Here is a 57671-nt window from a genome sequence, read left to right as displayed (position 1 = left end):
GCGAAGAATCTCGCCAGTCTGCCATATTCCTCGCTCCAGACTTTGCAGCAGAACGTCCAGCGCACGCAGCAGCTTCTGGCCCAGGCGCAGAACATTGCCTTCGACGTGCAGAACGTCGATCAGATGTTCCAGCAGAAATACGGCAAGGTTTTGCTGTCCGCGACCGACGCCCAGCTCGTCGCCGATGCGCGGTCCCGCTGGCAGAATACGGTCGGCGGCTTGCAGGACGCCATGCGCGTGCAGGCCGGTGTCGTCGGAAATATTGACACCAACCGCGCTGAAATGTCCGCCCTTGTAGGGCAGAGCCAGAACGCGACCGGCGCGTTGCAGGCGACACAGGCGGGCAATCAGCTTCTCGCGCTCCAGTCGCAGCAGCTTTCCGACCTTATCGCGCTGATGTCCGCCAATGGTCGCTCCGAAGCCCTGATCGAGGCCGAGCGTGCCACCGCCGCCGAACAGGGCCGCATCCAGCGCGAGCGCTTTCTGACGCCGGGATCGGGCTATCAGCCTGGCAATGCCCGGATGTTCGGCAACGGCAACAACTGATCGGACAGGAGGGGCACGACATGGACGGCAAGATGCTGGCGCGGCTGGGCGCGATCATATTCGTGGCCATTGCCATCACCGCGACGGTGATCGAAATGACACGCGAGGACGAACCAGCCCAGCCCCGTCCGGCGCCGGCGCTTCAGGCGCCTGCCGATCCGCTGCGCCAGAGCCTGCGCCACTGCCAGCAGTTAGGCGAGGCCGCCGTGAACGATCCCGGCTGCCTCGCCACCTGGGCCGAGAACCGCGACCGGTTCCTCGGCCGGACGCCGGTGCCCGCCGCTCCGCATCAGAACGGGGGACAGTGAACCATGGGCGGCACCGGCGTCATCGACAACTTTCTGGGTGTTTTCACCAGTTACATCGACAGCGGCTTCGGCCTGCTTGGCGGCGAGGTCGCCTTCATCGCCACCACCCTGATCGTCATCGACGTGACGCTCGCGGCACTGTTCTGGTCCTGGGGTGCGGATGACGACATCATCGCCCGGCTGGTCAAGAAGACGCTCTTCGTCGGGGTCTTCGCATACCTGATCGGCAACTGGAACAATCTCGCCCAGATCATCTTCGACAGCTTCGCCGGTCTTGGCCTGAAAGGTTCGGGCACCAGCTTTTCCGCCGCCGATCTGCTGCGGCCCGGCAAGGTGGCGCAGACTGGCCTCGATGCCGGTCGCCCGCTGCTCGAATCCATCTCGGACATGATGGGTTATTGGTCGTTTTTCGAGAACTTCATCCAGATCGCCTGCCTGATGTTCGCCTGGGCGCTGGTACTGCTGGCCTTCTTCATTCTCGCCGTGCAGCTCTTCGTCACGCTGATCGAGTTCAAGCTGACCACGCTGGCGGGCTTTGTCCTCATCCCCTTCGGCCTCTTCGGCAAGACCGCCTTCATGGCCGAGCGCGTTCTTGGCAATGTCGTCTCCTCCGGCATCAAGGTGCTGGTGCTGGCCGTCATCATCGGCATCGGCTCGACATTGTTCTCGCAGTTTACGGCCGGTTTTGGCGGCGTGACGCCGACCATCGACGACGCCATGGCGATCGTGCTGGCCGCACTTTCCCTTCTCGGCCTCGGCATCTTCGGTCCCGGCATCGCTTCCGGTCTTGTTTCTGGCGGCCCGCAGCTTGGCGCAGGTGCAGCAGTTGGAACCGGTCTCGCCGCTGGCGGCATGATGCTTGCCGGCGGCGCTGCCGCAGGCATGGCCACGAAGGGAGGGGCAGTGGCGCTGTCGGGTGGAACTGCGGCTGTCCGTGGCGGTGCTGCCGCCGCAGGTGCGGCGAGCGCCGCCTACAGTGTCGGTTCGCTTGGCCAGTCCGGCGCTGCCGGTGTTGCCTCCGGCCTCGGCGGTGTTGCCCGCGCGGCAGCCTCCGCCGCCGCATCACCCCTGAAACGGACGGCCTCGAAAGCAGCGGAAAACGTCAAATCCAGCTTCTCCGATGGCGCGCGCGCCGGGCTCGGCGTCACCGGTGGATCGTCCTCGCAGGGAACCATTGGCGGTACGAGCGTGGCCGGCGCTGCCGCACCCGCCTCCGTACCGGCGGGCGGCCCACCTGCATGGGCGCAGCAGATGCACCGCCGCCAGGCGCTCAATCACGCGCTCAATCACGGCACGACCATGGCCGCCCATGCCGTCCGCTCCGGTGACAGCCACGGCGGCGGCTCTTCCGTCAACATTTCCGAAAGTGACCGCTCATGAACATCTTCAGACGTCCAGCGACCCATTACGGCAAATCGCCCGAACCCGAGACGCCTTACCAGAAAGCCGCGCAAGTCTGGGACGAGCGCATCGGCTCGGCTCGCGTGCAGGCCAAGAACTGGCGCTATATGGCCTTCGGCTCGCTGATCCTCTCGGCGGGCTTCGCTGCCGCGCTTGTGCTGCAATCGGCGCGAGGGACCGTCGTGCCCTGGGTGGTGCAGGTCGATAATCTCGGCCAGGCCCAGACCGTCGCCGCAGCCACGGCCGATTACCGCCCGACCGATCCGCAGATCGCCTTTCATCTGGGCCGCTTCATCGAGCAGACGCGCTCGATCCCAGCGGATGCCATCATCGTGCGCCAGAACTGGCTGCGCGCCTATGAGTTCACCACGGACAGGGGAGCGGCCGCGCTCAACGACTATGCCCGCGCCAATGATCCGTTCACCCGTGTCGGGCGTCAGCAGATCGCAGTCGAGGTTTCCAGCGTCATCCGCGCCTCGAACGACAGCTTCCGCGTCGCCTGGACCGAGCGGCACTACGAGAATGGGCAGCTGTCCACGACAGAGCGCTGGACAGCGATTCTGACCATCGTGATCCAGACGCCGCGTGATGCCGAGCGTCTGCGTGCCAATCCACTCGGCATCTATATCAATGCAATCTCATGGTCACGGGAGATGAGCCAATGACCATCGCGTCTTCCCGCAATTCCGCCTTGCCGGTTTTCCGTAAACCCGCCTTTGCAGCTTTGTTGCTTTCGGTCACCATGCTGGCAGGCTGCGCCACCAACAAGACGCCGCAGTTCAGCTATGATGCCGATGTGCCGGCGTTGCCCGTCGTGCCGACCGCTGTCACCGATGACCGGCCTCGGCCGCTTCACACGCCGCCGGCCTGGACGGTCGCACGCGGCGGAACCGCTGCCGGAACACCGGCAGGCCGGGTAGAGAACGCCAATGCCGCCGCCCGCGTCGAGCCGCGCCGCGAGGGTTACTATAACGCCATCCAGATCTATCCCTGGTCGGAAGGCGCGCTCTATCAGGTTTATGTCGCACCGGGCCAGATCACCAATATTGCGCTGGAGCCGGGCGAAAGCCTGACCGGCGCGGGACCGATCGCGGCGGGAGACACCGCCCGCTGGATCATTGGCGATACCGAGAGCGGGAGCGGTACGTCGCGCCGAGTCCATATTCTCGTCAAACCATCCCGATCCGACATCTCAACCAATCTCGTGGTGACGACCGATCGGCGCACCTACATGATCGAGCTGCGCGCCCGTGAGGCGCTCTACATGCCGTCCGTATCCTGGTCTTATCCGGCGCTGCCTGCCGGTCAGCGCCAAACCGTTCCCGCAGCACCCATCATCCCGGTCGAGGCGGCACGCAACTATCGTTACGGCCTGACCGGAGATACGCCGCCATGGCGGCCGATTTCCGTCTTCGACGATGGCCGCCGTGTCTATGTCGTTTTCCCGCGCGGCATCGTGCAGGGAGAGATGCCACCGATTTTCATCATCGGCTCCGAGGGCGAGACCCAGATCGTCAATTCCCGTGTTCACCAGAACGTCTTGATCGTCGATCGGCTGTTCGGAGCGGCTGAGCTGCGTCTTGGTAGCGGCAAACAGCAGCAGACGGTCAGGATCGTTCGCATCGAGCAAAGGCAAGCTGCCCAGCCCGCTAAAACCGGGGAGCAACCGTCATGAGTGAAGAGGCTACTACCAACCCAACGCCGATGCGTCTGCGTGCCGAGCCGCCGCGCGTCACGCGCCTGTCGCGCAAGATGCTGGCCGGTGCCGGGGCTGTTGCGCTCCTCGGCATCGGCGGGGCGCTGATCTATGCGCTCCAGACGCGCGACATGAGCGGAAACGGTGAAGAACTCTATTCGACCGAGAACCGCGCCACGGCAGATGGACTGGCGGGGCTGCCGAAGGATTATACCGGGCCGGTCTTGGGGCCGGCATTGCCGGGCGATCTCGGTGGCCCGATCCTCGACGCCCAGAACAGGGGGCAACCCGTTACGCCGCCCACTATAGCAACACCAACCCGTGATCCTGCCGAGGAGCGACGTCTTGCCGAGGAAGAAGCCGCACGTCTTAGCACCGTGTTCTTCCAGTCGGGGCAGAGATCAGCGACGACGCCTGGCTCCAATATGCCGGGCCTTGCTGGCCTTGACCTTGGTGGCCAGCCCGCAACACAGGACCGCCACACGGCATTTCTGAATGGGCCGGTGGAACGGCAGACCGTTGCCATGGATCGGATCATGGCGCCAGCCTCGCCCTACATCCTTCAGGCAGGGGCCGTAATCCCGGCGGCGATGATTACCGGCATCCGCTCGGACCTTCCCGGCCAGATCACCGCGCAGGTCACGGAAAATGTCTATGACAGCCCGACCGGCAGCCTGCTCCTGATCCCGCAGGGAACGCGCATCATCGGTCAGTATGACGCCGGGGTGCAATTCGGTCAGCGCCGCGTGCTGCTGGTCTGGAACCGCCTGATCCTGCCCAATGGCCGCTCCATCGTGCTGGAGCGCCAGCCCGGTGCGGACGCTTCCGGCTATGCCGGGCTGGAAGATGGCGTTGATTACCACTGGTGGGATCTGATGAAGGCGGCGGGGCTGTCCACGCTGCTCGGCATCGGCACGGAACTGGCGACCGACGACGAGGATCGTCTGATTCGCGCTATCCGCGACGGAGCGCAGGATACCATCAATCAGGCCGGGCAACAGATCGTCCAGCGCCAGTTGCAGGTCGCGCCGACCCTGACGATCCGGCCGGGCTACCCGGTCAGGGTCATCGTTACCCGCGATCTCGTACTCGAACCTTACAGGAACTGACCATGACGAAGCTGAAACTCGGCCCCCTCATCGAAGACAAGCCCGTGAAGGTGACCGTGGAACTGCCGGGGCCGCTGCATCGCGATCTTGTCGCCTATGCCGAAGTGCTGGCTCGCGAAACCGGCCAGCCCGCTGCCGATCCTGTCAGGCTGATTGTGCCGATGTTGGAACGGTTCATCGCCACGGATCGGGGTTTTGCCAGTGCCCGAAGATCGCGCTCATGAGGTGCTGCGCGATTCATGGCGCGTCGCGGCGATGATTTCCATGAGCGTGTCGACGGCCTCGCGCGCCGCGTTCCATTTAACGGACTGGTCCATTTCCCGGTTCTGAAGGGTGAGGCTCACCGCGCCATGTACCGTTGACCAGAACATGAAGCTGTAGCGGCTCAGATCCATGCCGGGCAAAAAACCTTGGTCCTGAGAGCAGCGAAGTCCCGTCAGCAATAGATTTAGTATCTGTCTTCCAGCTGCGCCCGACCATGGATCATCGCTGCCTCCGAGTCGTGGCGGCGGTGTGAACATCAGCCGGTACAGCGTGGGGCTTTCCAGTGCAAAGCGGACATAGGCATAGCTGCCATCACGCAAATAGCCGAATGGATTGCCGCGCATCTGTTCGAAGACGGCCAGCTTTTCTCTGTAGAGCCGGTTGAACCCTTCTTCCCGAACGGCGCGCAGCAAGGCGCTCTTGTTGCGGAAATGGCCGTAAAGCGCTGGTGCTGTGCAACCGATGGCATGCGCGACCGCAGTCAGCGGTACGTCGAGGTCGCCACGCTCTGACAGCAGCCGGATCGTTTCGTCGATCGCACGACGAGCAATATCAAGTTCTTGCTCTTTCCGGGGACGGGCCATTCCGATGCCTGTTGCAACTTGTCGTAAAAACTAAACGACATTTACTTTTTTCGTTGACGGCTTGGATGTCAAGAAGCAGCATTCTGTAACTGAACGTCGTTTAGTTTGAGGATGTGCGGAGAGCCGATGAACGCACACAGATCGATTTTCGCGCTGATGATGGCGGGGTGCCCGTCAGAAACCGAACGCTGTTTCGGATGATGCACCATGGCTGTGATCGGAAACAATCAGACCTCGCCTGATGATAGCCTCACAAAGGTCGTTGAGGGGAAACCCGGCACATCTGCGGTCCGGCTGAACCAGTTGCGATATTTTGTTGCCGCCGTTGATTATGGGAGTTTTCGCAAGGCTGCTGCCGCGCTTTCTGTGCAGGAATCCTCCATCAGCCGACGAATCCGTGATCTCGAAGATGAACTCGGGGCGTCGCTTTTCATGCGTCATGCTGGTGGGGTGCGGTTGACCGTTGCCGGGCGGGAATTCCTGCGCAACGCCCGCCATGCGCTTCGTCAGATCGACATCGGGGTGACCAAGGTGGCAGCGGTTGGCCGGGCAGAACAAGGCCTTATCAAGGTAGGGATATTTTCATCTCTCGCGTCAGGATTTCTGTTCGATCTGCTGCGTGATTTTGGGGAGCGTCACCCGAAGGTGCATGTAGACATCATTGATGGCAATCCACCTGAACACGTCGCTGCAGTGCGCAAACTTTGCCTGGATGTCGCGTTCATCACCGGAACGGCGGCCTGGGATGACTGTGAGGCCGAGCATATGTGGTGCGAAAAGGTTTTCGTGGTGCTGCCCGATGATCACCCGTTGGCGAACAAACCCGAACTTGGATGGGCCGATTTGGCATCCGAGCGGTTCATCGTGAGCGATGTTGCGCCGGGACAGGAGATCCATGACTATTTGGTGGCCCATCTTGCCGGCCTCGGACGCGGTCTCGACATTCAATCGCAGCAGGTCGGCCGCGACAATATTCTATCGCTTGTCGCTCTCGGTCGAGGCCTCACTCTGACGAGCGAAGCGACGACCGTCGCGCAGTTTCCGGGGGTCACCTATCGGGAACTTGCGGGTGAGATCCTGCCGTTCAGCATGGTCTGGTCTGCCCAAAACGATAATCCGGCATGTCGACGGTTGATGAGCTTGGCTCGCTCGATGACAGGTTTTCCGGGAGGAAATAGGGTTTAAGGGCCTGTTCGGTCGGAGGCGCCGGGCCGCTGCTCACCTCAACCCTGGCAGACCTCGATGGCGCTTTTCCCGCCCCCCTGTTTGTGCACGGCGATTCGGGTGGGGATGCGCTCCTTCATGGCCTCGACATGGCTAATGACACCGACCTGACGGCCCTGGGATTGCAGGCTTTCCAGTGCATCAATAGCCAGGTCCAGGCTGCCTGCGTCGAGTGATCCGAACCCCTCGTCGATGAATAATGTCGCCGCGAGACCACCTTTGCCGCCCATTCGCGAAAGGGCGAGCGCAAGGGCGAGCGACACCAGGAAGCGCTCGCCGCCTGAAAGGCTACGCGTGGCACGGGCCTCGCCGCCCATGTCGCAATCTTCGACCTGCAGTGCGAGATCAGCCGCGCGGCGCAGACGGTAACGCGGATTGAGGTCCGACAGATGGTGGTTGGCGTGATCGACCAACACGTCCAGCGTGATGGATTGCGCGACCCTGGCAAATTTGTCCCCACTGCGAGAACCCGCTGCGTGGTTTACAGCCTCCCAGATATCCAGTTCGGAGCGAGCTTGGGCAATTTCCACCTCCAGCCCGGCAAGCGCGGTCCGCGCTGCAATATCGCGTTGGAGTTCCCCGTCGATTGCCCCGATCCTTTCAGCGCGCGTCTGGTTGGCGGCATCCAGCACCGAAAGTGCCTCTGCCAGAGCCTCGGGTGGATCTTCGGGCAGGCCAGCAGCTTCAGCGTCGGCGTGATCTTTGCGCCGAGAGTCCAAAGTGGCGCGAGCCGAAGTGACGGAATCGTCGAGTGCACGAAGCCGTTGACGCAAGTTGGCGACGTCCGTTGCCGGGAGACCAAAAAGAGTGTCCAGATCAGCCGGGGCCAGATCCGTGCTGGCCAATGCCTCGGCAAGCGCCGACTGTGCGATTTCCTGCGCCTGATTTGCGCCCGTCATTTCAGTAGCAGCGGCCTCGGCCTTGGCGCGAGCAGCGGCCCAGGCAGCCGTAGCTTCCGCCAGAGCATTTCGGGCCGCATCCAGTGCGGCAGCAGCGCCTTTGCGTGCTTCGTTGTGACGGGTACGATGCGTGGCAGTAACTTCGCCGCCTAAAAGAGGTGCACGTTCGTCCTGGAGGGTCTGCAGCGTATTCAATCGAGCCGTGACAGCTTCATTCGCTTCGCCAAACTGTTTTGCGGCGTTTTCAGACCGGCTTTCCGCCTTTGCAAGCTGGGGCGCCAACGCGACAAGTGTGGCCGAGTTGCTATCACGAACCTTGCGTAGCTGGGTGACTTCCGCGACCCGGCTTTCCAACCGACCCGACAGACCGGGAATGGCCAGGTTTTCTCCTACCTGCTCCAGAATCGGAGAAATCGCGGTAGCATGACGAAGACTCTCCGCTTCAGCGGTTTCGGCTGCACGCAGGTCCAGCATTTGAAGGCTGGTCGCATTGGCAAGCTCGCCGTTCCAAGTTTCGCGCGCGGAGGTATGACCGGCAATGATCTTGCGCAAACCTTCGCGCTGGCTGGTCGTTCTGGCCAGTGAGTTCCGCAGTCTGGAAAGTTCCACTTGAGCTGCAGCTTCGGCTTGCCGAGCGGTTTCTGTCGTATCCAGCAAAGTGGCGAGATATGCGCGATCTTCGCCGGGTTCCTTAGGCAGAGCGGGGCAATTTGGTACGGCCAAGGCCCGGTTGTATGCATCCTGCCAATGAGCCCATGTGGTGGCTATCATCGCTTCGGCTGTCTGCGCATTCCTTCCGGCGTGTTCCAACTCTCCCTGTGCACGATCCTGAGCGCGCAGTGCCGCGGCCTGTTCATTGCGAGCATTCTCGACGGCTGCGCGTGCCGCAGCCAGGTCGGCGCGTAGCCCTGCGGCCAGCTCGGCCAGTGCGTTATCGGCATGCGTTTGATGTTCGGGGGATCCGCAAACCGGGCATGGCTCTCCCGGCTCGAGCCGCAAGCGCAGTTCTCGCGCGGCATCTGACGCCGCCATGTCAGCGCGTTCGGTGGGGGCGATTAGGGCCGTGACCTGCGCGTTCGCAGTTGTCATGGCCTCGGCAGCAGCGCCTGCTTGGGCTTTGGCAGTGGCTAGGGCCTCTTTTGCAGCTTCGGCGGTTTTTTCTGCCGCCGCAAAATCTGATCGAGCAGAACCGTGCTCCTGCTCGGCGCGGCGCATATCTGCAAGGGCAGTGGCAAACGTCTGAAGTTCACTTCCTCTTTCCGGCGGATGAGTAGTCTCGAGTGTGCGGAGGCGGTCTGCCAGATTGGCGGCTTCGTTGGTCAGCCTGACTTCATCTGTCGCGTCGGTCTCGGTCCGGTTGGCGAGTTCGGCCAATGCGACGGTCAATCGCTCGATCTCAGCCCGATGAGTGTCGCTGTCGCTCCTTGCCCGTGTCAGGGCGGACTGCGCTTCGTCATGCGCCACAATATGCTGGCGGATTTGCAACCAGTTATCGGCCAATGCACAATCAGAGGAACGTTCGGCGAGTTCCGCTTCAGTCGCCTGCAAATTTTCGCGGGCTTTGGAATTATCTTGCTGCAAGGCCTGAAATGCAATCCGGGCCTGCTCGGCTTCTTGTTCCAATGCCTCAGCTTGCGAGCGGGAAGTTTCCAGCTCAGTCGTGGCAGAAGTGATACGGCTGTCGAGCGCGGCGGCCTGATCCCAGAGCGGGCCAAATATCTTGAACTCATTCTCGCGGGATGTGTGTTCGGCCTCCGCCTGCCGGGTCACTTCCTGAAGCGCATTGGCTTTCGCGGCAGTGTCGTTGGAAAATTCGGTGGTTGCCGCTACCGAGCTGGTAGCATTGCCTACTCGATCCTTGGCATCTCGCAGGGTTTGCCATTGAGCGCGCAGTGGGATTGCCTGGTCAATACGGGCAAGTTGAGCGCGATCAACACTGGCATCGCCCTGACTTGTCAAAGCCTGTTCGAGCGCGGCCTCAGCGAGTCCGACTTGCCGGGACGTTTCAGCATATCGGGTATGGCGTGCCAAGGCATCCTTGAGGGTCTTGGCCTCTGCGCCTGCTGCCTGATTGGCTTCGGTTATGACAAGCCGTTCGGCCTCCAGTGCCGCACGGTCCTCATCCGTCAATATCTGATGGCCCTCGCGCCGCTGGACCAGCGCCCCATGCGTCTGACGGGCGGCCTCGGTCCGTTCATAGATTCGCGATGATACCGCTCGGTACAGCCCAGTGCCCGTCACTTTCTCCAACAGGCCCGCGCGATCATTGGTGTCGGCGCGAAGAAAGGCATCGAAGTCGCCTTGAGCGAGCAAGACAGTGCGGCGAAACTCGTCGTAGGAAAAGCCGGTCAGCGCGGTGATTTGGTCGCTGACGATTGTGATCTGGCTGGCTAGTACCTGCCCGTCAGAGACCCGGGCCAGTGAGCGCGAGACGTTCTGTAATTGCCCGTCGACCTTATCGCGGGCGCGGCGCGCCTGCCAGCGCGCGACATAATCCTGTCCGTCGCGAGCGGTGAAACGAACCTCGGCCCAACCCTGGGCGGCGCCCCGACGCAAGATGGCACGGGAATCGCGCGCCTTGATCGCCTTTCCGGAAGGATCGGGGACTTCGTCGCCCGCGGATCCTGCCAGGCGCGGGGCATCGCCATAAAGCGCCAGGCACATGGCGTCTAGGATTGAGGATTTGCCCGCCCCTGTCTCACCGGTGATGACGAAGAGACCAGCGCCCGCCAATGGTGCTGCGGTGAAGTCGATAGCGAATGGCTGGGCAAGGCTTGCGATGTTCTGGCCCGAAATGGAGAGGATGCGCATGGGATCAGAACTCAGCTTCAGATTTCGGACAAGGCATCGCGGAAGGCGGCAAGATGCGCGGTGTCCGGATTGACACCGTGGGATTGGTTGAATGCCATCAAGAATAAATCCTCCGGCGAGGTGTCTGCCAGGTTCGGCGGCGGTGTTTCGGGCGTGCCTTCGGCCTCAGACCGGGCAATCGTCAGGCCAGCAAGCCGAACCGGAAGTGCCTCGATCAGCGCTTCGGCCTCAGCTGCGATCTGAGTTACCGGCCTGTCTGCAATGAGGGACAGATAGATAAACGGTTGCGCGTCGCGCGGCGTCTCGGATTGCAGGTCTAAAGCATTCAGGGCTGAGGCAACTTCCGCCAGCGGCGCGACGCCCGTGGCTGGCAGGCGGTGCATTGGGACGGGCCGAGGCAGAGGGATGTGTCGGGGCGCGAACCCATCGTCGAGATCGAGCAGCGTGACACCATGATCATAACCGATTTCGGCGGCGGACATTGGGAAGGGAGAACCGGAATAGCGCACCCTGCCGCCGTCAAGCGATTGCGGCCGGTGCAAATGGCCAAGGGCAACATACGACAGGGCTGGCGGGAAGATGTCAGGCGGTACCGCATGCTCGCCGCCGATGAGAATGCGTCGTTCTGCTCCTTCGGATTCGAGGCCACCCGAACAGGTAAGATGCCCCATGGCAATGATTGGTAGTCCGCCCGCTTGCGTCTCTGCGGCATCCGACATCGCAAGATGTAATGCGCGAACCGCGGCGGTAACGGCGGACTCGGCGCCACCGGTCGCCCCGAGTTGCAGCCCCGGCAGATCAGCCTGTCTGAGGAAGGGCACAGCCAGCACGTGCGCGTGGACCGTTCCGGTGTTGTCACACAAGGGAATAAGATGGCGCTGTAAATCTACATCCGCAGCATCGCGCCGCAACGTGCCGAGTACATGTACGCCAAGCTCGTTCAGGACGGCCTCGGGCGCCTCAAGCCGCTGCGCCGGATCATGGTTGCCTGCCGTTATCACGATTTGCAGCCGGGGATTTGCACGCAAGAACCCGGCGATCGCGGCATAAAGCAAACGCTGCGCTTCACCTGACGGGTTGATGCCATCGAACACGTCGCCGGCAATCAGGAGCGCGTCGACGCCCTCTGTGACAATCACATCGCGCAGAGCGTCACAAAAGACCTGATGTTCATACTCGCGCGACCAGCCATTCAGGGTTTGACCGATGTGCCAGTCAGCAGTGTGCAGAATTCGCATCAGGTCTCCCCCAGACTTGACAGTTGGATGCATGTCAGAATAAAAAGTATACGGGCATCGCAAAGTTGTCCATATATTTTATATCCTTGTGAGCGCGACGGGACGAACAATGTTGAAATGGGGTGTCGAGAGGCGGCTGGAGTTCATCGAATTCCGCCTGTTCTGGGAGGGGGGTGTCAATCGCTCTGACCTGATCGATACGTTTGGCGTTTCGGTTCCGCAGGCATCAAAGGATTTGACCCATTATCAGGAACGGGCCCCGCTGAACGCGGTCTATGACAAAAGCGCTCGCCGCTACGTAGCCGGGCCGGAATTTCGGCCGGTGTTCCTTGATCCGGATCCGGATGCCTATCTCATGCGGCTGCGCTCGATGGCGGAAGGTTTCGCCGAGCCAGGCTCGAACTGGCTTTCCACCCCGCCTGATATGGATATCGCACTTTCTTTGCGCCGTAAGATCGATACCGAAGTTCTGCGTTCAGTTCTGTCGGCAGTGCGAGATGAAAGGTCGCTCAAGCTTTACTATCAATCCATGAACCGCGATCGACCCGATCCGGCATGGCGGCGGATCACCCCCCATGCCTTTGGCTTTGATGGTCTGCGCTGGCATGTTCGGGCCTGGTGCCATGAAACGGCTCGGTTTAAGGATTTCCTGCTTTCGCGCGTCCTTGGACACGGCGAGTTCGGTGAGCCGGGTGCCGGTGCGGCTCAGGACAGGCTGTGGCAAGAATCATTCGACATCATCATTGTGCCGCATCCCGAGCTGTCCGCCGGTCAGCAGGCGGTGGTCGCAAAGGACTACAACATGGTGGATGGGCGCGCTGTGCTGACAGTTCGCTACGCCATGTTGTTCTATGTGCTTAAGCGGCTAGGGCTTCTTGAAGAGGCCAGGCTGCGTGATCCCCGGACCCAGCATATCGTTGCGGCTGACGAACAGGAGGTTGCCGCCGCACTTGAGCGGGCGCAGCACGAGTTCGATGACGCTGACATGGCAAGCGGAGTCACGCCCCGATGATGTCTGCCGTACCGAAATACCGGATGTCTTTTGGTGTGGGCGGGCTCATGCTCAATGAGAGCCTCGCGATTGTGCAAAGCTATCAACCCGGTGAGAGCTGGGCGTCTGCTCGAGAGCGCTTGCTGGCACAGGGCGCGTCATCCTTACCCAAACTGGCCTCGCAAACCCGCACGCTTCGTGAAGTGTATGACCGGATAGGCCATCTCTCGGATGCCGAGCGCCAGTACCTGTCGGCAGAGGCTGACCGCGCAGAGCAGCAAGCAATGGTGTGGCTGGCGGTCTGCCGGACCTATCGCTTTATATACGAATTCGCAGTCGAGGTGATCAGCGAACGCTACCAATCATGGCGGCTTGACCTGGGTCATGAGGTTTTTGACCGCTTTCTCGCGGAGAAGGCCGAGAGTGATCCTGGCCTCGCTGAGCTTTCAGCTTCAACCTGTGCGAAATTGCGTCAGGTCCTGTTTCGGATATTGCGTGAAGCTGGCTTGAGAAGTGTCGAGGGCAGAATTCAGCCGATTTGGTTGTCGGGGCGCATGAAGCGGCTGATTGAGGGGAGTAATCCGGCGGACTTGCGGGTCTTTCCCGGAAATGGGGGGTAATTGTGGACACGAAAACTGATCGGCGCGCCCGCGCCGAGCACCTGTTCAGGGTAGTTTCCAGTGATCGGTTCTTGCAAAAGCAAGGGCTGGGAAACGAGGTTCCCTTTTTCATCTGCGCTTTTGATGCCGAAGACGGACTGAGCCTGGGCGAGGATCGCGAGGATCTGATCGCCCGGCTGAGCCACGCCGGTGTGCGCGTCCTCGATATCGATCTCTACGACCTTTCACTCAGAATCCTCGAAGACCGCGGAATCTTCGAGCAGATCCTTGAGGTGGAAGCCGAAACGGAAAAAGCGGAACTCAAGGAACTGTTGCAGGGCGTTCTGGACCCGCAGGCGCACCTCATTCCAGAGATTGCGCGGCGCATCGAAGAGGTCCCGCACGAGGTGATCTTCCTGTCAGGCGTAGGCGAGGTTTACCCCTACCTGCGGTCGCACAACGTACTCAACAACCTGCAAAGCACCGCGAAAGACCGCCCGACGGTCATGTTCTTTCCGGGAAAATACACGCACGCGTTGGCGACAGGAGCATCGCTGGAACTGTTCGGCTTGCTGCATGACGACAAATACTACCGCGCGTTCAATATCATGAATTACGAGGTCTGACCGATGGCTACTCTTCTACGTGATATCTTTGCCAAAAAAGTCGACCGTTCAATCGATGGGGTGATCAAGGCTGACGACAAGGCCAGCCTCCTGACCGAGCTCGATGAATATGTCATTACCAACGAGATCGGCGCCCGGCTGGAGCAGTTCCTCGACGCCTACAACAATTACGATACCGCGAACGGCGTCTGGATTTCGGGCTTCTTCGGGTCAGGTAAGTCTCACCTGCTGAAGATGCTCGCCCTTCTGCTGGAGAACGACGAGGTTGAGGGCCAGCGCGCCGTCGAAATCTTTGAGCGAAAGCTCGCGGACAACCCGATGCTGGCGGGGGCTTTGCGAAAGGCAGTGTCGATTCCATCCCGGTCGGTCTTGTTCAATATCGACCAGAAGGCGGATGTGATCTCGAAGACGGATGTTGATGCGCTTCTGGCCGTCTTCCAAAAGGTCTTTGACGAGATGTGCGGCTATTACGGCAAGCTCCCGCATATCGCGCAGTTCGAGCGTGATCTGGATAGCCGTGGCAAACTTGATGCCTTCAAGGCGGCGTTTGCGCAGTCTTCCGGTAAGCCCTGGGAGCGCGGGCGCGAACAGGCTCTGATGGAAGGCAGGCATATTGCGGCCGCCTTTGCGGAGGTCACGGGCGATGAGGTCAAGGATATTCTTGGCCAGTATCGCAAGGACACGAAGGTCTCGATCGAAGATTTCGCCAATATGGTGAAGTCGTGGATCGATGCGCAGGGGCCGAAGTTCCGGCTGAATTTCTTCGTCGATGAGGTGGGGCAGTATATCGCCGACAACGTCAAACTGATGACGAACCTGCAGACCATTGCCGAAAGCCTGAACACGAAATGCAAGGGGCAGGCCTGGATTGTTGTCACCGCCCAGCAGGACATGGGTTCGGTCATCGGGGATCTGACGGCGCAGCAGGAGAATGACTTCTCGAAAATCCAGGCACGCTTCGCCAACCGGATGCCTCTGAATTCCCAGGATGTGGCCGAAGTCATCCAGCGCCGCCTTCTGGCTAAGACCGAGGCCGGTCATATCACCCTTGGCAATCTTTACGATGCTGAGGAGAACAACCTGCGCACCCTGTTCGATTTCGGCGATAATTCCTTCAAGTTCAGGAACTTCTCCGGAAAAGACCAGTTCGTCGCGAGCTACCCGTTCCCGAACTACCAGTATGACCTGTTCCAGCGCGCGATCATGGGCCTCTCGCAACATAACGCGTTTGAGGGCAAGCACAGCTCGGTCGGCGAACGCTCTATGCTGGGGGTGTTTCAGGAGGTGGCCAAAAAGCTGGCCGACACGCCGGTTGGGGGGCTGGCGACCTTTGACCTGATGTTTGAGGGGATCCGTACCGCCCTGAAATCCTCGGTTCAGCAGTCAATTCAACTGGCTGAAAAGAACCTTGGCGATGATTTTGCCGTGCGGGTGCTGAAGGTGTTGTTCCTTGTCAAATACGTCAAGGAATTCAAACCGACTGCCCGCAACATATCGATCCTCCTGTTGTCCCGGTTCGAGGCGGACCAGACCGAGCAGCGGCGCAATATCGAGGAGGCTCTGTCGCTTCTGGAGCGTCAGACGCTGATCCAGCGCAACGGCGAGGTCTATGAATTCCTCACCAATGAAGAAAAGGACGTCGAGGCAGAGATCAAGGCGATTGCCGTCGATCCCGCCGAGATAGAACGGCAGCTCGATGAACTGGCGTTTGGAGCGATCCTCCGTCACAGCAAGATCAAGCATGCTGGCACGGGTGTGGACTATGCTTTTACCCGCAAGCTCGACGGGCACAGCCTGAACCGGGAGCATGAGCTGTCGGTGAACATCATCTCACCCTTCAGCGACGATTCCGACGCGCCGGATGTGGTTCGCTCGAACAGCATGGCAAGCGATGAGATGGTTGTCCTGCTGGGACGTGATGTGCGCTTCACGCGCGATCTCGTCCTCTGGCTCCAGACCGTGAAATTTGCGCGTCAGGTCACCAGCGGGGATGCCCAACCCGGTCGTGATCGTATCATTGCGGAAAAGCGTGACCAGAATACACGGCGTGAAAAGGAACTGGTGCAGCGGCTGCGCGGCCTGATCGCGGATGCTCGCCTTTTCGTGCGCGGTGCCGAGCTGGAGATCGGCGGCGAAGATCCGCAGGATCGGCTGGTCAAAGGTTTCCAGGTCCTGGTCGACAAGGTCTATACCAGCCTGCCTGTCCTGCGCGGTGCCACTTACACCGAAGCAGATCTTGGGCGAGCCGGACGCGTCGATGGCGGGCTTTTCGGAGGCGAAGGCAGCGGTCTGACTGAAGCCGAGCAGGACGTGCTGAATCATGCTCAGGCTCAGATGCGCCTTGGGACGCGGGTCTCGGTCAAGGCTTTGGTCGAGAAGTTCGGAGCAAAACCTTATGGCTGGCCCGCCATCGCGGTTCTCTGCCTGACCGCGAGCCTTGTTGCGCGCGGCAAGCTCGAAGCGCGGGCCGACAGCGCTCTCCTGGAGGGCGATGCGCTGATACAGGGGCTGCGCAACAGCCATGCCCTTGGCAACATTCTGCTTTCCCCGCAAATCGAGTTCACTGCCGCCCAGATCCGCAAATCGCGCGAACTGTTTCAGGAGCTGTTCGATCTTCCCGCCTCGGGGAATGACGCGCGCAGTCTGGGTGCGGAGTGGCAGACGCAACTGCGCAAGCTGCTTGGTGATGTCGAGCACGAGAGCCGTGCCATTGCAGCCTATCCCTTTGCCATGGCCCTCGATCCCTTGCGCAGCATGCTGGATGGGATGCGCGATCAATCTGCCACCTGGTTCATCACCGGCCCTACCGGGCAGGAGGAGCAACTGCTTGATGCAAAAGAGGATGTCTTCGACAAGGTCCGCAGCTTCATGCGTGGGGCGCAAAAAGGCATCTATGATGAAGTGCGCTCTTTCCTGGCCATGCAGGATCAGAATCTCAGCTATGCCGCAGATACCGCAGCCGACAAGCTGCGTCACGTTCTGGACGATCCGCGGTGCTACAAGGGCGCCGCAATTCAGGAACTGAAGGCGGATTTTTACGCCCTGAAAGAGCGTATCGAGCAAACCGTTCTGGCTGAGCGCAACGCTGTCATCACGGCGATTGACGAGGTGACCGAAAAAGTCGCCCAGACTTCGGAATTTGGCGCACTGCCGCCCGAACAGCAGGCGCGCATCCGCAAAGAGCTTGCAGATCGGAAAACAGGCCTTGCCGCACAGAGCCTGATCCCGGCCTTGCGCAACCTGGCGACGGAGGTGCGTTCCAACCTTCTGGCAGACACGCTGACGCGCATTGGGGAACTCACGCCAGCACCAGCGCAAACACCCGCACCGCAGCCCCAGCCTGCTGGCGGCGTGGCCGAAGCTCAGCCAGCGCCGTACGTACCGCCGACACCGGCAAAGCCGCAATATATCAAGGCGCAGTCGATCACCGTCCCCTTCGCGAAAACCTATCTCGAAGATGAGGACGATGTGACCCGCTACCTCGATGAGATGAAAAAGACCCTGCTGGCCGAGATCGGCGCGGGCAAGAAAGTGATTGTCTGATGGATACCAACGCCCTGAAGAAATTTGCGCAAAGTGCGCGCAACCTGCTGATCGATCAGGTCACTGCCCGGCTGGACATGGTGCTGGCCGAGGGCGCGGCAGCTCGCCGCGAACATCCCAAGGCGATTGCCAGGCTGGAAGCGGCCGCCAACAGCAACCGCGCCCAAGTGATCGAACAGGCCGCCTATACATGGTTCAACCGCTTCATCGCGCTGCGCTTCATGGATGTGACGGGCCTGACCAACCCGCGCGTCGTATCGCCTGCCGATGGTGCTACCCGGCCCGAGATTCTGGCCGAGGCGATGGCAGGCAACCTGCCGGATCGCGCCCGGCCTGAGATTGCCGAATATCTGAACGGTACACGCCCCGCCCATGATGGGCAGGCCGAGGCCTATCGGCTGCTGCTGATCCATGCCTGCAACGAATGGCATGGCGCCATGCCCTATATGTTCGAGCGTGCCGACATGCTCGACCGGGCCGAGGATTATACCGAACTGCTGATGCCCGACGATCTTCTGTCGCCGGACAGCATCCTTGCCCGCCTGCGGGAGGTGATGACCGAAGATGCCTGCCAGGATGTCGAGATCATCGGCTGGCTTTACCAGTTCTACATCAGCGAAAAGAAGGATCAGGTCTTTGCTGGCCTGAAGAAGAACCAGAAGATCACTGCGGAGAATATCCCCGCCGCAACACAGCTGTTCACCCCGCACTGGATTGTCCGCTACCTGGTGGAAAACTCGCTGGGGCGGCTGTGGCTGCTGAACCGCCCGCAATCGAAGCTGGCGGCGAAGATGGATTATTACATCGCGCCGGAAGAGCCGGAGACGGATTTCCTGCGCATCACCCGGCCCGAGGATATCCGCATCTGCGATCCGGCCTGTGGCTCGGGCCATATGCTGACCTATGCCTTCGACCTGCTCTATGAAATCTATGCCGAGGAAGGCCATGACGCGGCCGAGATTCCCGGCCTGATCCTGAAGCATAACCTGACCGGAATCGAGATTGACGACCGCGCCGGCGCGCTGGCAGCCTTTGCCATGTCGATGAAGGCGGCGGCAAGGCTGGGGCGGCGGCGATTCCTGCGGATGGAGGAAAAGCCCGACATCGTCGTGTTGCAGGATGTGCGCTTCACGCCTGCCGAGATGCAAGACGTGGCCGCCGTGGTGGGCAAGGATCTGTTCACCGATGAATTGCGCGAGACGCTGGGGCAGTTCGAGCGGGCCAAGAACTTTGGCTCTCTGATCGTGCCTAAGCTGCGCGATCCGGCCGAGGCGCTGCGCGTGGTGGAGGCGCGTGATTTCGGGGCCGATTTGCTGCTGAAGGAGGTGCAGAAACGCGTTGTGGCCGTGCTGCGCATGGCCGAGGCGCTGGGGCCGAAGTATCACGTCGCCGTCGCCAACCCACCCTATATGGGCGGCAAAGGTATGAACGGAAAACTGGGCGATTTCGTTAAGGCCAGCTATCCAGAAAGCAAGTCCGATCTTTTCGCTGTGTTCATGGAGCGAGCGCTTGGGCTTTGCGCTAAGCGCGGCCTGATGGCGATGATAAACATGCAGTCTTGGATGTTCCTGTCGTCCTATGAAAAACTACGCGTGAAGTTGCTGTCGGATGCCATGATCTTGTCCATGGCACATTTGGGAGAGCGGGCTTTTGACAGCATCGGTGGAGCGGTGGTTTCCACCACTGCATTCGTGATCGAGAATGCTCATAGCTTGGATCACGAAGGCACATTCATCCGCCTTGTAGATGGAAGTTCCGAGGCTGAAAAAGAAGCGCAGCTTAAAGAAGCAATTCAAAATCCGAACTGCGGCTGGTTTCACCGCGCCTCGGCGGAAGATTTCGAGAAAATACCGGGTAGCCCAATCGCATATTGGCTAAGCGAAAGATATTTTAAGATCTTCGAAGAGGCGGAAACCCTTAAGGAGAGCGCTGAGGTCAAACACGGCCTGTCAACTGGAAAGAATGAAGAAGTTGTGCGTCTTTGGTCGGAAGTCAACGCTCAAGAATTTGGGCCGCGTCACCAGTCCAGAGACGCCGCACTTGCGAGCGGAGATAAATGGTTTCCGTATAACAAAGGTGGAGAATTTCGAAAGTGGTTCGGCAATTGTGAGTATGTCCTGAGATATGACGAATTCGGCAACAGTCTGATGGCCACTTTCTCGGGCCATCGCCATGACGGGAAAAGTCATTATTTTCTTGAAGGCGTTACTTGGACCTTCATTTCGAGTTCGAGCTTTGCAGCGCGTTACACGTATCCCGGATTTGTTTTTGATGTAAGCGGCTCTTCACTGTTTGTAGATACGCCCAAATTGGTTACCGGATTTCTTTGTAGCAATCTCTGCTACAATATTTTGCGAGCACTCAATCCGACCCTCAACTTTCAAGTCGGGAACCTTAAGTCGCTCCCGATATTGCCAGCCAAGATAAAGGCTAACGGTGATGCGCTTAAGAGTGTCACCGAAGCCTGCATCGATCTTAGTAAATCCGACTGGGATGCCTACGACACCTCTTGGGATTTCACCACTCTGCCGCTCCTCTCGCCCGAGCATCGGGATCAGACGCTGGCCGGCTCTTTCGCCCGGCTTCGCGCCCATTGGCAAGGCATGACCGATGAGATGCAGCGGCTGGAGGAGGAGAACAACCGCATCTTCATCGACGCCTATGGTCTGCAGGACGAGCTGACCCCCGAGGTGCCGATTGAGGAAATCACCCTCACGTGCAACCCGGCCTATCGCTATGGCGTGAAGGGTTCGGAAGAGGATCGCGAGGCGCGGCTGCGTGAGGATACGATGGCCGAATTCCTCCACTATGCCGTCGGCTGCATGTTCGGCCGCTACAGCCTTGATGCGCCGGGCCTGATCCTCGCCAATCAGGGCGAAGGGATTGAGGAATATCTGGCGCGCGTGCCGGATCCGACGTTTGCCCCCGACCGTGATAACGTCATCCCGGTGCTGGATGCCGATTGGTTCGCCGATGACATCGTCGCCCGCGCCCGCGATTTCCTGCGCGTGACCTTCGGCGAGACGCGGTTCCGCGAAAACCTCGCCTTCGTGGAAACCGCGCTGGGCAAGGATCTGCGCCGCTGGTTCACCAAGGATTTCTTTGACTACCACGTGCGCCGCTATAAGAAGCGCCCGATCTACTGGATGTTCTCCAGCCCCAAGGGCAGCTTCAACGCGCTGATCTATATGCACCGCTACCGGCCCGACACCGTCTCGGTGGTGCTGAACCAATATGTGCGCGAATTCATCCATAAGCTGGAGGTGGAGCGCACCCGGCTGGAAAAGCTGGCCGTCGATCCTGCCGCCACGCCCGCCCAGCAAACAAAGGCGCAGAAGGAAACAGCCACGGTCATCAAGCAGATCGCCGAACTGACCGAATGGGAGCGCGAAGTCGTCTATCCTATGGCGCAGCAGAAGATCGCCATCGATCTCGATGACGGGGTGAAGCGCAACTATCCGCTGTTCGCCGGTGCTCTGAAGCCGATCAAGGGGCTGGAGGCTGCGGATGACTGACCGCATCACCGCCGGCCTGATGCGCCTTTATGAGGATCAGGGGCACCGCATCGTCTTCTGGTATGACGCCGCCCGTGATCTCCGCGGGGCGTTCGATGCGGTGGACTTGCCCGGCGTCACCAAACTGGAGATCGCCAACAACGAATTCGGCCTGAAATACCGCATGCTGAGGCAGGAGCCGAAGGCGCGGTTCCTGCTCTATAAGGACGGCGCTGAGCCGCCAATGCCTGAGAACTGGCTGCTGGATGTGCAACTGGCCAGCGCTGTGTTCCGCGCCGATCAAGCGGCGATCTGGGTGGCTGATCTCGGCATTCCGGCGAAGTATGAAGCCGCCGTCCGTGATCACGCCGAATTTTATCGTTCAGTCAAAAGGCTGGAAGCGCTGCGCGCCATCGAGCGCGAGCGGCCCTCGCAAAGCGCCAACGATGTCCGCCGCAAGATGCTGGCGGTCTGCGCTGGTGCGGATGGCGATCTCGATACGGTGATCGAGGCGTTGCTGGCCGAGCTGGCTGATGGACAGGATGATGCACTGAAGCTCATCGATAGGGTCGGACTGGCGGAGTTCTTCTGGAAAGAAGTTTCGGCGCGCTACGGCTATGCGCCGGATACCCCGGATTTTCAGGATTTCGCCATCACACTGTTTTCCAGCGCCTGGGCGCGGGCCATGGGGGAGACTGCGCCCCTGAATACCGATGCCGCGCTGATGTTCCGCCGCTGGAGTGCTTCGCGCCGGTGGGGTGAGGCGTTCGAGAAGCTGTCGGGCGACTATCAGGATGTGCTGAAGATCAGGGATGATCTGGCCTCCCGCGATTTTCGCACCCTCATGCCGCATGATCACTTCGAGGAAGTGGACCGGAGGATCGTTGTCGCCATCGTTGAGGGGCTTGCCCGGCAGAGCCTGTCGGCGACAGATGTGCTGAAATGGGTACGCGATCGCCGCCAGAGCCATTGGTATAGCCGTTACGCGGATGTCTATCAGGCCATTGGCTATGCGACCGAGTTTCAGCAGGCGCTAGCCGAGGCTGATCTGACGATGAACAGCCTGTCCGATGGTGTGAAGCGCTATTCCGCAAGCTGGTTTCGACTGGACCAGCTCTATCGCAAGTTCATCTATCACATGCAGAAAAGCGGTCAGTCGGGGCTGCTGTCCGCGCTCTATGAGGCGGTTGAGAACCGCTACACCACGAATTTCGTGCTCAAGTTGAACGATGCCTGGCAGGATCAGGTGGCTCGCCTCACGGACTGGGCGGTCCCGGGCTTTCCACGTCAGGTGGATTTCTACCGGGGGCAGGCTGCTGAATACCGGCGCAAGGATCAAAAGGTCGTTGTCATCATCTCGGATGCGCTGCGCTATGAGGTGGCCGAAGAGGCGCTGCGCGAGATCCGCAAGCTCAATCGGTTCGATGCTGAACTGAAGCCGATGATCGGGGTTTTGCCGAGCTACACCCAGCTCGGCATGGCGGCACTCTTACCGCACCGACAACTGGGGATTCGCGATGACAATGATCTGGTGCTGCTGGATGGTGAAAGCACCATGGGGGCCGCCGCTCGTGAAAAGGCGCTGGCTGCGGGCCGGGCTGGAGACCGGGTAAAGGTTCTCGCGGCGAAGGATTTCATGAATCTGGGATCATCGGAGGGTAAAGACCTCTTCCGGGATCATGATGTCCTCTATCTGTATCACAACCAGATCGACGCAATTGGCGACAAGCTCGCCACGGAGGAAAATGTCCCCGCCGCGGCAGAGACTACCATCGAGGATCTGGTGAAGCTGGTGCGGAAGCTGACCTCGGCCAATTTCTCGAACATCTTGATCACCGCCGATCACGGATTCCTGTGGCAGCACAAGGCTCTGGAAGAGAGCGGCTTCGCGCTGAGCGAGCCGGAAGGCGAGATTGTTACACGAAACCGGCGCTTCGTGATCGGCCGGGGCCTTAACAGCAGTGGCGGCATGAAGAAGTTCTCTGCCGCACAGCTTGGGCTGGAAGGTGAGCAGGACATTCTGATCCCGAACTCGATCAACCGCCTGCGGGTTAAAGGATCAGGCAGCCGCTTTGTCCATGGCGGGGCGAGCCTGCAGGAGATTGTCCTGCCGGTTCTGCGTGTCGGCAAGCAGCGCAAGGAGGATGTCGGGCAGGTGTCGGTGCAGATCATTCCGCCACCCCGCGCTCAGATCACCACGGGCCAGATCCAGGTCACCTTCTATCAGGCGGAGCCAGTGACCGACAAGCAACAGCCCCGGCAGGTGCATACAGCCATCTTTGCTGACGATGGAACACTCATCTCTGACGAAGCCGAGTTGGAATTCGATTTCGCGTCCGAGAACCCGCGCGAGCGTGAGCTGTCGCGGAGCTTCCTGCTGTCCAAGGCGGCAGACGCCTATAACAATCAGACAGTCTTCCTGAAGCTGCGAACGCGCATCGGCAAGACCAGCCATTTCGAAGATCACGCTTCGCAGCCGCTGCTGCTGAAACGCGGGATCAGTACAGATTTCGATTTCTGAGGTGCCGATGTCGACCCTTGATGACAAGATCAATGAGCATTTTGCCGGTTTCGTGGTCCGTAAGGACCTGGTGAAGGCCGTGAAGGGGAACGCCATTGTCCCCACTTATGTGCTCGAATACCTTCTCGGCCAGTATTGCGCGACCGATGACGAAGCCTCGATTGCGACAGGCATTGAAACGGTCAAGGACATCCTGCGCAAGCACTACGTCCATCGTTCCGAAGCGGGGTTGGTACAATCAACGATCAAGGAGCGTGGCCGCTACAAGGTCATCGATCAGGTTAGCGTGGCGCTGAATGAAAAGACCGATGCCTATGAGGCGGTCTTTGAAAACCTCGGTATCAAGCGGGTTGCCATCGACAGCGCCACGGTAAAGGCGCACCCGAAACTGCTGGTTACGGGTATTTGGTGCATCGCCGATGTGCAGTACGAATTTTCGGAAGACAGCCGGATCTCCCCCTGGATCATCGACACGTTGAAGCCGATCCAGATCGCCCGTGTGGACTATGACGGCTATCGCGAGACGCGGGACAAGTTCACCACCGAGGAATGGATCGATCTGCTGATGCAGAGCATCGGCTTTGATCCGTCACTGTTCGGACGCAGGTCAAAGCTTTTGCAACTGTTGCGCCTGGTGCCATTTGTTGAGCGTAACTACAACCTCATCGAGCTTGGTCCCAAGGGGACGGGAAAATCTCATATCTATTCCGAGTTTTCACCACATGGTCAGCTGATCTCGGGCGGTGAAATCACGGTTCCCAAGCTTTTCGTGAACAATTCCAATGGCCGGATCGGATTGGTCGGCTTTTGGGATGTCGTGGCCTTTGACGAATTTGCCGGCCGCGAGAAGACGGCCAACAAGGCGCTTGTCGATATCATGAAGAACTACATGGCGAACAAGCAGTTTTCTCGTGGTGTAAATCCGATGGGCGCCGAGGCCAGCTTCGCCTTTGTCGGCAACACGGACCATAACGTGCCTTGGATGCTGAAAAATACCGACCTCTTCGAAGCTTTGCCGCCGCAGTTCCACGACAGCGCCTTTATCGATCGATTGCACGCCTATCTGCCTGGATGGGAGGTCGACATCATCCGGGGTGAGATGTTCACATCTGGCTATGGGTTCATTGTCGACTATCTCGCCGAAATCCTGCGCCATCTGCGTGCTGAGGATTTCTCACACCGGCCAGATCGCTATTTCACTATTCCGGTTCAGACCCATATCCGGGACCGTGCGGCGATCAACAAGACCATGTCAGGTCTGCTGAAGCTGATCTTCCCGAATGGAGGCGAGACAGAAGCCGAAGTTGAAGAACTGCTGCGCTTTGCGATTGAATGCCGAAAGCGGGTGAAGGATCAGCTCCTGCGGATCGACAGCACCTTTGAGGCAGCAGATTTCCATTACATCGCATCGGATGGCGCAAAGCGCGCCGTCGCCACGCTGGAGGAAGAGGAGTTCCCCCAGTACTACCACCGTCGATCAACCGACGATGGAAGTGAAGGTATGAATCAACAAGAGATTGGGTTGGTACCGGCAGAGCCGGTCTCAACGGTGGCTGCTTCCGCAGCACCTGCCGTTGCCGCTGCCCCGCACTCACCCCCAACTCCCGGACATGTCGTTTTCACAGAAAACCGCAAGGGCATCAGTTTCGACAAGATCTTTGGTCCTTGGACGGATGGTGCGACGCGGATTATCATCACAGACCCCTATATCCGGAAGTTCCATCAGGCGCGCAACGTGATGGAACTGATCGAGATGCTAATCCGGCGCAAACAGCCTGAAGATCAGATCGCTGTGCATCTTGTCACGGCTCCGGACGATGGGAACATCCAGGAGCAGCGAGAGTGCCTGGATGGGATTGCTGAAGCCTGCACAGGCACGGGTGTCGATTTCACATGGGCCTTTGATGGGAGCGGCACTCTCCATGCACGCGACATCACGACGGATACCGGCTGGAAGATGGTTCTGGATCGCGGATTGGATATTTTCCAGCCAACGCCTCGCAAGATGAACGGTTTCTCGCTGGGAGAACGGATGCAGGAGCACCGGATGGTCCGTGGTTTCTACGTGACTTATGTCGAGAACCTTTAGCTTCGTCGACCGTGTTGGCGGTGCAGGTCCGGCTGCGCGCTCGGCGGGAAGCAAGAAGTCGGCCTCGATGCCCAAGCCCTCATCCTCGTTACAGTTTTCCTGATCCGCAGATTGCAGGCCATTCATGCACTACCCCTTCCTCGTCACTGATCCGCGCTCCGGCCTGCAATACCGCCTGACCGATACCGGTCTTGCCGAATTGTCCCTTGCCCCCATTTCTGCCGAATGTGCGCCGGGGCGTGCCATTGCCGAGGCGCCTGACCCGGTCTGGGCCGAAAGTCTTGCCAATGCGCCTGTCGAGACGATCTCGGCGGTGACCGCCGCGCTGACGGATCTTGTGCTGGCCACGCCGGATCTGAAGGTGCCGAACGTCGATCACCTGCCAGACAGCCGCGCCAAGCGGCATCTCTTGGCGCTGGTCGCGTTGTGGCAAAGGTTGGGGGATGCGCTGCCAGAGGGGCTGGCACCGATTTCCCATGTGCTGGCCCTGCCGCATGGGTCGTTCCTGGGCTCGTTGCCGGTGGTTGAAGGTTCGCTAGATCCTCTAGCTCCTGCGGCGCTGCAGGCGCTTTTTGCCCGGTTGCGGGACGAGTTCGGCACTGTTCCCGCAAGCGCCTATACGCCCCGGGCCGCAATCGGCAGCCGCCTGCACGCGCTGCAGGGCGGTGTTTCAGCGCAGGATATCGAGGCCGGGGTTCTGGATGACAGCCTCGCGTTCTATGGTCTGCGCGATCCCGCCGCCTGCGCCGATTTCGCCGCCGCCGAAGCCCGGGCGCTGATTGAGTCCGGCGTTTCGGCCCGTGAAATCGCCGTGCTGTCGGGCGATGATCTGCGCCAGATCGCGCGCGCTTTCTCAGCCCAGGGAGTGCCGCTCTCGGGCCTTCCGGGCCAATTACCCGAGCGAGATGTCATTGGCGAGACCGCGCTACATCTGGCGCTGGCCAAGCGACCGCCAACTCCGGCTATGGTCTTGGCGAGCCTCGCGCTTTCTCCCTTGATGCCCTGGGCGGCACAGACCGGGCGCGATCTTGCCGAAAGCCTCATGGGTGGCGATTTCCGAGGCGCCATCCTCACGGACACGCCCGCACATAAGGAACTGTGGGACGATATCCGCGCCTCGGCCGGCAGCTTGCCGCAGCTGCGATTCCTGCTGGACCGGATCTGCGAGCGGATCGGAAAAGGCGATCAGGTCCGCGCGCGGCTGACTGTCCCCCCCGGCGAAGGCACGCCGGATTGGGAGATAATCCTGCGTGGCATTCAGGTCGCGCCGCCCATGGTTGCGGACCCCGACCGCAATCTTGAAGGCGTCAGTCTCTGGTCCGCGCATGAAAGCCCGTGGCGCCCATGCCGCCATCTGATCGTCAGCGATTTCACCGACGGGCTTTACCCGACTCGCCCGCGTGCCAATCCGCTGTTTCTTGACAGCGAGATCGCTGCGATACACGCGGGAACCGGCGTTCACCTTCGCGGTCGGGCCGAGGGGCTGGCGCAAAGCCTCGCGTTACTTGATCAACAGCTTCAGGCGGTTTCCGGCAGCGTCACCTTCCTCATCCCATGGCGCGATCTGGCGGGCGGGCGCTTGCAACCTTCGGCCGGGTTGTCGCTGGTGGCACGGGCGGTGGCGGGCGTTGAGGATGCCAGCGATCTGATCACCGATCTGTCGCGTCAGAGTCCTGCGGAATGGCCGATTGCGTATCACCATCTGAGGCCGGTGCCGGAACCCGCGGAATTGCCTGAGGAGCTTACTTTCCCGGGGCATGACCTTCTGTCCCTTCGTCGGCGCGATGACGGCACCGCCAAACCGCAATCGCCCTCACGGCTCGAGACGCTGCTTGTCAGCCCGCTCGCCTGGCTTCTGGCCGAGGTTGGGGCCGAGGATATGTCTTGGTCGACCGAAGAACTCGACGTGATGGCAAGGGGCAATATCGCCCATGATGTCTTTGAGCATGTCTTCCTGAAGGATCAGCCGTTCCCGGAAACCGAGGCGCTGGCAGAACTGATCGCCGAGGCCTATGACCGCGCGCTCACCCGTCACGCGGGCTATCTGCGCAGCCCGTCATGGGAGATGGAGCGCCACGGTTTGGAGCGTGAGATCATGGCGGCGGCCCTGCGCTGGCGCGACCATTTGCTGGCGCTCAATGCCAAGATCATCGGCAATGAAATCTGGCTGGCCGGTGAGGCGCATGGCATCAATCTGCATGGCAAGGCCGACGCGATCCTTGAACTGCCTGATGGTGCGCTCTTGATCATCGATCACAAGAAAAGCGGCACCAAGGGCCGACGGCAGCGGATGGAGGCGGGCTGGGATCTGCAGGCAGGGCTTTACGCCGATATGATAGCGCGGCCCATGCGGCGCGAGGGTGACGGCATGGACCCGCTGATCGGCCGCAAGGTGGCGGTCGCCTATCACCTGATGAATGATGGCGGGCTGCTGACTTCGGGTTTGGTCTTGCCCGAGGGCTCGCCCGCCCGCGACATGGGCGATGCGGTGAATGCCGGGGCGGTAGCCAAGCTGGCGGAGCGCTTGGCCGAACTTGGTGCAGGACGGGTCGTGCTGAACACCTCTGAGGATGCGGCCTTCTTCAAGAAAGAAGCCGGCTTCACCCCATATGCGCTGACCGATGGCTCGGCCCTGGTCACCGCCTTCATCCGCACGCTCGAGGAGGAATGACCATGGCCCCCGTCAATGCAGATCAAGGTCTGGTCATCGTTCCCGCGGGTGCCGGCGCGGGCAAGACCCACCGCATCAAGACCCAGCTGTCCGATTGGGTGAAACGCGGCATTGTCCGGCCCGAACGTATCCTTGCCGTCACCTTTACCGAGGCCGCGGCTGGCGAGTTGCGCGAAAGGATCCGTGCCGGCCTTCTGGCCGATGGACTGGTCGCCGAGGCGATGGCGGTCGAGCGCGCCTATGTCTCGACCATACATGGACTGGGCCTGCGGCTTTTGACCGAACATGCTCTGGCGGCTGGCGCCTCGCCGCAGCCGCGCCATCTCGGCGATGCCGAGCGGGATCTACTGATCCGTCAGGCACTGGCACATGCCAAGGCGCTGGACCCGATCAAGGCCGCGCCCGAGCGGTTCGGTTACGCCCCGAACTTCGTGAAGGGCGAGACGGTCGAAGACAGTTTGCGCGCCCGGGTGCTATCGATGATCGACCTCTTGCGCGGCCTTGGGGACAAGGGGCGTGACGCTGGCCTGATCGCTCCGGCACTGACGCGGCTGGATGCGGTTTACGGGCCGGTTCTGGATGACCCTATCGCCGCGACTACCGCGTTGCAGACGGCCGTGCAGGTCATGATCGCAGCCTTTCCCGAGGGAGGCATGGCCGGGATCACCGCCAAAACCAATGTCGAGAAGCTGGAGAAAAACCTCGCGCTTTTCAAACGTGTTGATCGCGCGCCCGATCTTCTGGATCGGGATTGGCAGGTCTGGAACGATCTGCGCAGCCTGTTCATCTCTAACCGCTCCAGCAAGACGCCTGCGGGGTATGACGACCTTGCCACGGCGATCATGGCGGCGGCGGATGTGCTGCCCTGCCATCCCGGCCCGCTGGCCGATGCTAAGCTGCACCTGTCCTGCCTGATCGCCTGCGCGCAAGAGGTGATGGCGGCCTATGAGACCCGCAAGAAGGCGCTCGGCCTGATCGACTTTGCTGATATGATCACCGGGGCTGAGCACCTGCTCCGCACCGACCTCGCCGTGCGGTAAGCGGTGCTGGACGAGATCGACTGCGTCATCATCGACGAATTCCAGGATACCAACCCTGTGCAATTCGCGCTTTTGTGGCAGTTGGGCCAGCACGCGCCGCGTACACTGCTGGTGGGCGATGTCAAACAGTCGATCATGGGGTTTCAGGGCGCCGATCCGCGCCTATCCACAGCGCTGGCGGCGGCAAACCCCGATGCGACCCAGCCTTTGGACCGCAACTGGCGCTCGACCCCAGCCATCATGCAATTCGTCAATGCGATGGGGGCTGGCCTCTTTGGGCAGGGCTATAACCCGCTGGCGCCGACCCGCGATGCGGTCGCAGGTCCCGCGATCGAGGTTCTGAACGCTACGCAGGGACGGCGCTCACAAAAGTATTCGCAGCCCCCAGAACACATCGCCGAGCGCATCATCGCCCGTATCCTGACTGATACTGAGACCATCACCGACCGCCACACGAAGGCCGCCCGACCGGCGCGGCCTTCGGATATCGCGCTCTTGGTCTGCCGCCACACCACCGCCGCCCGCTATGCCGAGGAATTGCGCGCGCGCGGCGTTCCGGTGCGGATCGCCGAGGATGGCTGGGCGAAAAGCCCGGTGATTGTTGCCGCCCGCGCCGCGCTGGCCTTTGCCGCCAATCCGGCGGATATCCATGCCGGGCTGCTCTTGCGCACGCTTGGCCCGGACCCGCTGCCCTTGCAGGAGGCGCTATCCGCCCAAATGGAAGGGCGGTTGGTGGATGACCCGGTGCCGATGCGACTCGCCGCTCTGTCGAACCTTTTGGCCCGCCTGCCGGTGGGTGCGGCCCTTGATCTGGTGTTGGATGCCGCCGGCCTGCGCCTCTGGGCGGAACGTCAGCCTGACGCCGCCCAATCCCGTGCCGATCTTTTGCGGCTAGAGGCTGAGGCGGGTGAGTTCGAAGCCGCGCATCGCGATCTCAAATCCGCCTCGGGGTTCCACGGCGAGACTGCCAAGGTCTTTCTCGGCTGGCTCGACGCCCGTGGGAGCGAGCGCGATTTCGACCGTCATCCCGATCCTTCCGCCAACAGCGCCGAGGCGGTGGAGATCGTCACCTGGCACGCCTCCAAAGGGCGGGAATGGCCGATCACTGTCGTCGCCGAGTTCGACTATGGCATTGAGGAACGTGCGGGGGCCACTGCGACCCGTTTCGATGCCCTGGACCGCATCGACGATATGGCGGTGGGGCTGGGGGCCGCGAGCCTGATCCACACGCCCGGCTTTGCCGCGCCCGAGGCGACCCGCCGTTTCATCGAAGACCGCCGCGCCGATTTTGAAACCAATGCGAAAAACCTTCTCTATGTCGCCCTGACCCGTGCCCGTGACCGGATGGTGCTGGAATGGCCGGGTTTTCTGAAGGACCGCGAAGAAGACGCGCCCGAGGCTACGAACCTGTTTCATATCCTGTCCGATACTTGCGCGCCGCAGATCGGGGCGGGCAGCCTGCGCATCAATGGCGTGGATTGCCCGGCGCTGATCACGCAACTGCCTGAAGAGGCGGGATTTACCGAGTACGCAGGCGGTGCGGCAGCCTCAGCGCTGCGATTCGGTGCCGCTGCGCCGTTGCCCGTGACACCGCTGACGCCCTGGCGGCTGCAGCCCTCGCAAACCCGTAGTGCGGGGGGGCCGCCCGTGTCCCGCCGTATCAACATCGGAGCACCCTGGCCAAAGGCACTGAACGATGCCTACCGCGGCACAGCACTGCATCTGGCGCTGCGCACATACCTGACCCGGCCCGATCTGGCCCCGGCTTTGGCTCTCGCGACCGGGCTTGACGACGCCACTCTTGCGCTAGTGGCCGAGCGCGCCACGGCGCTTAAAGCCTGGCTTGCCGATCAGGGCTATACGGACCTGCGCGCCGAGATTCCGGTGCTTGGCCACACGCCTGAGGGTGCAGAGATCCCCGGTGCCCTCGACCTTCTCGCCATCGGCCCGGCAGGCGCGATGCTGATCGACCATAAATCCGGCGGCGGCGGTGACGGGTTTGGCCCCTATTGGCCACAGCTTTCCAGCTATGCCGGACTGTTGGCCGGACTATACCCGCAGCATCCGCTGCAGGGCGTGGCGGTGTTCTGGGTCGATCACGGTTGGCTGGAACTGGCAGATGAGGGCGCGTCAGCGGGAGCTTTCGCACAGGCCAGAGTTAACTGATGCCCTGGGGAATACTTGCGCCCGATACCGTGGTTTCGCAACGGCGCCAGCAGAACCTCGGGCTTGCGGCGGCGGTTCGTCATTTCAATGATCGGGCGGTCCCCGGAATCGGCGGCATGTGGTTTCCCATGCCCATCCTTTGGTCGGTTCTGGCGATCTCTATCGCCGAGGAACTTGGTGTGCCGGCACTGCCTGTCGGCAACGCGGTCGAAGCGCGCGTCATGCTTGAAGTCATCGCGGGCCCGCAGGATCGCCGTGTGCGAGGGGCGAGGAAGATGCAGGGCTTGAAGGATAGCAGTTTCCACAATCTCAGGCGTCGCGGAACTTATGTGGTTCAGCCGATCCGCATGGCGATGGTGCAGCCTCTGGTCGCACTCGGGTTCGTGCAGGGCAGCCGCTACGGCGCGTTCCGCATACATAGCGCTGGAAGAGAGCTGTTAGAGCTGAATGCGATGAAAGAACCGCGCCGTTTGCTTGGTGCCTGGGCGCATGGCAGGCAGCCACATGGCCTGAAGGAGGCCCTGACAGTGCTTTCCCCGGTTGGGGCTGTCCCGGAAGCGGTGCGTAAACTGATCCTTGCCCGATTGCTCGACGGAAATGATCCCGGCTCGACCCGGCGCCGGGCCCTGGCGCGCCTCGGCACTGGCCCCAGCTCCGCGCATTTGGACCAGGAAACCGCATTGGCGGGGCTGGCGCCGGATCATTGGTCGGATTTGCGCGCAGGAGCGGCTTTTATGGATCTGCGCGATGCTGCGTTGTCGGTGTTGGACCAGTTGGAACAGCACTTGCTGAAGCTTCGCGACGATAATCAGCCTGTGCGCCTGTCAGAAGCGGAGGCAGCCGAAGTCGCCGCCGAGCCGCTGAAACAATTGCGCGATCTGGCCTCGGCAAAAGGCGCGCTTGTCGATCAGGGCAATGAGGAGACTAGCCGCAGATTTATCGCGGAAATCCGAAATCTGTCCGATCAGCAGCTGATCCAGAGGCTGGCCGCGCGCGATTCTACCGTAATTTTTCAGTGCGAAGGCCACATTGTTCTCGGGCCGGCTGCGGGCGAGTTGCGGGGCAGCTCGGAGACCCAGGACGAGAATCGGCCCCCTCAGGACGAGGCCTTCGCGCCGCAGCTTTTCCGGCTGCACAATCTTCATTGTCTGGTGACGGAGCTGTCCGGAAAGGTGAACCCGGGCAGCCGTGACGTGGGATAGGAGGCCGTCTGATGCAGAACACGACGCTCTACTCCCTCTTCATGCCGCCCGAAGATTGTTATGGCGACTTTGGCCTTATGTGCGGCTTCACCGCGACGCGGCAGGTCCTGGGGCAGATCCGCCGAACATTCACAGGCGAGATGGCGCGCCCGGTGCTGGCCGCCTTCATCCATCCAACCGTGAATGCGATCTCGGACGTTCCGGGACTTGCCTGGATGTGGATGCGCCTCGAGGGACGCGGCTACAACCTTCTCCATGCCAAGGTGGCGCTTCTGGGTTTTCGCAAGCGCGGTGGAGATGGCTATGTCATTCGCCTCGCTGTCAGCACGGGGAACTGGACACAGGATCCGCTTACTCGCAGCATCGACCTGTTCTGGTCGATCGATCTGGACTCTGCTGTGCCTGACGCACAGGACATTGCCGATATCCGCGCCGCGCATGAGATGTTTGGCTGGCTGCGCGAGCGGGCAGATTGCGCCCTGATCGAACGCAGTTTTGACGGGCACCGGCCAGACGCCTTGCTGGAGGCCGCGATCACAGCCTTGCCCACGTCATCCGCGCGTCCCCGCTTCATCGACAGCCGCAATCAGGCGCTGTTTCCTCAGGTGGTCGAGCGCCTGGGTACCAAGAAGAAGGCCGACCGTCTCATCCTCGGGTCTGGCTATTTCGAGAGCGACGGCGATGGTGCTGCTGGCCTGCCAGAGCGACTGCGCCGCGCATTGGTGCAGGAGAAATCCCTGACGAAAACAGCGGCTCTCGACCTGTTTCTCAACCCGTCCTCCTGTCAGGGGCTTGCTGCCCGGGCCGGTGCCTTGATTGACGCAGGCTGGAATTTGCGCCCTCCGCGCTCTGTCTTGCATGGAACTGATGGGTGCCTGCATGCAAAATTTGTGGTGCTGGCGTCAGGCGAGACCGAGGCCTCGGGACGGGCTTATCTTGGATCCGGCAATCTGAGCATGAACGGGTTTGAGCGTGCCGCAAGCGCCGGGGGAAACCTTGAGGCAGGTGTGATCGTCGATCTGCCGGGAGGACTGAAATGGCCGCGACGCAGAGACACGCGGAACGGTATCGCCGCTGTTTTGCCGATCCAGTTCACTGATGTGGTGACGCCCGAGGCCCTGCAGCAAGGGGAAGGCTTTGTGCGCCCCGATGAGCCAGAAACCCAGCCGCCAGTTGCGTGGCTTATATGGCAAGACGGGGTGCTCTCGGCCCCCGAAGACAAATCGGTGATGGTGATTGGTGTCGATGCGGCTCAGGCCCAGACACCTTGTCCATGGCCTGCACCGGCTCCAGCGATTGTGACACTCGCGGAGGGCGGCTGGCGGCTGCCTGTCATTTCTTCCGAAGCACTTGTTGTCGCTCGCCCCTCCGATATGTCGGTCGAAGATATCCTTGCCAGCCTTGGCTCATTTCCCGAGCCAGGTGATGCTGACAGCGAAGATGAGGGTGAGGAAGGCGAAGAGCCGCTCACCGACGCATCAGATACCACCGAAGCTCCGCCAGCTGCCTATCCCATTCGCAGGATGATGGAACTTCTGGTGCGTCTTTGTGAGACACAGGCAAGGTTGGACCCGCGGGACTGGCAAAGGTGGTGTCGGGAGTTGCAACAGAACCTTTGCGCTATCGCGTCTCGCGAAAAAGCGATGCTCGAGTTCTTCCGGAACGCCAGGGCAAATCCTCTGCCTGCTCTGGCAGATCCGCGTATGCGCCCGGAAGGGGTTTCGCCAGACCTATTGAGAGATGCGCTTTTGGCAGTGTCCGTCGCGTGGGAGCTCAGCGCTTACCCATCGCTCTGGGAACGGGAGGCCGCGTGATGGTGGACTGGAACGAGGTCGCGAGCATTCTGGATCGTATCGCAGGGACGTCTGATGATGCCCTGCTAGATCATGGCCAGAAGGCGAGTGTCACAGAACTAGCGTGCCGTATCCGGGCGGGCCAACGCTCGGCCCTGCTGGCTGATGAGGTGGGTATGGGCAAGACCCGCATTGCGGCGGCGCTGATCGCAGCGGTGCGGGAGGCGGGCGGGCGCAGCGCCATTGTTCTGCCCGCGGGCCTTGGGACACAATGGCAACAGGAACTGAAACGGTTCAACGCCGACGACAAGACATTGCTGCCGCTGCGCAGCTATGATGGTTTCATCTCCGGTTTCTTGCACGATACCGATGCGGAGGGGAGCGCAAGACGGTTACACAGCCATAAGGAGTGGCTTTCGGATCGCCGCAAGCAGCGTGAGTTGCCGGAGAACGGCTGGGCCGCCGAAGAGATCATAATGATCTCTCATTCCTTCGCGAACATGCAGTTTCCCAATCGTGGAGAAGGCCCCGCTGGAGGCTGGCGCCGGGAACTCTTACCCAACGTCGCCCGCCTGATTGACGGCCGACGGCGCAACTTCATGCGCGAAAATTTCCATTCGGGTGAGGTGGGCTATGTATATGCCAGTCGCCGTGCGGCGCGGAACATTGCCCAAACGATTCTGGACCACGAACTGCCGCGCGATGCCATTAACGGCGATCAGAAATGGCTTTCGGCGGACGATTACAAGAACAGGATCCTGCCGCTGATCGGCTATGGCCTGGGTCAGTTTGATCTCATAGTCGTTGACGAAGCCCACAAGGCGCGCGGCGCAGATTCAAGCCTTTCGCGCATTCTCGGCCCGGTAAGCTGGAAAGCGGATGATCCTTTTCGTCTGGGCATGACCGCCACCCCGGTCGAGCTGGACTCCAGCCAGTGGATCGACACGCTGGAGCGGCTCAATGGTCGCGATGACGATCAGGATATTACTGCGCTCGCAGCGCTGACGGAATGGATCACCGGCTATGTGAATGTTGTTCGTCGGATTCAAACCGAAGAACTGGACGAGACGCTGACCGGGGAATTCGAGACCTCCGCCCGGCAGTTCTGCGCAGCATTGCGACCATACGTCCTGCGCCGGGACAAACGCAGTGACCCCGAATTCTGCGTCTTCAAAGACAGTCATGGTGATTATCGTGAGGTCACCGATATCCCGGTCTCACCTGAGGCAGAGGGTTTTACCCGTGACTGGTTGCGCCGCTTTTGTGCGGCTGAGGCGCTGTCGTTACTCCCTCAGGATGATCCGCGTGTGAAACGGGTCAGGCTCGCCGTTGCCCAGGGGTATGGGTTCGGCTTTGGAGAGGATGAGGAAGACAGCCCTTCTGGCATGACAGATGCAAACCTCGTTGGTCCGGCGGGGTTTTGGACGGAAGCTTTCACCGCTGAGAGCAACGACATCTATAGCCACCCTGCGATCCTGGCGGCTGTGAGACAAATCGAGGCCTATACACGGGCCGGCGAGAAAGTGCTCGTCTTCGGCAGGTTCCTGACGCCGATGAATGTGCTGACCAGACTGCTGGACGCGCGTGAGATGCTGCGTCGTTTGCGAGACGGACAGCGCTGGCCTGCCAGTGGGATCGGGGAAAGCAATATAGCAGCCGTCATTGCGGCGATGAGGGATCCTGAACTTGCGGTGGCGGGTGGGGTCGACGAAATCGATGTGATGTTGAAAACCCGCTATCAGGAGTGGGCGAGCGAGCGCCGGGCTGAACTCGCACGGCTTCATCGGGAGTTGGAAGACCTTGCGCTGGAGGGAGGAGCTGCTGCATTTCTGTCAGAGATTCTGCGCCATGAGTACGGCAAACAAGACCTTCAATTCGGGGCTTTGCTCGAGGCACTTGGTGGCAGGCGGGAAGTTGCGGGCGCTTCCTGGACGGGGCGGGAAATGCTCGGGCTGTTCGAAAAACTGCTCCTGGAGCTTGCCGGGGATGATGAAGCAGAGAACAACGATACGCAGAAAGTCCGGCTGGATGCCTGGCTGAACGATTATTCCGGGCGCGAAGGCAACTTCGCCAGGATGATGTCAGGCGCAACCGCACCGCAAACGCGGCGTATGCTGCAATCTGCATTCAACCGGTCGTCCAGTTGGCCGATGGTGCTCCTCGCGCAATCCCGCGTCGGGCGTGAGGGCCTGAATCTGCATGAGGCCTGTCGCACAGTGATTCTACTGCACGCGGAGTGGAATCCCGGCATTGTCGAGCAGCAGATTGGGCGTGTGGATCGCAAGAACAGTCTTTGGCTTCGCGAATGGCGGAAATGGAGGGATCATGGTGATGGTCTCCCGCCCCGCATTCGGGTTCACCCTATTGTCGTCAGTGGCACATACGACGATCACAACTGGCAGGTTCTCAAGGCGCGTTGGCTGGAACTGAGGGCGCAGTTGCATGGCGATGTCCTGCGTCCCGTTCCAGGTCGGTCAGAGGTGATAGATGACAAACGAACCTGCGCTGACCGCGTTCGGCGCGCAGTGCCGGATTTTTCGCCGGGAAAACGTGGCGGTTGAGTTGTAGTGTAACCGATACTCACGCTGCTGTTCGGAATAGGACGGAATGAAAGCTGCTATTTTTAGCAACCATTCTCCCCGCGTTGGATTTGGCGTTGATAGGAAAATGGCTGTTAGTAGGTCGCAAGTAATGGTGGTTGCAGCCTCCCGCAACCATCTTTACCGGCGTCGATTGCAAGTTGTGATCGATGCCGGTCCCCGCAACCATCTTTACTTGCTCGGGCAACAAGTGAAGATTAGATCCAGCCCCCGCAACCAAATATAACAAACCCGTCGCAACAGCGGCGGGTTTTTGCGTTTTAAAGAAAACAAGCCTCAACGGTAATCGCTGTTTCGGCCCCACGTTTTCCCGTGCTGTGTGATCTGCGAAGGGCTTTTCATGGATGGATGAAGGAGTTTCCCCATGGGGCTTACGGTGGAGTTGCTCACTCCTGAGAAGAGTATTAGCGGGGGAAGCAATAAAAAGATCTATCTGCCACATATCGCCGTTAGAGCGCCGTTCCCGGTTCTGCCGGTTTGTCTATTCCGCATAGGCTCGCATCGCTTCGGAAGCGGTTTCGGGGGCCATCATCCGATCCTTCAGGCCGACCAAAACTCTTCCTCAAGCTCTGCGCGCGGGATCGTCCGGCTGTTGGTGCAGGAACCGTTGCTGATATGGTTCGAGCAGGCGAAACGATCAGCGCCGCGAAGCGGGTAGGGGCCGCCGCAGCATCCGCAGAAGATCAGACCGGAAAGCAGTGACTTCGCTCTCCCGGTTGTGTTCAGCCGGTTCTTCTTGTGATGCTCGCGTATCGCTTCCGTTACATTGACGTACTTTTCTGCAATCTCGCCCTGTCTTGCGCGAACGGCCTGCCAGAGTTCGTCATCGACAATGCGCAGGTGCGGAACCTCGGTGACGATCCATTCGCTTTCCGGGTTCAGGCGCGACACGCGCTTGCCGGTCCCAGGGTTCTTGACGTAGCGAAGCCGGTTCCAGATCAGCTTGCCGATATAAAGCTCGTTGTTGAGGATGCCGGTTCCATGGCTGGCATGGCCGCGGATCGTGGTGTCATTCCACAGCTTGTTTTCCGGGCCGGGAATACCTTCTGCATTCAACGTTCTGGCAATTGGGCGAGAGCCGATCCCGGCGGTGAAGTCGCGAAGAATACGTCGGATGACTTCGGTCTATTGTTCGTCAATCTCCCGGTCGCTCCGGATCGCTTCTCCGTGCGTGTCCTGCAAGATCATCTGGATATCCGGCCGCAGGATCACGGTGGAACCGGAGATCGCCGCATCCTTGTAACAGCCGACAACCTTTCAACCCTCGCGTTTTACCTGATCTCGGCAAATGCGGAACTGATCCTCGATCGAGGCTTCGTTCTGATTATCGGAGGAATACCGGGCGTAGATCGCAACACGGGTCATCGGCTGTCCTTTTACGTCAGGCTGCCTTTTCGAGAAGGCTCGGTCGGATTAGCACCTCGGCCGATATTCCGAGACGATCATGCAATTGCCGGATCATCTCGATAGACAGGCCACGCCTGCGATTAAGAATTTCCGATGTGCGGTTCCGGGTTCCGAAAATCGGTTCGAGATCTTTGCGGCTCAAACCCTGCTGTTCCATCCGGAACTTGATTGCTTCGATCGGGTCCGGCGGGTCCATCGGATAATGCTTCGCTTCATAAACTTCGATCAAGGTTGCCAGCACATCCAGATGATCGCCATCCGGCGTTCCGCTTTTGGCTCCCCACAGGCGTTCGACTTCGGCCAGTGCCGCGTCATAATCCGCTTCGGTGCGAATGGGCTTCAGATCAGTCGCCATGCTTCACCTCTGTCACGTCGATCTTGTCATATGCCTTGTGTGTGCCGATCCATTTGATCCAGACGATGCTTTTCTCGAAATCGACCGACACGACAAGGCGATAATCATTACCCTTGATGTTGAAGACGATACGCTCGGCGCTGACGATGCTCGCCGTAGCGTAAAGTCGCTTCACATCGGCGGAACTTGCCCACTCCGCCTTGCTGACTTCATCGAACCAGGCATCGAGCGCTGTCTTGATGGCCGACTGGTCTTTCTGTCCTGCGAGGCTTTCGATGAACTCCCGCAAGGAGCGACGGGCAATGATCCTCATGAAGTAGCTTTATCACGATCCCGTTTTGGGATCAATACTTATGTGAAAATATCCCGATAGGTAATGCCTGTACCGGGATCGGATGATGGCGATTAGCAATCGCGTACGACTCTATGCTCCGCTTTCTGGCATTATTCGAGCGGCGTTCCAACGCCATTTTCTTCTGAAACTGTTCTCGCGCCATCTGTCGGCCGATCAGGCGGGCGAGTGCCAGGACTGCTTCATTGGCAATGCGTACACGAACTTCTTCGGGTTCCGACGTGTCGGATCGCGGATAGATTTCGATCCTGATCTTGTCGCGTTGTAGTTTCATGGCGTCCGTAGCTCATATCGAAATGATTGTTGGAACCATCGAGACTCGATCAGGCTATAAAGAAAATAGGACACGCTGCACTGTGCGGTAAAGGGGACACTCTGACCTACAAAGAGGACGGTTGCGATTGCATCCGAAACCGGGAGCCAGATAGCTTGAACTGCTTCGATAAAATAAGGAGCGCTTCGCGCGCTTTGTCGTGATCGGCTGCGGCTGGCGCCTTGCCGATCGTGAAGGGGAAACCAAGGGGCCTTGCCCCTTTCTCCCTTCAAGCGCCGCCTGCGCATGGCAGGGCCGCCCGCTTCTCATGACGGCTCACATCTCCCACCGCCATCACATTCGGATTCCGTCCCGCTTGCGCCTAACCCGGCCATGCTCGCCGACACTTGTCCCCTCCCATCCCCGCGCGCTACGCGCCTCCGGAAGGCATGTCGAGGGACATGCCTTCGGTATTTACGGAAAGAAGGATTGGAACAATGGCAAGGGCTACGAAGAAGACCAAGGCCGTCACTGTTGCGACGGCGGAAAATGCAGCGACGGATGCGCAAATCCGCAGCGTTGGAGATGTGGCGATGGAAGTGGTGGGGGCATTGCCCGCGCTGGAACCTATTCCGGACCCCGACATGACGTTGGAAGCCGAAACCGTCGCGGATATGGAAAGCGTTGCGGCAGAACCCGTGACCGGTAGGGAAATCTTCATCCTCCTCAACAAACTCAAGAAGTCGCCCCGCAATGCACGCAAGACCCCACATATCGAAGCCCTTGCGGCCAGCATCGCCGCCAAGGGGCTTTTCCAGAACCGTGTGGTGGAGCCGGAAGTGAACGAGGCAGGCGAAGCAACCGGCTGGAGTTCCCCTGATTTAGTGGAGAGGTTCTGGCACTAATTTACGATTCATGATCTCGAATGCGATTGGTGATTTATATCCGAGGGCAGAATGTCTGCGTACAGGATTATAGAAGCCATCAATATATTCGCCAATAGCTTTGATCGCATCACTGCGTGTCTGGAATACAGTGCGCCAGATCAGCTCCGACTTGATTGTCTTGAAGATGGTTTCCACCATCGCATTATCATAGCAATTTCCTTTGTCGTTCATGGATGGAAGCATTTTGTGAGCTGCGGGAATTCTGCGGTACTCATAACTGGCATACTGGCTGCCCCTGTCGGAGTGTTGGATCAGCCCCGGCTTTGGTTGCCGGATAGCAATGGCTTTCTTCAGAGCAGTTATGGCCAAGTCCTTCTTCATCCGATCCCGCGCTTCTCAGCCGATAATACGACGAGAGTAAAGATCGACAACGATTGCCAGATAAAGCCAGCCTTCTGCGGTCCATATGTAGCTGATGTCGACACCCCATTTCTGATCTGGTCTGTCACAGCTAAAGTCTTGATCCAGAAGATTGGGAGCGACAGGCTCACTGTGATTGCTGTCGGTCGTGCACTTGAAACGCGTCTTCTGTCGGGCTTTCAAACAATTGTCTCGCATCAGTCGCACCGTGCGGTGACGTCCTGGCGGCCTAATCGAAGCCCTGTCGTCGTCGATGAGTTGCTGCTCACGCCGGCCGAACACGTTGGGTTGATTGTGTCTTTCGACAAGCCGGAAATGGCTATGCTCACGACGCTCGAATATGAGTGCGGCTGGATGGGTCCGGGTAAGCCGGACGAGACCGACATAACCCTGTTGACGGCACACGTATCAGACGGGCCGGCAGGCGCAATACCTCCGTTACCGGCAAAGCCACGCACCATCGAAGCTCTTGGGGAACCGGTTGTCCCGCGCCGTTTTGTGCTGACGGAATCCATGGGCGGTATGGACCATAACAACATGTCGACGTCTTCCGACTCCATGGCGATGAAGTCCCAAATAATCGAGCACGAGAAGGACGGAAAGGTCACCAGGCCAGCCTATCGTGCATGGAAGGATACCGTGAACATCGTGGCCGGAGAGACGGTTCGGATTCTGCTGCGCTAAGATCTGCCGGGACCGCGCATGTATCACTGCCATATCCTCGAGCACGAACAGCTCGGAATGATGGGTACGATTGACGTTCGAGCCTGAGTTTTGGATCGGCACATAAAACAAAGGCCCGCCGCGAAATAATCGCGGTGCGCTAATTAGGATGCATGGCTCTGTTGTGGCCTTGCACCGCCGGCCCCTGCTTTTCAGGGGCACATATTCCGCCGCGGGGCGCCGAGACGAAGACTTGCCTTCTCGCGCCCTAGCGTCCGCCGAAAGCCATTGATTATTTGGTTCGGGAAAGCCCTCGGGCACGCTTCCTTAGCGGATTTCCGGCAGTTGAGGCGTTCCGCATGCTGTTCTTATTAAGCTGAACCGAACTCCTCCCGACCCGAGCGCATCGGAGAAATCAGCTTTGCTGATGGCAGGATTAAACCCTTGATGAATCGCGTCAAGAGCTTCTTCTGAAAAATTATTCCTTGGGTCTTGACCTTCCCATGGTTGGAAGCCGTACCTTCGAAAAAGTCACCGTCGTCTCACGCTGTCGGGTGGCGTGCCCTTATGAAGGAGAATGATAATGAGTAGCAAAGCTACCACCCTGTTCCTGGTCGGAGCGGTCATCGCCGGTGGCACTCTTGGCACTGCTTATCGCAACGAGGTTAGACCCTACGCTGAAAATCTAATGGCGCTTGTTTCGTCGGCTGCCGTATCACAAGCCGCTGCGCAGTCGGCTCAAATGCCTGCCCCAGAGGTCCCCGTCGCCGAAGTCGTCACGCGCAAGGTCGCGCCGTCCGCAGAGTTCATCGGCTATCTCGAAGCGACCAAGTCCATTGAACTGCGTCCGCGCGTCGGCGGCGCAATCGACGCCGTCAGCGTTCCAGAAGGCGGCCTTGTACGACCGGGCGATCTTCTCTTCCAGATCGATCCGAGACCATTCCAGGTTGCGCTGGACGGAGCCAAAGCCCAGTTGCAGCAGGCAAAGGTTCTGCTCGACCAGGCCGAGATCGATTTCAAGCGCGCCGAGACGCTGGCTCCGAATGGGACCGTGTCGCGCAAGACTTTTGATGACGCGCAGGCAGCACGCCGTCAGCGCCAAGCCCAGGTGGAAATCGCCAAGGCTGCCGTTGCGGCCGCGGAACTTGATCTCTCGTTCACGCGCGTCACGGCACCGATTGCCGGACGCGTTGATCGTGTTCTTATCACGGAAGGCAATCTCGTCACCGGTGGCAATGCACAGGGGGCTACGACTCTGCTCACCACGATCGTCTCGACCTATCCGCTCTATGTCTATTTCGATATCGACGAAGCCACCTATCTCGGATTCGTCGATCGTGCACGCGCATCAGACTCGGGTAGGGTTGGCGGCAAGCTTCCGGTGCGGATCGGCTTGATGACTGATACGGGCTTCCCACATGCCGGTGAACTCGACTTTCTCGGCAACCGTGTTGACCGGAGTACGGGAACGATCCGCGCCAGGGCAGTTGTCAAGAACCCGGATGGCCAGCTGACGCCTGGCCTCTTCGCACGAGTGAAGCTCGTTACCGCCGAACCGACGCAGACCGTGCTCATTGACGAACAGGCAATCGGTACCGACCAGGGACGCCGCTACGTTCTAGCTCTCGGAGCCGAGAACAAGGCTGAGTACCGACCGGTTGAATTGGGGCCGATGATCGATGGTTTACGCGTTGTCTCCAACGGCCTCAGGCCAGGCGAGAAAATCATCATCAAGGGGCTGGTTCGCCCCGGAATGCAAGTTGACCCGCAGACGGTTTCGATGTTGTCGGGCCAATCCGTCGATGGCGATCGGGCGGCGGCTGCATCGCAGGAGGCCCGTCGATGAACATTCCACGCTTTTTCGTCGACCGTCCCATATTCGCGGTCGTCCTGTCCGTGTTGATGCTGATCGGTGGTGGCCTGACACTCTTGAAACTGCCATTGAGCGAGTATCCGCAGGTGACCCCGCCAACGGTGCAGGTCACGGCAAGCTATCCGGGCGCCAGTCCCGAGGTGATCGCCGAAACGGTCGCCGCGCCGCTGGAGCAGGTCATTAATGGCGTCGAGAACATGCTCTATATGAGCTCGCAGGCCGCCACCGATGGACGCATGACGCTGACGGTGACGTTCCAACAGGGCACGGATCCTGACATGGCGCAAATTCAGGTACAGAATCGTGTCTCGCGTGCGCTTCCGCGTCTGCCGCAGGAGGTCCAGCGCATCGGTGTGGTGACGCAAAAGACCTCGCCCGATATCCTGATGGTCGTTCATCTCGTATCACCCGATGATCGTTATGATCCGCTTTATCTGTCGAACTTCGCCACCTTGCAGGTACGCGACCAGCTTGCGCGGCTGTCAGGTGTGGGTGATGTACTCGTGTGGGGTGCTGGCGAGTATTCCATGCGGGTGTGGCTCGATCCGGCCAAGGTGGCAGCACGTGGTCTGACCGCCTCGGACGTGGTGGCGGCAATTCGCGAGCAGAACGCTCAGGTGGCCGCAGGATCGATAGGCCAGCAGCCAGATGCCTCGGCTGCGTTCCAGATCACGGTCAACACGCTCGGCAGGCTTTCAAGCGAGGAGCAGTTCGGCGACATCGTTGTCAAGACCGGCAGCGATGGCCAGATTACCCGTTTACGCGATATTGCCCGTATCGAGCTCGGCGCAGACGCTTACGCACTGCGCAGTCTTCTCGACGGCAAGCCAGCGCTGGCAATGCAGATCGTCCAGAGCCCGGGCGCCAACGCACTCGACGTGGCGAGCGCTGTTCGCAGCACCATGGAAGAACTGCAGAAAGGCTTTCCCGAGGGAATAGAATACCGCATTGCCTACGACCCCACCGTCTTCGTCAAGGCGTCTCTGGAGGCCGTGGTGATGACGCTGCTCGAAGCCATCGTCCTGGTCGTGATCGTCGTCGTGCTTTTCCTTCAGACATGGCGGGCTTCAATCATTCCGCTCGTTGCGGTTCCGATATCGTTGGTCGGCACATTCGCGCTAATGTATATGTTCGGCTTCTCGCTGAACACACTGTCGCTGTTCGGTCTCGTACTTTCCATCGGAATCGTGGTCGACGACGCCATCGTGGTCGTCGAAAATGTCGAGCGGCACATCGCGCTTGGCGAAACGCCGAAGGAAGCGGCGCGCAAGGCCATGGACGAAGTGACCGGGCCAATCATTGCCATTACGTCCGTTCTGTCGGCGGTGTTCATCCCGTCGGCATTCCTGTCCGGCCTGCAAGGCGAGTTCTATCGCCAGTTTGCTCTCACAATCGCAATCTCGACCATCCTGTCGGCGGTCAACTCCCTCACGCTCTCTCCGGCGCTTGCAGGCGTGCTCCTGAAACCGCACCACGGCGAGGTGAAGCGTGATCTCCTGACCCGGGTTATTGATGGTCTGTTCGGCTGGTTCTTCAGGCTGTTCAACCGCTTCTTCGATACGGCTTCGAATGCCTATGTCTGGTCGGTGCGACGTGCTGTGAGGCTGAGCGCGCTCGTCCTGCTCGTCTATGCTGGTCTGCTGGGCACGACATGGATGGGGTTCCAGTCCGTACCCAGCGGATTTGTCCCGGCTCAGGATAAGTACTACCTCGTCGGCATCGCCCAACTGCCGACTGGAGCCTCGCTCGACCGGACCGAGGCAGTCGTCAAGGAAATGTCGGAGGTCGCTCTCGCCGAACCGGGCGTGGAGAGTGTCGTGGCATTCCCCGGACTGTCCGTCAATGGCATGGTCAATATCCCGAACGCTGCCGTTATGTTCACGATGCTAAAGCCCTTTGACGAACGCAAGGACCCTTCTTTGTCCGCCTTTGCCATAGCTGGTCGCTTGATGGGCAAGTTTAGCCAGATACCCGATGGTTTTGTTGGAATATTTCCGCCACCACCCGTTCCAGGCCTCGGCTCGACTGGAGGATTCAAGCTCCAGATCGAGGATCGGGCGGGGCTTGGTTTTGAAGAGCTTGCTAAGGCGCAGGGTGCAATCATGGCAAAGGCGATGCAGGCGCATGAACTGGCCGGCATGCTGGCGAGTTTCCAGGTAAATGCACCACAGGTGCAAGTGGACATCGACCGGGTGAAGGCCAAGTCGCAGGGTGTGCCGCTCAACACCATATTCGAAACGTTGCAGGTCAACCTTGGCTCGCTTTACGCGAATGACTTCAATCGCTTTGGCCGGACCTATCGTGTGATCGTCCAGGCGGACGCCCCCTTCCGCATGCAGCCGGAGGACATCGGCCGCCTGAAGGTACGAAACGCAACGGGCGAAATGATTCCGCTGTCGGCTCTGCTAACGATCGAGCACAGTTCGGGGCCAGACCGGGTGATGCATTACAACAGTTTCCCGTCGGCCGATATCAGCGGTGGGCCTGCACCCGGCCACTCGTTCGGACAGGCAACTGCTGCGATAGAACGGATCATCACGGAGACTTTGCCGCCCGGCATGGCCTTCGAGTGGACCGAGCTTGCTTATCAGGAGAAACAGGCTGGAAGCACAGCAATGTACATCTTCCCGCTGTCCGTTCTGCTCGCGTTCCTCATTCTCGCTGCGCAGTATAACAGCTGGTCGTTGCCATTCGCTGTGCTGCTGATCGCGCCAATGGCGTTGTTATCGGCCATCGCGGGCGTCTGGTTGACCGGCGGCGACAACAACATCTTCACCCAGATCGGCTTTGTGGTGCTGGTTGGCCTAGCCGCCAAGAACGCCATCCTGATCGTGGAGTTCGCGCGAGCGAAGGAAGATGAAGGCATTGATCCATTGAATGCGGTGCTCGAAGCTGCCCGGCTCCGCCTGCGGCCGATCCTGATGACATCACTCGCATTCATCGCCGGGGTCGTTCCACTTGTCATTGCGACCGGCGCCGGCGCCGAAATGCGGCATGTCATGGGCATTGCCGTGTTCGCAGGCATGCTCGGCGTTACACTCTTCGGCCTGCTCCTGACGCCGGTGTTCTACGTCGTCGTGCGGAAGTTTGCGACCCGCCGCGAAAGGCGCATGAGCACTGAAGGGGCTGCCCTGAAACAGCAACCATAAACAATTCGCGGCGATCGCATCCAATCGGGTCATAAGACCCAAGGACGGATGCGATCGCTCCCACAATCAAAAACGATTCTGATGCGCTGAAGAAATGGCCGCAGGCGGGCGACGCAAGCCTAACTGCTCACATAGACCCGGCGCAACTCTAGGTTGTAGACTCATAACAATCTGATCCAAATTGTTGCTGCTGCCAATTTGACAGCGGCGAGGAAGTTCATCGGGTCTTTGTCGTAACGGGTGGCGAAGCCTCTGAACTGTTTGAGTTTGCTGAAGAAACGCTCAACGAGATTGCGCTGTCGATAAACCCATTGGCTGAAAGGGAAGCTTCCCTTCCGATTGCTCTTGGCAGGGATATTGGCCCATGCCTGCCGTTGCTTTGCAAATGCTCGTATAGCGTTGGTATCGTAGGCCTTGTCCGCCATTCGGCCATCGGCATCAACAATTGCGTGGATTTTGGTGGTCAGGCTGCCACGGGAACGTCCCATGCAACCATCGTCTTGATCCCCCTTTTTTTCGTCGCCGCATGTTGATGAACACGGACACAGGAGCTGTCGATCATGACGATATCGCCATCGAAAGCTTTGGAAATCTCGCCCAGAACATGATCACAGACACCCGCTTTGCGCCATCGCGCGAACCGGTTGTAGCATGTGGTATACGGGACCATATCGATCTCGAACGTCTGCCCAGGGGGGCTGTCCGAAACCGCCACAAAATGCCGTTGATCACCCGCCGGTCGCCAACGCGGGGCACGCCGCGCTGCTTGTTCGGCAACAACGGTTGAATAATACTCCACTCGAAATCGGTGAGATCAAACCGGCGACGGGTCATGAGAAGCCTCCAAATCAAGGCTTCAGTGAATCAACGACGTACCCTTAAGTGAACCCCGTTTCTGAGTGTGCGGCCAGTCTGGTAGGGATGGCGAGATGATCGTTGCCCAGTCTCGAAATGCCTCAAGAACCGATCGAAGGTGAAGAAGACCACCAACGCCGTGAAACAAGTTATTCTCCGTCCAGCATGTTCACCAGTCGGCTTCGTGCTCGTAATTGTGCGTGATCCGTTCGAGTGTCCGACCATCACAGTCTGTCCCGGCGGGATCGATCTTCAGCGACCAACCAGGTTTGTCAACCGTGCTGATCGGCGGACCGAAACCGCGTTCCCAGTCCCCGTCACACTGCGCTTCGTACCAGCGCGAAAACCAGCCTAAAACATCCATTGGCAACGCTACCTGAACAGCATCCAACTGAGAAGAAGCGAGCGCGGACTGTCAGCTTAGAATCCCAAGTTTATGAGTTTACGACCTAGTGAGAGATATTTATTAGAACCGCAAATTACGTTGTGCCTATTATACTAATCTGAGGAAAAACGCCTGCCATGGTTCGCCGGATGAGTGAGTGGAATCCCCTCACATCCGGTCGCCGCTCTCACGCGGCTGCACCATTATCCCGCATTCGACGGGCACGGGCTCAGGAGAACGGGACCAAACTCAAGATCGGCATTTAAAGGCCAAAAGGATTCCCGGTCCGTTCACCTGGGTCTGTCAGGGCGGACCCGGCCCGTATGACGATGGCTATCGTTGCAGCAACTGGGCGATGAAGGTGAGATTCAGTTTGGGGATTGGGCTTTGTCAGTATCATTGCGGCCTCGCTCATGAGGTCGACAAAGGAGAGGCGTTTCAGACCCGTCCCTTCGCCGGCATGATCCGGATCAGGTTCAAAGGGTCACTGCGCTGCGCTTGCCAGCAGTATCTCAGCCCCTTGGCGGGGCACCCCTCGGCGTCGGCAAGGATAGCGAAGAGCAGAAGGCAAGCACGCGCTATTTTTCTAGAGGTTGCGAGCATAGTTGTCGCGAAATTCCCGAAATTTCGTTCTGGATCACCAGATCGAAAGTAACCGGTGTTTTAGACTCACCTTGGCAAGTGTCGGTACAACGCCCTCTCTGCTGTGTGTGCAGCTTGAATGCCAACGTTGCTATCTTCGACGACAATGCAATTACTAGGCGCAAACCCCATGCTTTGAGCGGTATATAAAAAGAGACCCGGTTTAGGTTTCCAACTTCCTATGGTGTACGGAACTATATACGCTTGAGTCAAAATAACGTGCCAAGCCGATCACCTTCAAAGCCTGGGCGACTTTTTACGGAGGACCACTTGAAGCGATGCACTTTGGCAGGTCTAACTCCTCCAGCATAGCAACAACCCCAGGCATGGGTTCGAGGTGCTGAGCAAAAAATATTGGGACACGTTCACGATAGATCGTTTCAAATGTGTCTGGCAGTTTCTTGCCAATTCATTGTTCAAGGTCATACAGGATATCCGCAAGCTTTTTCCCCGATAATGGCTTACCATTTGCTCTGCCGGCTCGTTTACTCCAGGTACAAGATCAACATTAGAGGCTCGTCCATCGACGGAGAGTTTTGATCTGCGCCTTGGGCGAACCGTGATTAAATCTAAACTCGCATTCCTTGATGAACAAGAAAAAGCTCTGCCTTGGAATGCCGTTGTATTTCCGCAAGACGTGTAATGATCGGCATCAAGGTTGTCGCTTCGGCATCTGGAACAGGGATGGAGAAGATCTTTCCGTCTCGTTTCAGAAGACTGAAGACAGGCACCTTTCCAACTGCGCCACGGCCACGCTTGCCTTTACGAGCGTTGCTGAAATAGCTTTCATCAACCTCGCCTTCTCCTCCAAGCAGTTCTTCGTGAGCCGCGACCTGTTCGACGATCAGCACACGGGGGCACCGTCTACGATTTCGTCTACAATCCTTATCGTGGGAACGAGGACGTCTTTTGTGTACGTCCTCTATATACAAAAGGCGGTGGATTTGCGCGGCTGTCGGCTTCTGCCTGTTCTGTCAGAAGCGGGCGAAGCGGCGAGCGTATGCAGACCGGATCCGTGGCCGATGCATCGCCGACCAGTGCCATTGCCTGGCAGCGGCAACCGCCGAAGTCAATCGCCTTGCGATCGCAGCTGCGGCACAGATCTGGCATCCAGCCATCGCCGCGATAGGCGTTGAAGGCCTCACCTTCGTACCAGATATCCGCCAGTGTCTTTTCGCGAATGGTGTCGAAATGCAACGAAGGGATCGTCTCTGCGGCATGGCACGGCAATACCTTGCCGGAAGGAGTAATGTTTAGACCGGTGCGCGCCCACCCGCCCATGCAGGCTTTCGGGTAGGAGGCATGGTGATCGGCGCCGACATAATCAATGACGATCACGCCTTCGAGCCGTTTGCGCGCTTCTTCCACGAAGGCATTCGCCTTGAGGAACTGCTCGCGTGTCGGCATCAGTGCCTTGCGGTTTTTGTCGGCCCAGCCGTGAAACTGCACGGTGGCGATCTCGATACGGCGGGCAGAGAGCTTGATCGCAAGGTCGAGCATGTCGCCCATCTGATCCATGTTCTGCTTGTGGCATACGGCATTGACTGTCAACGGTATGCCCGCGGCATGGGTCCATTCGGCGACCGCGATCTTGTGGTCATATCCCCCCTTGTAGCCTCCGACGCGATCCGCCAGTTCCGGTGTAGCCCCCTGAATGGAAAGCTGTAGATGATCCAGACCGGCATCGGAAAGTTCGCCAATGCGCTTTTCCGTCAGGCCGATGCCTGACGAGATGAGATTGGTATAGAGGCCCGCACCACCAGCGGCGCGCGTCAGTTCCACAAGGTCGCGGCGGGCGGCTGGCTCGCCGCCGGACAGGTGCAGGTGCAGCACGCCCAAGGCGGCGGCCTGCTGAAAGGTGGATATCCACTCTTCTGTGGAAAGCTCATTCTTGACGCCTTCCAGCTCAAGCGGATTGGAGCAGTACGGACAGGCTAACGGACAGCGATGGGTCAGTTCGGCCAGCATGGCAATCGGCGCAGGAATGCGTATGCGCCCGCCGTTCCATTCGCTGGTCGGCCGGATGGGCGGGTGTTCGTTCACGATTTCAGCTCCAGCATGCGGCGCTTGGAAAATTCGTTGATAAAGACGATCATGTCGGCAAGAATCTGTTCCTTGGGCGTCTCGAATTTGATCGAAAATTCTTGCGCGATCGCGCCGAGAGTGCGTTCGCCATCAAGCGCATTAATGATCATGACGGCAACCTCATCGAGCGCCAATGCCCGCTCGGGTGCAAGAAGAACGGTCTGCCCACGGACAGAGTCTTCCCGCAAGCGCACGCCTCGGGCGAGTTTCGCAACGGTCTGCTCGGTGACGAGTGCGGGTTCGGTCATTCGAGTGCCTCCTTTACGTCCTGCTTACGGGCCGGCTGATCGAGATCGCCGATAATGCCTTCCTTCCCGTCCCATCCGCCGGGTGGCAAGAGCGCAGGCGAAACATAAGCGGAATGCAAGGCATCGAGCTGTGCCCACAGAACATCCGTTTTGAAGATAAGGGCCGCCGCCGCCGCATCCTGTTGTTCCTTTGTGTCGGCGTGATCGAGAACGTAGTTGAGGCCGAATGCGACATCAACCGGCGCTTCGTTCAACCGATTGCGGAAGTAGGAAAGCGCCTGCTCGTTGGCAAAGGCGTAATGTTCGATCAGACCAGCAATGCGGTTCTTGTGAATGGCCGGCGCAAAAAGCTCGGTCAGGGACGCCGCCACCGCGTCGAGCATCGGCATGTCTCGCACGAAGCGCACATAGGCATCGCAAGCGAAACGCGTGCCGGGCAGCACGCCACGGTTCGATGCCACATAATCAGGGTCGAGGCCGACCGCTTCGGCAAGCTTCAGCCAGCGACGAATACCGCCGCCCTCGCTTGGGCCGCCATCGTGATCCTCGATGCGCTTGCGCCAGGCGCGACGGATGCCGACATCCTCACAACGCGACATGAACGCGGCATCTTTCAGCGGAATGCGACTCTGATAATAGAAACGGTTGATCACCCAGGCACGGACCTGCCTGATATTGCACGCACCACCATGAAGCATGACGTGAAACGGGTGCTTGTCGTGGTAACGGGCATCGCCGATCGCCCGCAGGCGGGCTTCGAAATCAGTTCTGTTTTGAACAGTGCTCAAGTTCGATCTCCATACCGTCACAAGCGATGGTCATTCCCGCCTCTTCGACGGCCGTCCGCTCCGGTCCTGAACGCCAGATCGGGTTGGTGTTGTTGATGTGCACGTAAACAACATGGCCGATATTCAAGCCGGATAGACGGCCAAGGCTGCCGTCCATTCCTGAGATCGCCATGTGTCCCATCCGTTGACCGGTCTTGATTCCGGTGCCGATACGAACCATCTCGTCGTCGGTGAAAACAGTGCCGTCGAAAAACACGAGGTCGGCACCGCGAATGCGATCCGCCAGCCAATCGGGCAGTGTGGCGCAACCGGGAATGTAATAGGCGCGTTTTGCGCCGTGCATGAATTCGATGCCGATCGTCTGCTCGCCTTCGAGGCCGAGTTCAGGCTCGCCTTCTTCGAGATAAAGCGCAACCTTTCCCGGCACCGCAAACATCCTGGCTTTCAGGCCGGGCACTGGCTCGAAACATTCATCGAGGCGAATGATGCTGCGCGCCACGTGATCGGAGTCGAGCACCTTGAAGATCGGGTTCGCGTCGAGCACGCCTTCGATGGCGGAAGTGACGAAAAGTTCGAAAGGCTGCTTTTCGCGCAGGGTCAAAAGGCCGCCGATATGATCGACATCGGCATTGGTGATCACGACGCTTCTGATTGGACTATGCCTGAGCGCCTTTGGATGCAGCGCCGGTGTCTGCTGCATCTGTTGGCGGATATCGGGAGAAGCGTTGAATACGGTCCAGTTTTCCCCATCAAGGCTGACGGCCAGCGACGACTGCGTTTGAGGGCGAAGCCCGGAAAGCGGATTGCGCGCAGCTGCGCAATTAGCGCAATTGCAATTCCATTGTGGTAACCCGCCGCCTGCGGCGGCGCCGAGCACGAGAAACCTGAGATTAGCCATGAATCCCGTGCTCTGCTTTCTTAGAACAGGATAGGCTCGTCGCCATCCGGCTGAGCGTAGCGGTTGATTTCCATGCCGCAGCTGACTTCAACGAATTTCGGTGCTGACCACTTCATAATGAAACTCCTTTAAAGATAAACCACGCTTACTTTATGAGATAAACTCAAGCGTTGGTCAAATAGTTCATGTCTTTTTCGATAGATTTCTACACTATTTCCCAGTTGGAACTCTGCCTCGTCTATCGTTGACTGTAATTGGTGCGTAAGATCAACGTGAAGATTGATATTTTTGAAATGGCAACTACGAACAACTTAGTTCTCGGTGACCATCTTTTCGATGGACGTATTGCCAAACCGCGATAGATGATAGCAAAGTTCTTTCTTTGCTTGGTAGGGGCTCGTCTTTCGAAAAGCTTTACATGCGGTTGGCAGGTGCCAATTAAGCCCCCACTCCGAGCATAATGAATTTTTGCAATGAATCCCTACGGTGTCGTGAGTGCATCGAAGGCAGCCTTCATTCGTTCGCCGGCTTTGGCAGGCAGCTTGATCGCCTTAGCGGCGTCGAGATTGGCGGAGCCGTCACCGACGCGAATGAGAGCAACCATTCCCATGCTATAGTGTGGTGAACACTTGATGCCGTAGTAGCCGGGCTCGGTGACGGTCAGCACATATTCTTCATTGACCTTGCTCTTGAAGGGTTTCACCCCCTCGGGAAGCATGCCTTTGATGCCTTCGACATTGTGGCTCTTGTCAAGGGGGATAAAGCGGACCGTATCGCCCGGCTCTGCAGCAATGGCGGCCGGTTCGAAAACCATGACGCCACCTTCACCCTTGTTCATCATTTTGACGGCATGTTCGGCTGCATGGGCTGCGCCGCCCGCAAAAACCATCAGGGCCGTCATCACCAGAGATCTTATCATCATGTCCTCCACCAGACTGGATGAAGGGTGTCCCATGAGGTGGGCAGCGTCGCAATACGACCTTGGTGTCGGTTCAGCTGGTAAGCACAAAGGCCTCCAGCGCATCGGCGGCAATCGGCTTGTACATGATTTCAATACCAGCCGCTTCGGCAGCCCGGTGCGTCTGTGGCTTGCGGTCGGCCGTCAGGATGCGAGTAGGGCGCTTGCCATGTTGGGCATGTAGGGCCTGCACCGTCTCGATGCCGGTGAGCACGCCATCGAGCTGCTGGTCGATGAGATAGAGATCGGGTACGATGCCGATTTCCTCGAGCAGCGAGAGCGCTTCCTCTCCGCTGGCCGCTTCCAGCACACTGATTCCACGCCGCTCCAGGAGAAGTGCAATGGCCCGGCGCAGACCTACGTCGTTTTCAACAAGCAGCGCAATCCGGTCGCTGTTGTCACCCGGTTCCTCAGGTATGGCGGGCGTCTCTTCGCGGTAGGCAGGGTTGACACAGGACGCTACCGGAGCAAGGTCGACAGAAAAGCACGTGCCGTGACCAGGCGTCGAGTGAAGCGTAAGACGGTGGTCGAGAAGGGCGCAAGCCCTTTCGACGATAGCAAGGCCAAGTCCCATGCCTTCCGAGGCTGAAGCCGATCCCTGAACCCTATGAAATTCGCGAAAGATCGCCTGCTGCTGATCTGGCGCGATACCCGGTCCTGTATCGTGGACTTCGACGCGCACCTGGCCATTCACACGGCGCGGGCCGACAAGAATGCGGCCACTTACCGTGTATCGTATAGCGTTGCTGATCAGGTTCTGCAGGATGCGGCGCAGATAGGTCGGGTCGCTCAACACAGTGAGACTACATTGCAGAATATCAAGCCTTAGCCCTTTGTGGGCAGCTATGGGCGCAAATTCGTCGGTGAGCTGCTTGAGGAGCAAGGAGAGGGAAACCGGTCCAATATCAACCGCGGCCTCTCCGGCCTCGAGCCGCGAAATATCGAGCAGGGCACCGAGAATGTCCTCCACGCTGACGAGAGCGTTGTGTGCTTTTTCCAGCGTTCCGCGCATGAAGGATGCTTCCGCCTCATCCCTTGCTGCGGCGACGAAGAGTTTTGCAGCGGAGAGCGGCTGCAGGAGGTCGTGGCTCGCCGCCGCGACGAAACGCACGCGGGCGGAGTTGGCGCGCTCGGCGTCCGCAAGGGCCGCCGCAAGGTCGCCGGTGCGGGTCGCCACACGTGCCTCCAGCGAGTTATTGGCGCGGACCATGGCGTGGATGGCGAGCCGCTCGCGCGTCACATCCGCAAAGGACATGACGAAGCCGCGTCCCGGCATTTCTTGCGCGAAGACATCAAGGATGATGCCGGAGGTGTGAGCGATCTCAAAAGATAGTGGCCCACGCGGAAGCCGACCATCAATCCACTGACGCAATGCGTCGTCAGAAAAACCATCACCGAGAGTGATGGCATCAGCGATGCGGTCTGCCAACAGCTTGAAGGGGGTTCCCCTCCGCAGGAGACGCATAGGAATGTCGAACAACTGCGCGACGCGGCTGTTCCAGCCGACCAGTCGGCGATTGGCATCGAAAATACTGACGCCTTGGTTGATGTGTTCCAGTGTTGCACGGATCATGCGAGCCTGATCATCGAGCTGCTTGCCGCGTTTAGAGCGTTCCATGCGGATCAGATCCGTAATATCGGTTTGGAGGATGACGGTGCCGCCATCGGCGGTGCGTTGTTTACTGACCTGAAGCCAGCGGTCACCGCTGAGCCCGACATTGAAGACGTGCCGCGTCCAATGCAGGCGCATGCGCTCAGCTGCCCAGGATTTCGGCGTCGCACCCCGAGGAAGAGCGAGAAACGCCGAACGACTCGCGGTCTCGATATACTCGGCGAAAGTGATTCCCGGCACGAGCTTCTCACGTATGTCGGCAAGATCCCTGCAGAAACGCGAATTGCAGAGCACGAGCACCTCGGTCGGATCGAAGAGCGCAAATCCTTCCTCAATCGCCTCGAGTGCCTGCGACAGATCGCGACGTGCCCGCTCGGTGGCGCTGTTGGCCTCGTTGAGCAGTTTCAGCGTCGCTTCAAGGTCATGTGTACGTTGACGTACCCGCTCCTCCAGCATGGCCGCACGGCGGAACTGCTCGAAGGCGTTACTGCGGTCGCCCGTATTCTGCTCGACATGACGCATCAATGCGTCAGCTATGACGAGCATTTTCTCAAGGTTGCGGCTGTCGCTATCGGCAGGGTCGAGCAGACTGTCGGAAATGCGGGAATTCATGAAACAGTTTCCGAAACGACCGTGCCAGGGGGGTAGAAAGCAAACCCAGTCATCGTATGGTTGACGTGCATGGGGCCGATCTGCTCGCCATAGGTGGAAAAGCCAATGACACCGTGCTGACGCAAAAGCTCGGAGACGCGACCGGTCATCTGTCGTTCCCGCGCCTCCACCCGTCTCAGAATGCAGTCAAAGGCCAGAACGGCAACGGGATTGGCTGGAGCCTTTAATGCCTGCAGCTCCGTCGAAAGATGACCCACCAGATCGTTCGGCTCTGCGATGCTCAATACCATGCCTTCGTCGATTGCCGAGAAGAATAGCAGTTCGCCGGAAGGCAGCACCCGTTGAATAGCGCGAACATGGTGGCGGTCTCCCATGCGCACCGTCAGCGGGTGAATGGCGAAGGTGAGCGTGTTGACGCTTTCCGGCTCCATGCCGATCAAGCGAGCATATTCGCGCACTGCGGGCTCACCGTTGATACATCGCACAATGCGGGCAGCTGGATCCGCTTCCGTGACCACCATTCGCCGCTCCGTCGGCTTGATGTGATCCATTTTGAAGGGGCGCAACGGACAATCACCGCGAACGATCGAGATAACAGCAGCATTGGCGAGAATCCGCTCGCCATCGAAAACGAGCGTTTCGCGAAAATGGATACCATCGCCCGCCGAGCCGCCGATCAGCGGCATTGCACCCGTGGCAGCGGCAAGCGCCGAGGCGAGTTCGTCTTCACGCGCCGAAAGCCCATCGACAAAGAGGAGTGCGAATTCTTCTGCCAAATGACCATGGCCCCGGGCAAGCGTTTGGCGGATGTGCAGCAGTTTATCGGACAACGTGTTGGTGACAAATTTGGAAAGATCCGGGATCAAAAACGTTTCAGCAGCAAAATGATTTGCGTTAAACCCGACAGCGACGATGCTTTCTTCTTCATAGCCGGCTTCCGAAATCTCGCCTGCCGTTGTGCAGCCGACGATCTTGGCACCCGGCCAGGTCTTAACACCTTCCGAGACAACAGCAGCGACATTTGCTTCTGGCGAAACAAAAAGCAAGACAAGCGAAAACGGACCGGAGCCAAGACCCGCAGCGAGATGCTTGATAGGATAGTTCTCGTGCGCCGATACGAGTGCACGAGCGACAAAATGATGATCCACGGGCGATGGCCTCCTCCGCCGTTCTCCCGTCTCTATCTTAAGCATTCGGCGTCCCGCAGTGCCAGCATTAAATGTGTCTTTTAATTGATGATAATTGGATTCGATTGGATATACGGGCCGATTGACCAACCGCGCTTTTATAGGCTGTAGTGAAAATTCCGCGCTGGATTTCCAAAAAAGTGCTCAAGCGTCGGCAACCATGGTGGCGAAGCTGGCTTCCTGTGCGAAGAGCACGGCCTGCATACGCGTCTGGACACCAAGCTTGCGCATGATGGCGGTGACGTGCGCCTTCACCGTCGTCTCGGCGATGGAAAGCTCGTAAGCGATCTGCTTGTTCATGCGCCCGGCGCAGACGAGTTGCAAGATACGGGCCTGCTGGCGGGTCAGCAGTGCGAGCCGCTTGACCGCCTCTTCCGACGGGCTTGGCGTGGTCCCTTCCAACGCCAGGCGGCTCGCGTGGATTTCCCCGCGTGCGATGACAGAAAAGGCTTCGCGGAATTCCTCGCGCGATGCATGTTTCGGCACAAAGGCATTGATACCTGCCTTCAAAGCCGCCCGCACGATACGAACCTCATCGAGTGACGATACGACCACGATCGGCGTTTCCGGCGCAACCTGACGCAGACGCACCACACCGTCGAGCCCGTTGACGTCGGGCAGGTTGAG

At 59.5% G+C, this 57671-nt stretch carries 41 protein-coding genes, 5 pseudogenes and 1 riboswitch (2 of these 47 only partly in view); of the genes and pseudogenes, 25 read left to right on the top strand and 21 right to left on the bottom strand.

The genetic code is table 11. The features are described 5' to 3' along the window. The 7 genes in view from trbJ to CEV33_RS11755 are tightly spaced (at most 29 nt apart) and all read left to right on the top strand, a layout consistent with a single transcriptional unit that may run on beyond the window. Positions 1-546, top strand: the 3' portion of a protein-coding gene (gene trbJ / locus CEV33_RS11785) for a P-type conjugative transfer protein TrbJ (protein ID WP_094540678.1). 237 nt of this gene lie to the left of the window's left edge; only the last 546 of its 783 coding nucleotides appear in the window; its start codon lies beyond the left edge, outside the window; it ends in the stop codon at positions 544-546. 20 nt (positions 547-566) lie between these two features. Then, a complete protein-coding gene (gene trbK-alt, locus CEV33_RS11780; RefSeq protein ID WP_024899165.1) occupies positions 567-854 on the top strand; it encodes a putative entry exclusion protein TrbK-alt in 288 nt (95 codons plus the stop codon). 3 nt (positions 855-857) lie between these two features. Then, positions 858-2234 (top strand): P-type conjugative transfer protein TrbL, encoded by a 1377-nt coding sequence (trbL, locus tag CEV33_RS11775; protein WP_094540677.1) that lies wholly within the window; start codon positions 858-860, stop codon positions 2232-2234. After that, positions 2231-2920: a conjugal transfer protein TrbF gene (gene trbF / locus CEV33_RS11770; RefSeq protein ID WP_076528467.1), complete on the top strand. Its 690-nt coding sequence runs from the start codon at positions 2231-2233 to the stop codon at positions 2918-2920. The genes trbL and trbF overlap by 4 nt, the downstream gene beginning before the upstream one ends. Next, positions 2917-3930, top strand: a complete 1014-nt coding sequence (trbG, locus tag CEV33_RS11765; RefSeq protein ID WP_094540676.1) for a P-type conjugative transfer protein TrbG — start codon at positions 2917-2919, stop codon at positions 3928-3930. Before trbF ends, trbG begins: the two co-directional genes overlap by 4 nt. Positions 3931-3959: 29 nt before the next feature. Further along, entirely contained in the window at positions 3960-5060 is a 1101-nt protein-coding gene (locus tag CEV33_RS11760; protein ID WP_167388160.1) for a TrbI/VirB10 family protein, read from the top strand. Positions 5061-5062: 2 nt separating this feature from the next. Further along, complete coding sequence (locus CEV33_RS11755) at positions 5063-5284, top strand: DUF2274 domain-containing protein (protein ID WP_020818575.1); 222 nt, start codon at positions 5063-5065, stop codon at positions 5282-5284. Here CEV33_RS11755 and CEV33_RS11750 read toward each other — a convergent pair. Next, the gene (locus CEV33_RS11750) at positions 5279-5908 is read right to left on the bottom strand and encodes a TetR/AcrR family transcriptional regulator (RefSeq protein ID WP_094540674.1); all 630 of its coding nucleotides are present in this window, start codon (positions 5906-5908) and stop codon (positions 5279-5281) included. The two genes, CEV33_RS11755 and CEV33_RS11750, sit on opposite strands and share 6 nt — an antisense overlap. Positions 5909-6115: 207 nt before the next feature. Here CEV33_RS11750 and CEV33_RS11745 point away from each other — a divergent pair, with 207 nt between their 5' ends. Continuing rightward, positions 6116-7093: a LysR family transcriptional regulator gene (locus CEV33_RS11745; protein WP_094540673.1), complete on the top strand. Its 978-nt coding sequence runs from the start codon at positions 6116-6118 to the stop codon at positions 7091-7093. Positions 7094-7131: 38 nt separating this feature from the next. Here CEV33_RS11745 and CEV33_RS11740 read toward each other — a convergent pair whose 3' ends face one another. Then, complete coding sequence (locus CEV33_RS11740; RefSeq protein ID WP_015740175.1) at positions 7132-10842, bottom strand: AAA family ATPase; 3711 nt, start codon at positions 10840-10842, stop codon at positions 7132-7134. A gap of 17 nt (positions 10843-10859) precedes the next feature. Further along, positions 10860-12080 carry an exonuclease SbcCD subunit D gene (locus CEV33_RS11735; RefSeq protein WP_094540672.1) on the bottom strand — a complete coding sequence of 407 codons (1221 nt, stop codon included), beginning with the start codon at positions 12078-12080 and terminating at the stop codon, positions 10860-10862. Positions 12081-12189: 109 nt separating this feature from the next. On the opposite strand from CEV33_RS11735, the gene CEV33_RS11730 reads away from it, so the two are divergent. The 12 genes and pseudogenes from CEV33_RS11730 to CEV33_RS11675 all read left to right on the top strand — a co-directional run bounded on the left by CEV33_RS11730 (position 12190) and on the right by CEV33_RS11675 (position 37376). Beyond that, entirely contained in the window at positions 12190-13092 is a 903-nt protein-coding gene (locus tag CEV33_RS11730; RefSeq protein WP_015740177.1) for a WYL domain-containing protein, read from the top strand. Then, positions 13089-13691, top strand: a complete 603-nt coding sequence (locus tag CEV33_RS11725; RefSeq protein ID WP_015740178.1) for a DUF1819 family protein — start codon at positions 13089-13091, stop codon at positions 13689-13691. The genes CEV33_RS11730 and CEV33_RS11725 overlap by 4 nt, the downstream gene beginning before the upstream one ends. A 2-nt stretch (positions 13692-13693) precedes the next feature. Beyond that, positions 13694-14296 carry a DUF1788 domain-containing protein gene (locus tag CEV33_RS11720; RefSeq protein WP_015740179.1) on the top strand — a complete coding sequence of 201 codons (603 nt, stop codon included), beginning with the start codon at positions 13694-13696 and terminating at the stop codon, positions 14294-14296. Between the two features lie 3 nt (positions 14297-14299). Continuing rightward, complete coding sequence (brxC, locus tag CEV33_RS11715) at positions 14300-17839, top strand: BREX system P-loop protein BrxC (RefSeq protein WP_094540671.1); 3540 nt, start codon at positions 14300-14302, stop codon at positions 17837-17839. After that, on the top strand, positions 17839-21354 hold the full coding sequence (gene pglX / locus CEV33_RS11710; RefSeq protein ID WP_094540670.1) for a BREX-1 system adenine-specific DNA-methyltransferase PglX: 3516 nt from the start codon (positions 17839-17841) through the stop codon (positions 21352-21354). The genes brxC and pglX overlap by 1 nt, the downstream gene beginning before the upstream one ends. Continuing rightward, on the top strand, positions 21347-23854 hold the full coding sequence (gene pglZ / locus CEV33_RS11705) for a BREX-1 system phosphatase PglZ type A (protein ID WP_094540669.1): 2508 nt from the start codon (positions 21347-21349) through the stop codon (positions 23852-23854). Before pglX ends, pglZ begins: the two co-directional genes overlap by 8 nt. A 7-nt stretch (positions 23855-23861) precedes the next feature. Continuing rightward, positions 23862-25943 carry a BREX system Lon protease-like protein BrxL gene (brxL, locus tag CEV33_RS11700; protein WP_094540668.1) on the top strand — a complete coding sequence of 694 codons (2082 nt, stop codon included), beginning with the start codon at positions 23862-23864 and terminating at the stop codon, positions 25941-25943. A 124-nt stretch (positions 25944-26067) separates the two neighbouring features. After that, the gene (locus CEV33_RS11695; protein WP_094540667.1) at positions 26068-28614 is read left to right on the top strand and encodes a PD-(D/E)XK nuclease family protein; all 2547 of its coding nucleotides are present in this window, start codon (positions 26068-26070) and stop codon (positions 28612-28614) included. Beyond that, positions 28611-31820: pseudogene (locus CEV33_RS11690) on the top strand (UvrD-helicase domain-containing protein). Before CEV33_RS11695 ends, CEV33_RS11690 begins: the two are co-directional and overlap by 4 nt. Beyond that, positions 31820-33022, top strand: a complete 1203-nt coding sequence (locus CEV33_RS11685; protein ID WP_094540666.1) for a hypothetical protein — start codon at positions 31820-31822, stop codon at positions 33020-33022. The pseudogene CEV33_RS11690 and the gene CEV33_RS11685 overlap by 1 nt, the downstream one beginning before the upstream one ends. Positions 33023-33033: 11 nt before the next feature. Beyond that, entirely contained in the window at positions 33034-34836 is a 1803-nt protein-coding gene (locus CEV33_RS11680) for a phospholipase D-like domain-containing protein (protein ID WP_094540665.1), read from the top strand. Next, positions 34836-37376, top strand: a complete 2541-nt coding sequence (locus CEV33_RS11675; RefSeq protein WP_094540664.1) for a DEAD/DEAH box helicase family protein — start codon at positions 34836-34838, stop codon at positions 37374-37376. Before CEV33_RS11680 ends, CEV33_RS11675 begins: the two co-directional genes overlap by 1 nt. A 579-nt stretch (positions 37377-37955) precedes the next feature. Here CEV33_RS11675 and CEV33_RS24455 read toward each other — a convergent pair. The 4 genes from CEV33_RS24455 to CEV33_RS11650 form a co-directional block, all read right to left on the bottom strand. Then, on the bottom strand, positions 37956-38483 hold the full coding sequence (locus tag CEV33_RS24455) for a recombinase family protein (protein WP_235818415.1): 528 nt from the start codon (positions 38481-38483) through the stop codon (positions 37956-37958). Positions 38484-38796: 313 nt separating this feature from the next. Continuing rightward, positions 38797-39177, bottom strand: a complete 381-nt coding sequence (locus tag CEV33_RS11660) for a helix-turn-helix domain-containing protein (protein WP_094540662.1) — start codon at positions 39175-39177, stop codon at positions 38797-38799. Beyond that, positions 39167-39490, bottom strand: coding sequence for a type II toxin-antitoxin system HigB family toxin (locus CEV33_RS11655; protein ID WP_094540661.1), 324 nt, complete (start codon positions 39488-39490; stop codon positions 39167-39169). The genes CEV33_RS11660 and CEV33_RS11655 overlap by 11 nt, the downstream gene beginning before the upstream one ends. A 31-nt stretch (positions 39491-39521) precedes the next feature. After that, positions 39522-39803, bottom strand: coding sequence for a hypothetical protein (locus CEV33_RS11650; protein WP_141211586.1), 282 nt, complete (start codon positions 39801-39803; stop codon positions 39522-39524). 476 nt (positions 39804-40279) lie between these two features. Here CEV33_RS11650 and CEV33_RS24450 point away from each other — a divergent pair. After that, positions 40280-40651 (top strand): annotated as a pseudogene (locus CEV33_RS24450) (chromosome partitioning protein ParB); the annotation flags it as partial. Positions 40652-40663: 12 nt separating this feature from the next. Here the strand turns inward: CEV33_RS24450 and CEV33_RS11640 are convergent. Further along, positions 40664-41311 (bottom strand): annotated as a pseudogene (locus CEV33_RS11640) (IS3 family transposase); the annotation flags it as partial. Between the two features lie 99 nt (positions 41312-41410). Between CEV33_RS11640 and CEV33_RS11635 the strand changes: the two are divergent. The 4 genes from CEV33_RS11635 (at position 41411) to CEV33_RS11625 (ending at position 46774) form a co-directional block, all read left to right on the top strand. Further along, positions 41411-41773 (top strand): cupredoxin domain-containing protein, encoded by a 363-nt coding sequence (locus CEV33_RS11635; RefSeq protein WP_235818405.1) that lies wholly within the window; start codon positions 41411-41413, stop codon positions 41771-41773. Between the two features lie 18 nt (positions 41774-41791). Continuing rightward, a complete protein-coding gene (locus CEV33_RS24685; RefSeq protein ID WP_081375310.1) occupies positions 41792-41860 on the top strand; it encodes a multicopper oxidase domain-containing protein in 69 nt (22 codons plus the stop codon). A 475-nt stretch (positions 41861-42335) separates the two neighbouring features. Further along, the gene (locus CEV33_RS11630; RefSeq protein WP_094540659.1) at positions 42336-43598 is read left to right on the top strand and encodes an efflux RND transporter periplasmic adaptor subunit; all 1263 of its coding nucleotides are present in this window, start codon (positions 42336-42338) and stop codon (positions 43596-43598) included. Next, the gene (locus tag CEV33_RS11625; protein ID WP_094540658.1) at positions 43595-46774 is read left to right on the top strand and encodes an efflux RND transporter permease subunit; all 3180 of its coding nucleotides are present in this window, start codon (positions 43595-43597) and stop codon (positions 46772-46774) included. Before CEV33_RS11630 ends, CEV33_RS11625 begins: the two co-directional genes overlap by 4 nt. A gap of 161 nt (positions 46775-46935) precedes the next feature. Here the strand turns inward: CEV33_RS11625 and CEV33_RS11620 are convergent. From CEV33_RS11620 to CEV33_RS11560, 13 genes and pseudogenes are all read right to left on the bottom strand, one after another. After that, a pseudogene (locus CEV33_RS11620) lies at positions 46936-47608 on the bottom strand (IS5 family transposase). 190 nt (positions 47609-47798) lie between these two features. Further along, the gene (locus CEV33_RS24445) at positions 47799-47993 is read right to left on the bottom strand and encodes an Imm53 family immunity protein (protein ID WP_235818404.1); all 195 of its coding nucleotides are present in this window, start codon (positions 47991-47993) and stop codon (positions 47799-47801) included. Between the two features lie 451 nt (positions 47994-48444). Continuing rightward, a riboswitch (TPP riboswitch) is annotated at positions 48445-48560 on the bottom strand. Between the two features lie 123 nt (positions 48561-48683). Then, a complete protein-coding gene (locus CEV33_RS24680) occupies positions 48684-48869 on the bottom strand; it encodes an HAD-IA family hydrolase (RefSeq protein ID WP_167388151.1) in 186 nt (61 codons plus the stop codon). A gap of 295 nt (positions 48870-49164) precedes the next feature. Then, positions 49165-49504 (bottom strand): annotated as a pseudogene (locus CEV33_RS11605) (transposase); the annotation flags it as partial. 37 nt (positions 49505-49541) lie between these two features. Further along, positions 49542-50699: a pyrroloquinoline quinone biosynthesis protein PqqE gene (pqqE, locus tag CEV33_RS11600; RefSeq protein ID WP_374817067.1), complete on the bottom strand. Its 1158-nt coding sequence runs from the start codon at positions 50697-50699 to the stop codon at positions 49542-49544. Beyond that, positions 50696-50989 (bottom strand): pyrroloquinoline quinone biosynthesis peptide chaperone PqqD, encoded by a 294-nt coding sequence (gene pqqD, locus CEV33_RS11595; protein WP_094540656.1) that lies wholly within the window; start codon positions 50987-50989, stop codon positions 50696-50698. The genes pqqE and pqqD overlap by 4 nt, the downstream gene beginning before the upstream one ends. Continuing rightward, positions 50986-51777, bottom strand: a complete 792-nt coding sequence (gene pqqC, locus CEV33_RS11590) for a pyrroloquinoline-quinone synthase PqqC (protein WP_094540655.1) — start codon at positions 51775-51777, stop codon at positions 50986-50988. Before pqqC ends, pqqD begins: the two co-directional genes overlap by 4 nt. Next, entirely contained in the window at positions 51752-52675 is a 924-nt protein-coding gene (pqqB, locus tag CEV33_RS11585; protein ID WP_094540654.1) for a pyrroloquinoline quinone biosynthesis protein PqqB, read from the bottom strand. Before pqqB ends, pqqC begins: the two co-directional genes overlap by 26 nt. 20 nt (positions 52676-52695) lie before the next feature. After that, entirely contained in the window at positions 52696-52791 is a 96-nt protein-coding gene (pqqA, locus tag CEV33_RS11580; RefSeq protein WP_094540653.1) for a pyrroloquinoline quinone precursor peptide PqqA, read from the bottom strand. Between the two features lie 365 nt (positions 52792-53156). Then, positions 53157-53597, bottom strand: a complete 441-nt coding sequence (locus tag CEV33_RS11575; protein ID WP_374817070.1) for a pseudoazurin — start codon at positions 53595-53597, stop codon at positions 53157-53159. A gap of 70 nt (positions 53598-53667) precedes the next feature. Continuing rightward, positions 53668-55857, bottom strand: a complete 2190-nt coding sequence (locus tag CEV33_RS11570; RefSeq protein ID WP_094540651.1) for a hybrid sensor histidine kinase/response regulator — start codon at positions 55855-55857, stop codon at positions 53668-53670. Further along, complete coding sequence (locus tag CEV33_RS11565) at positions 55854-57005, bottom strand: FIST signal transduction protein (protein ID WP_235818403.1); 1152 nt, start codon at positions 57003-57005, stop codon at positions 55854-55856. The genes CEV33_RS11570 and CEV33_RS11565 overlap by 4 nt, the downstream gene beginning before the upstream one ends. A gap of 183 nt (positions 57006-57188) precedes the next feature. Continuing rightward, positions 57189-57671 carry the 3' portion of a response regulator gene (locus CEV33_RS11560; protein WP_235818402.1) on the bottom strand. The gene runs 204 nt beyond the window's last position, so 483 of the gene's 687 nt are visible here — the last part of the coding sequence; the start codon falls outside the window, past its right edge; it ends in the stop codon at positions 57189-57191.

The sequence above is a fragment of the Brucella grignonensis genome (assembly GCF_002252505.1).
In the GTDB taxonomy this organism is placed as follows: domain Bacteria; phylum Pseudomonadota; class Alphaproteobacteria; order Rhizobiales; family Rhizobiaceae; genus Brucella; species Brucella grignonensis.
Note: the sequence above shows the minus strand (reverse complement) of the source record. Positions and strands in the feature narration are given on the sequence as shown.

Coding starts and splice junctions, on each gene's coding strand:
- trbK-alt (WP_024899165.1), top strand. CDS start 567: ATGGACGGCAAGATGCTGGCGCGGCTGGGCGCGATCATATTCGTGGCC.
- trbL (WP_094540677.1), top strand. CDS start 858: ATGGGCGGCACCGGCGTCATCGACAACTTTCTGGGTGTTTTCACCAGT.
- trbF (WP_076528467.1), top strand. CDS start 2,231: ATGAACATCTTCAGACGTCCAGCGACCCATTACGGCAAATCGCCCGAA.
- trbG (WP_094540676.1), top strand. CDS start 2,917: ATGACCATCGCGTCTTCCCGCAATTCCGCCTTGCCGGTTTTCCGTAAA.
- CEV33_RS11760 (WP_167388160.1), top strand. CDS start 3,960: ATGCGTCTGCGTGCCGAGCCGCCGCGCGTCACGCGCCTGTCGCGCAAG.
- CEV33_RS11755 (WP_020818575.1), top strand. CDS start 5,063: ATGACGAAGCTGAAACTCGGCCCCCTCATCGAAGACAAGCCCGTGAAG.
- CEV33_RS11750 (WP_094540674.1), bottom strand. CDS start 5,908: ATGGCCCGTCCCCGGAAAGAGCAAGAACTTGATATTGCTCGTCGTGCG.
- CEV33_RS11745 (WP_094540673.1), top strand. CDS start 6,116: ATGGCTGTGATCGGAAACAATCAGACCTCGCCTGATGATAGCCTCACA.
- CEV33_RS11740 (WP_015740175.1), bottom strand. CDS start 10,842: ATGCGCATCCTCTCCATTTCGGGCCAGAACATCGCAAGCCTTGCCCAG.
- CEV33_RS11735 (WP_094540672.1), bottom strand. CDS start 12,080: ATGCGAATTCTGCACACTGCTGACTGGCACATCGGTCAAACCCTGAAT.
- CEV33_RS11730 (WP_015740177.1), top strand. CDS start 12,190: ATGTTGAAATGGGGTGTCGAGAGGCGGCTGGAGTTCATCGAATTCCGC.
- CEV33_RS11725 (WP_015740178.1), top strand. CDS start 13,089: ATGATGTCTGCCGTACCGAAATACCGGATGTCTTTTGGTGTGGGCGGG.
- brxC (WP_094540671.1), top strand. CDS start 14,300: ATGGCTACTCTTCTACGTGATATCTTTGCCAAAAAAGTCGACCGTTCA.
- pglX (WP_094540670.1), top strand. CDS start 17,839: ATGGATACCAACGCCCTGAAGAAATTTGCGCAAAGTGCGCGCAACCTG.
- pglZ (WP_094540669.1), top strand. CDS start 21,347: ATGACTGACCGCATCACCGCCGGCCTGATGCGCCTTTATGAGGATCAG.
- brxL (WP_094540668.1), top strand. CDS start 23,862: ATGTCGACCCTTGATGACAAGATCAATGAGCATTTTGCCGGTTTCGTG.
- CEV33_RS11695 (WP_094540667.1), top strand. CDS start 26,068: ATGCACTACCCCTTCCTCGTCACTGATCCGCGCTCCGGCCTGCAATAC.
- CEV33_RS11685 (WP_094540666.1), top strand. CDS start 31,820: ATGCCCTGGGGAATACTTGCGCCCGATACCGTGGTTTCGCAACGGCGC.
- CEV33_RS11680 (WP_094540665.1), top strand. CDS start 33,034: ATGCAGAACACGACGCTCTACTCCCTCTTCATGCCGCCCGAAGATTGT.
- CEV33_RS11675 (WP_094540664.1), top strand. CDS start 34,836: ATGGTGGACTGGAACGAGGTCGCGAGCATTCTGGATCGTATCGCAGGG.
- CEV33_RS11660 (WP_094540662.1), bottom strand. CDS start 39,177: ATGGCGACTGATCTGAAGCCCATTCGCACCGAAGCGGATTATGACGCG.
- CEV33_RS11655 (WP_094540661.1), bottom strand. CDS start 39,490: ATGAGGATCATTGCCCGTCGCTCCTTGCGGGAGTTCATCGAAAGCCTC.
- CEV33_RS11650 (WP_141211586.1), bottom strand. CDS start 39,803: ATGAAACTACAACGCGACAAGATCAGGATCGAAATCTATCCGCGATCC.
- CEV33_RS11635 (WP_235818405.1), top strand. CDS start 41,411: ATGCTCACGACGCTCGAATATGAGTGCGGCTGGATGGGTCCGGGTAAG.
- CEV33_RS11630 (WP_094540659.1), top strand. CDS start 42,336: ATGAGTAGCAAAGCTACCACCCTGTTCCTGGTCGGAGCGGTCATCGCC.
- CEV33_RS11625 (WP_094540658.1), top strand. CDS start 43,595: ATGAACATTCCACGCTTTTTCGTCGACCGTCCCATATTCGCGGTCGTC.
- CEV33_RS24445 (WP_235818404.1), bottom strand. CDS start 47,993: ATGGATGTTTTAGGCTGGTTTTCGCGCTGGTACGAAGCGCAGTGTGAC.
- pqqD (WP_094540656.1), bottom strand. CDS start 50,989: ATGACCGAACCCGCACTCGTCACCGAGCAGACCGTTGCGAAACTCGCC.
- pqqB (WP_094540654.1), bottom strand. CDS start 52,675: ATGGCTAATCTCAGGTTTCTCGTGCTCGGCGCCGCCGCAGGCGGCGGG.
- pqqA (WP_094540653.1), bottom strand. CDS start 52,791: ATGAAGTGGTCAGCACCGAAATTCGTTGAAGTCAGCTGCGGCATGGAA.
- CEV33_RS11575 (WP_374817070.1), bottom strand. CDS start 53,597: ATGATGATAAGATCTCTGGTGATGACGGCCCTGATGGTTTTTGCGGGC.
- CEV33_RS11570 (WP_094540651.1), bottom strand. CDS start 55,857: ATGAATTCCCGCATTTCCGACAGTCTGCTCGACCCTGCCGATAGCGAC.